Here is a 44,220-nt window from a genome sequence, read left to right as displayed (position 1 = left end):
AGCTCCGGTGAGCGCTGCGCGCCCACCGCCAGAAGCCGGCCGCCAAGGCGGCCTAGTGCGGACTTTCCTTGCCGGGCGCTGCGCGCCAACGGCCAACGAATCACCTATCTTGATTGTCTGACAATATCTTTCGTATCGGTACAACCTTCGGACCGCTGCGCGCCCCGGCCGATCAACCGCTACCGCAGTGGGGCACGCTGCGCGCACCCCACTGTGGTACGGCTACTACTCCCCCACAGTGAAATTCACATCGAGATACGAGAAATTGTCCCGTAGATGCTGCCGTACATCGTCCAGATCTACGGACTCGTCCGCATCTTCTTGGCTACGCGCCGATCGCGTCATTGTTAATGAAACTGTGACATCCACTTCTACATCGAAATCACGTTCTCGGCCTTCGAACCCCCACTGTTCGCAGAACCTCTCGAACTCGCTGCACAGACTGTTCTCGTCCGCCCATTCGCATGCAGACTCATTCAGCCGCCTGATCCACTCGTGATGGTTCGCACGCTCGGTATTGGCGCTCTCGCGTACGGCCTGCAAGGTCCGTTCGACGGCGGCCCGTTCGTGGATCGGCCGCACGTACTCACCGAACCATGCGGGAGCGACCCCAGGTGACACAGTGACCGGTGAGATGTCACGTGGACGCACCAACCCCGTCCAGCTCTTGTAGGTGTGCTCCACGGCCATCAACGGCTCACGCCACACGACAGCAACGCTTGCATGGGTCTCGGTGGCATTGCGCTCATCGACCGAGAACCATCCTGACGCGGCGATACCGCCGCGTCCATCACTTATCTGCACATAGGTCCCCTCTGCGGGGTATCCCGCAACCAGGGGCTTTGGCAAGGCCTCGAGCACGACGGCCCGGTTCGACCAGTCGGCACCCCCTAGAGACCCATTGTCGAAGGCCACCTCGAGCACGGACGCAACTGGTAACACTGAATCGACGATCGATGTCATGGCAGATTTCAGCCTCTCAATTCGGGTGACGGATGGTCAGTCCGCCGATCAACAGAACGCCTCTGAATCTACCATCGAAACACTTGCACTGGAAGACGTAAGAGTCATCGAAACATGTTGATAAACAGAGCGTTTGGGATCACAACTATCAGCAGGACGCAACCCGGCAGCAGCCGCAATTGTCCCCGACGCACTCGGTGCCGGGGACCGAGTGCGCAGGCGATTTTACCGAGCCTGACAGAATAGGACTGCTCAACTTTCCCTACAGGAGATCGACTGACATGGCACCGAAAAGGCCCGATGAAACGCTGCACCGACTCCGCGACTGGACGCACGGACAACTGTCGGAGCGCCTCGCTGCCCAGATCCTTCTCGCAGACGACTTCAAAAACCTCGACCCCTCTCAGCCGATGGGCGGTCCCGACAATGCCCACGACGCAATAGCCCACCGCGACGGCAAGAAATGGGTCATGGCGGCCTATTTTCCGAACACCAGAAAAACTTTCAGCGCAGTCAAGAAGAAATTTCTGGGAGACGTTGCCGGCGTGGCCACCAACGGTGCCAACGGCATTGTCTTTGTAACCAACCAAGCTCTGACGGTCGGAGAGCGAACCAAACTTTCCAACCTTGCGTCTTGCGATGTCGAGCTCTACCACCTCGAACGGTGCGTAGCGATCCTTGACATGCCCCGCATGGGCCCTGTACGCCGCCAGTTCTATCTCGAAGACGAGAACTCAGACGATCGAGTTAACGGCAACCAGACCGGCGGCGACACCACCGCCCGTTTCATGCTTTCTACCTATGACATGAAGGCAGGCACCGCTCAACACGCCGCAGTTCTCAAGGACGGTCAGTATCCCCTCTACGACCTATCGCTGAGAATCGTCGACATGAATGTCAGTCCCGGCACCGATCTACACCGCCTCGACTGGGGGAACCTCGTCGCGCCGGCCGAGTACTACAACGTGAATATCAGCCTCCCGGACTCGGCGTACTGGAGGATCTTTTTCACCGCACGCAATGGCCAGTGGCATCAAGATCTGATTCTCAAGCGATCGGACCCGGACAGCTGTTGGCTTGCAGCCACCCGCGTCATCGGCCTCCAACAAGCACCCCATCTGCAGCAGCTGGACCTGGAATTCATTCATCGCTTCGGAGCTCCAGAATGGCTCCCTTAATGGCCAACTCGCGCGGTCTGCACCCGCCCGGCCAGCTGTTGAACCGCCAGGGATCGACATTCTGTCGGTCGGTAAAGGACAGGCCGGGGGCCGCCCGATCGCTTCGCACGCCCGTTTTCGTCGGGCTGCACCAGATTCTGCCTTGGGTGCGCCTCCACTCAAATACACAGGGCCGGACAAGCCATAGAGGGCATGATTGATCCTGTGCCGGACTACGACATCAATCAGCTGGGAAGCCGGCCCTTCGAGCAGCTCGTCGTTGCGCTGTGCGTCCGAGCAATCGGGGCCGGGATAGAAGCCTTCGGCGACGGCCCCGACGGAGGCCGCGAAGCGACCTACGCCGGCACGATTGACTGGTCCGCCGGCACAGACGATCACGTGCACGAACACTGGACCGGGTACACCGTATTCCAAGCAAAGTTCCACTACGACCAGGGTGACCCGGCATCGAACCTCGTCTGGTTCAAGAAGCAAATTGACGCCGAATTGCTCCGGTGGGTCGAAGCCATGGACAAAGGGTCGCGTATGCGTCCACCTGACTACATGGTGTTCGCCTCAAATGTCAGATTGTCGAGCAATGGAGTCTCCGGTGGCATCGATCAACTGAACAACTACCTGCTCGGCAGGCTCCACGATGACAAGGACCCCATTCACGGCCTCGGGATTCGCGCCATCCGCATCTGGCACCATGCGCAGATCACCGCGCTAATCGACGGGCACCCGAGTGTCCGCTATGCATTCCCTGCCCTTCTAACGATCGGGGATGTTCTCGCCTGTATCGGTGCCAACACTGCACCAGGAAGCAGTTCTTCCGATCTCGGACCCGCTATGAGACTTCATGCGGCACAATGCCTCCGAAACGAGCACTGGGTTCGATTCTCGGAATCTGGAGCAACAGCAGGCCAACGAGCAAAGCTAGAAGAAGCGGGACGCGACCTGCCAGGACGCTACGAGAGTCCGGACGGACACCCCCACGATGTGCAGACAATTGCGCACATCATCGAGCACGCCGATCAAGTCCTCCGCAGCGGCCTCCAAGACCGCGTACGACGACCGCACTGGGTCATCATCGGCGGACCCGGACAGGGCAAAACAACACTCAGCGCACTGATCGCACAGATCTACCGCAGCGGCCTTCTGTCCCGCGGTGACATGACACCCGAAGTTGCCACAATCACCTCGGCCACGCAGAGCGCGATGGAACGCTCAGGAATCACAAAGCCACGAAACCTCCGTTGGCCCATCCGCATCGACCTCGCACTGTACGCAGACGAACTGTCGTCGGTCCCGGATTTGAGTGTCCTCGGATACCTCTCAAAAGTCATCGGCAACCGCGCCGGTCGCACTCTCAGTCCCGGCGATCTTGAAGGGTGGTTACGCATATGGCCGTGGATCGTCGTACTCGACGGTCTCGACGAGGTGAGCGCAGCTTCCATGCGTCGACTCCTGATCGAACGGATCACCGATTTCATGGAAGCTGCGGACCAGCTCGACGCAGACCTACTGCTGGTCTCCACAACTCGGCCTTTGGGCTACGACGAACGCTTCGATAGCGACTTGTTCACCGAGCTCACGTTGAGTCGCCTCAATTCCACGCAATCGCAACGATTCGGAACCGACCTCGTTCGGTTGAGGCTGGCTGACGACGCCGAAAGACGCGACACCGTCCTACGCAGGCTACGAACCGCGGCCAAAGACCCGAACACAGCACGGCTGATGGAAACCCCACTGCAAGTGACGATCATGTCGTTCATTGTCGAAAGCTTCGGGACCCTACCGCTCGACCGCTACAGCCTCTTCGAGCTGTATTACCGAACCGTCTATCAACGGGAAATTGACAAGCCTGGGGTCCATGGCCTGTCCGCACTGCTCAACGAACATCGACCCGATGTCTTCCATTTGCACTGCCAAGTCGCGCTCGAACTGCACGTGGCCGCCGAAAGCAGCAGCCGCTCGGAAGCAACAATGCCTGCGTCGAGACTCGACGAGATAGTGCGGACCCGACTCATCACCCAGGAGTTCGGTCCCCGAGACGTGAGCTCTATAGCGAGCAGACTGGTCAGGGCTGCCACGCACCGACTGGTTCTACTCGTCCCTACTGACGACCGAGTAGGATTCGAAGTTCGCAGTATGCAAGAACTGATGGGAGCAAACGCGCTGACGATGGGACAAGACACGAAAGTCCTCGCCCTGCTTCAACTCACCGCCCACCACCCCCATTGGCGAAACACATGGCTTTTGGCCGCCGGCCGAATCTTCAAAGAACGCGAACATCTACAAAATGATCTGGTGCAGCTAGTCACCGCCTGCGATCGCCGAAGTGGCGGCCTCCACGAGACGGTCCCAACAGCCCCTATGCTGGCCTGCAACGTCCTCGATGACGGCTTCGCTTCCAGAGCACCCAGTTCCCGAAGGGCCTACATAAGCGCAGCGATAAGTTGCCTCGACAGCTACCCCGGACAGGACTTCAATGGTCTTGCAATAGCACTGTCACACGCGTGCAACAGCGATGACCTGACTCCTGTGTTCACCGAACTGACTGCCGCACTTCGCGGACGGGGCATCCGACAGATCAATGCCTACTTTCTCCTCAGAGCACTTCGGAATAGCAAACAGACTTTTCACAAAGCTGACTTCATCCTTAGAAACAACGAATTACCACCCCAAACGATGCAAGCGGTCACTAAGTGGGCCACCCCCGTCTCGGATAAACGCGCGGCGCACCGAGCTGATGGACCACCCCTAAACGGAATAGCGATCTATGATATCTTGACCGCGGAGCTGGAGACCCAAGATCGATTCGGGCTCAACGACGCTCAGTACCAAAAATTCGACACATTCCTCGTCTCTTTTTCCACTGTAGAAACGTTCGTGGACCACGAGTTCGGAACACTGACCATTTTGATCGACCGAACTACGCCCATAATCCTCAACGGGCTATCCGCCGTCATGGACGACCCAGACACAGAAACCGCCGTGACCCTACTGCTCGACTCGCTACCAGTCGAGCACTGGCCGATCACGGCCACCATTCAACAATTGCTGCGTCCCCTTGTCGCTCGCAGACCTGTCGGTCCTGCCGTTATCGACGAGTTCGGGGCCGATTTCCCAGCAGCCACACAGATATGAACATCGACAGCACGTGCGACATACACTTCGACTCGTATCCACGAGGTACTCTCTCGATCATGACACTCATCCAGTCACTGGATCAGGCCAACTCCAAAACTGAGGTCGATAGCGGACTCACTGCAGGAGAACGCCGTCGAGCTCATGCATAAGGATCGGTGAAGCGCGTGGGCATAGAGGACAATATCCATGGTCTCGATGACGCCGAGCGGGCCCGCTTGAAGATGGTTCGCGAGCGGGAGTCTCGAGAAGAAGCCGAGGGCTGGCTGGCTGTCACTGAGTTCGTGAGATTGGCACAGGAGTACGGGGTTTCGCCTCGCCCGGTGCCGGCCCTAGGCCCCTATATCGATGCTGATTTCTTGAATCGGACGTGCTGGAACGGTCGCCAGATCTTCGAGTCATCGGTCATCGGTTGGTCGTTCATGCAGATGCGCGATCCGCACGCAGTCGGTGTCGACGGCACCCTCTACCGGGTTCGTCAGGACGTTCGACGCAGGCGGATGGCCCTATTCGGCGTGGGGTCGATTCGACCCGCTGAGATCGCACCGATTGCGGTCGAGTCGTATCCGCTCGGACATCTGTCCAGCAGCAACTCATATGACGAGTCCGGGGGTTGGACGTTGATCGAGTACATGACAGGTTTCCTGCGCACCAGTCGCAACCTCTCGACTTAGTCTTGAAACCCGTACGCGCAGCCACCCGGCTCGCCCAGTTTCCTTCTCTGGGCGGGCCGGGTGGGTGTCCGTGTTCACGATGCGCGTTGCGGCGACCTCCGATGCAGGACAATGCATGTGATAGCAGTGACGGCCATGACCGTGGCTCCGATCCACGCCGCGACGGTATACGCGCCGTCGTTGGGGAACTCACCGGTCGTGCCGGCCGCGAGCATGAGTCCGCCGGTAGCGCTGCCGAGGGAGAATCCGACGCTGCGAACGACTTGGTTGACGCTCATTGCACTCGATGTCTCGTCTTTAGGGGTGACAGCGAGGATGACGCCGGGCATCGCCGAGGAGAAGCTACCCACGCCGAAGCCCAGGATGGCCATTGCAACCAATAGCTCGACGATGTTCGTGCGTGCCGTCGCAAAGATCACGAACGATATGAGAACAATCACCGCGCTGGCCGCGAGAACCAAAGGGGCACCGATGCGTTCACGTGCCCGCGGTGTCACTTTGCCCGCGACGAATCCGAGCGCGGAAAATGGCACGAGGACGAGTCCGGCGACGAAAGTGGTCAGGCCGAATCCGTATCCAGTGCTGCTGGGGGTTTGTGCGTAGCGAGTGATCAGGGTGAGCAAGAGGTACATGCCGATGCCGCCGATGAACATTGCGACGTTCGCTCCCGCGACTGCCGGGTGCCGTAGCAATCGAATGTCGACCAGGGGTTCTCTGGTGCGACGTTCGATCAGTGTCCATCCGGCGAGGAGCACGATTGCCATCACTGCGAGTACCAGGGCACCGGTGAGGTGACTTTCCCACAGGCTGGTCTCGCTGGCGAGAAACAGCACCAGAAACAGCGCTGCGGCCAGCAGTGCTGCGCCGGGCAGGTCCACGTGAGCCGACCGGCCAGCGGGTGAGGCCGGGATGCTGCGATAGGCAGCCAGGAACGCGATCACGGTCACGACCACCCCGAGTCCGTATGCAGCTCGAAGGCCGCCGACCTCGACGAGAAGGCCGGCCAGTGGATAACCGATGCCGATGCCGATGGTCGACGCGACGGAGACCAAGGCGATGGTGGAGGCCGATTTTTCTTTGGGGAGGTGATCGCGGGCGACGCCCATCATGAGGGCGGTCAGGCCGAGACCGACTCCCTGTGCGGTGCGTCCGACGAGCAGCCATGCGAACGGCAGTGGGATCACGGTGAGGACACTGCCGGTCACCACGACGGCGAGGGTCGCGAGGATGGTTGCTCGTCTGTGGGGGCCTGCACCGAGTCGTCCGAGGACAGGGGTCGCGATGGCTCCGGCCAGCAACGTGATGGTCAGAGTCCACTGGGCGCTGGCAAGTGATACGTGCAGTGTGGTGGCGACACTGGTGATCAGTGGTGCCCCGAGGCTTCCTACCGCGGCGACCACGAGCGCTATGAACACCAACGATGGAACCAGCAGCTTCGGCGGTTGGGACTCGTGAGTGACCGCGTCGGCGCTCATCGGTTGGTCTCGCTGGTGATGTGATCGAACAGACCGGACTGAATGCGTGTTCGCACGCCTTCGGACCATGGCTCCTCCAATTCGGATACCTGCAGGGCAGCGGCATTGTTCAGGAGCATCCCGAAGGCCAGGAAGGCCTTGATGGTGACGGCGTCGAGCCCGGTGATGTCGGCGACGGTCTTCCACATGCGCCCGAAACTGTTCCGGACCGCGTCGCGGACTTCGGGGTCGCCGCACGCGGCGAACCCCTGTAGCTGGAGCAGCAGCGCGCTGCGATCGGTCAGCATGTCGTTGTATCGGGCACCCATCAGGGCCAGTGCGTCCTGCCCGGTCGCGTCGCCGGCGGCTTCGCGCATGCCCTCGGTGAGCCGTTCGAACGACGCGGTCATGACCTCGAGGAACAGTGCTTTCTTGGTGCCGAATATTCGGAAGATGTAGGCCTGGGTGATTCCGGCCCGCCGGGCGATCGACTCTGTCGATGCTCCGTGTAGTCCACCGTTTGCGAATTCGTCTGCGGCCATCTGCAGAACCTGCTGTCTCCGGTCCGCGCCGCTCATTTTCCGCTGTTGGTCCATGCCACCGATCCTAACTTTTACAAATTAGTAATGACTAACTACTTACACTTAGCCGGAGTAACTTGTACAGTGCCATTGATCACACAGCCTCGCTTCCCGAATCGCTCGACATCCACGCCCTGGAGCTGGTACTCGGCTTCAGGCCTGATTTGGTCGGAGACACACCTTGAGCAGTAGCGACTCATCGATGCAGCCTGGATCGCAATGCCCGTACACCGGAACTGAGCAAACGCACGACGGCCCGCCCACCCGAGCGGTACCGGTCGCACCCGGTAAGTGGCCCATGCTCGGCCACATATTTCCGCTGATGCGCAACCCCTTCGACTTCTTCGCCGACCTGCGCGCGCAAAGCGACATGGTTCAGATTTTCATCGGCAAGCGTCCGATCTACTTCTTCACCACCGCACGGCTGGCCCACCACGTCCTCGTGAAAGACGCCCGCTCGTTCGGCAAAGGAATGGTGTGGGAAGCCGTACATCCATTGAGCGGCAACGGTTTACTGGCCTCTGACCGCGCGCTACACCGGCGGCAGCGTCGCTTGATCCAGCCCCTGTTCCACAAGCAGATGATTGCCTCGTACGCCAAGATCATGACCGCCGAATCCCATGCCCTCGCCGAATCCTGGGTTCCCGGACAGCGAGTCATCGTGCAAAAAGCAATGGTAGAGCTCACGCTGACCACCATCGCGCGATCGATGTTCACCGGAAGCCTACCCAAAGACGTTGTGCAAGAGATTATTCGATCGTTACCGATCTTCACCTACGGCATGGTCGCCCGCACAGTCCTGCCGTCCTGGTTGTGCAAGGCGTCGGGATTCGACAGGCGATTCATGGGCGCAGCCGACCGCCTGCGCGGAGCAGTCGATCACGTCGTGCGCACCGACCAGAGCGGAGACGGCGCAGATCTGCTCTCCCACCTTCGCGCTGCCCGAGATCCCGACACCGGCGAGGCGATGAGCGAAGACCTCATCCGAGACGAACTGGTGTCGATCATGATGGCGGGCACGGAAACAACCGCAGCGACGCTGACGTGGGCATTCCATGAGATTGCCCAACACCCGGACGTCGAACGCACACTCCGTACCGAGTTGCGCACAGTGCTCGACGGCCGGCCGGCCGAGTTCACCGACATCGACGACCTCACCTACACCCGCGCCGTGGTGAACGAAGTGCTTCGTCGATATTCACTGCTGATGCTCTTCCGCCGCGCCGAGACCGATGTCGTCATCGACGGGGTCGAGCTCCCCGCAGGCGCGGACATCATGTTCAGCCAGATCGACCTGCACCGCGACGGATCCGCCTTCACCGACCCGGATTCCTTTCGTCCGGAGCGGTGGCTCGTCGACCGCGACCAGCTACCCGACCGCACCGCCTTCCTCCCGTTCGGCGAGGGCAATCGCCGGTGCATAGGCGAGTCCTACGCCCAGGCCAAAGCGGTCATTGCACTGGCAACGATCCTCGGACGGTGGCGACTGATTCCGGCTCCCCGCCACACCGTGCGCCGCGTCGCGGCGGCGATGCCACGCCCGAACAGCCTCCCCATGATCGTCACCCCCGTCACCTCGGACAGAAGCGAGCTCAACCATGTCTGATCTCACCGTGCAGCACGCTACCAACAGCCCCGACCGACACGCAGCCACCGTAGACCCCATCGCCATTGTCGGAATCGGCTGCCGGTTCCCCGGCGGTGTCGATTCCCCCGACGCACTGTGGAATCTTCTGGCCAGTGGCGGCGATGCCGTGAGCGAGGTCCCGCCCGAACGCTGGGCCGCCGACGACGTCTACGACGCGCAGCCCGGCGTCCTCGGTCGCACCGTCTCTCGATGGGGCGGCTTTCTCGACAACATCGGTGGCTTCGATACCACGGCCTTCGGCATCACCGAATACGAAGCCGAAGCGATGGACCCGCAGCACCGTCTACTGACCCAAATGTCCTGGGAAGCACTCGAACACGCAGGCATCGCTCCGGGCTCACTCAAAGACTCGCAGACCGGTGTCTTTTTCGGTCTCGCCCACCACGACTATCTATTGCGCACCTTCGACGATTCGTTGGTCGACAACCCGTACGTCATGACCGGCAATGCCCATTCTGTGGGAGCAGGTCGCGTGTCCTACCTCCTCGGGCTTCACGGCCCCTCGGTTGCGGTGGACACCGCATGCTCATCGGGGCTGCTGTCGGTGCACCTGGGATGCCAGAGCCTGCGTTCTGGAGAAACCGATCTCGTCCTGGCCGGCGCGGCCATGCTGCAGCTCGGTCCCGAGGTCGGCGTGCTGTTTTCGCAGTGGTCGATGCTCTCACCCAACGGACGATGCGCGGCATTCGACGCTGCGGCAGACGGATTCGTACGCAGCGAAGGGTGCGCGGTGATCGCCCTCAAACGCCTCGACGACGCCGAGCGCGACGGTGACCGTGTCCTGGCGGTCATACGTGGGTCGGCGGCGAACTCCGATGGCCGATCCGACAACATCGTCGTCCCATCCGCCTCAGCTCAAGAAGCCGTGCAGCGCAGTGCACTCCGTGTGGCGGGCGTAGACCCGTCAGATGTCGAGTTCGTCGAAGCGCACGGCCCGGGAACCCCCACGGGCGATCCGGTCGAATTCCAAGCCTTGTCTGCCGTCTACGGAAACGGCGACACACCATGCGCTCTCGGGTCGGTGAAGACCAATATCGGGCACACCGAGTCGGTATCGGGTCTCGCAGGGCTGATCAAGACCGTGATGTCGTTGCGCAACAAGCAGATTCCAGGAAATCTGCACTTCACGTCATGGAATCCCGACATATCCTCCGAAGACACCCGCTTGTACGTTCCGACCGAGCTGACAGAATGGGACAACCCGGGATCACCTCGGCTGGCCGCAGTCTCGTCATACGGGTTCAGCGGAACCAACGTTCACGTCGTTGTCGGAGAAGCTGCAGCGACGGCACCCAGCGCAGACGAACCCGCAGACAGTACGACAGCCCAGCCGATCTTGCTCTCGGCCAGCACACCCCAGGCCCTGGCACAGACAGCCGGCCGCGTGGCGCAGTGGTTGACGGGCCCCGGCGCTCACGCTTCGCTCACCGACATCGGCACCACGCTCGCACGCCACCGCGAACATCGCACCGAACGTCTTGTCGCACTTGCGGCCTCACATGAGGAACTGACCGACCAACTGCGCAGCATTGCAGCCTTGCAACCCGCGACGGGTGTGGTCAGTGCTGCCATCGGCAGCCACGGCGGCGCACCGGTGTGGGTGTTCTCCGGGCAAGGGTCTCAATGGGCGGGAATGGGGCGCGAACTGCTCTCCACCGAACCGGCGTTCGCAGCCATGATCGATGAACTCGAGCCGCTCATCGCGCGCGAAGCAGGGTTTTCGGTACGTGGTGAACTCGTGGCCGACGAGACCGTGACCGGGATCGAGAAGATCCAGCCGACCATCTTCGCCGTGCAAGTTGCTCTCGCGGCGGCGTGGCGCTCACGTGGCGTGGAGCCAGCCGCGGTCATCGGCCACTCGCTCGGCGAAGCCGCGGCTTCCGTTGTCGCCGGCGCGCTCACCCTCGACGACGGCGTCAAGGTGATCTGCCGGCGTTCCCAATTGGTCACCCGGATCGCCGGCGGCGGCGCGATGGCCACAATCGAGCTACCCCACCTGCAGGTCGCCGCTGAGCTCGAGGCCGCCGGAATCGACGACGTCACCGTCGCGGTCATCGTGTCCCCCACTTCCACCGTGGTTGCGGGAGACCCCGCCCGGGTCAAGCAATTGGTCACCGAGTGGGACGCGCGCGATCTTCATGCGCGAACCATTGCCGTCGACTATGCATCCCACTCACCGCACGTGGACTCGATTCTCGACGATGTCGCGCTACAGCTCGAATGCCTCGCCCCCGACGCCGCGAAGATTCCGGTCTACAGCACTGTGCTCGAAGATCCGAGAAAACCCGCGGCCTTCGATGCCGGGTACTGGGTCGACAACCTCAGGCGGCCGGTGCGTTTCGCAGATGCCGTGACTGCCGCGGTGCTGGACGGGCACCGAATTTTCGTCGAGCTCTCACCACATCCACTCCTGACCTACGCCATCACCGAGACCGCGACATCGATCGGTCGAGATGCCACCGCTATCGGAACGCTGCGCCGCGACGGAGACCAGTCACTGGGCCTGCTCCCCCAGTTGTCGGACCTGCACTGCAGCGGCGTCACCGTCGACTGGGAGCGCGTATACCCCTCTGGTCAGCTGGTCGACGTTCCACTTCCCACCTGGGCAGGAGAAGATCTCGGCGTCCTGGCCCTGCACGTGAAAAAGCCCGGAGCCAGCGTCGACGCTCATCCGCTGCTCGGCGTCCACATGACACCGATAGACGCCGATGACGAGCACCGATGGCAGGCCACCATGAGTGGCCGCGATCTGCAGTACCTCGACGATCATCAGGTCCATGATCAGCCAGCACTGCCCGGTGCGAGCTACTGCGAGATGGGGCTTGTCGCCGCACAGTCGGTCTTCGCAGCCGACCTGGGCAGCGTCGAGATAACCGATCTCGTCATCCACGAGATGCTTCACCTCCACGAGAACACTGTGGTGTCCTCTCGCACCCGGCCCGAGGGACACGAATCGGTTCGGTTCGAGTCACTGACCCGCCACGACGGCGATGCATCGACCCTCCTTGCCAGCGGCACACTCCGAATCAGGCCACCCGTCGAACCCGAGCGTCTCGACGTTGCCGAGTTGTTGGCCTCCCATCCGACGCCTCTGGACACCAAAGACGCCTACGCCAAGTTCCACGGGGCTGGCGTACACCACGGAGCCGCGTTCGCAGCGATGACCGCGCTGCACCTGTCCGACGACACCGGTACAGCGCAGACCGTCTTCGCTGAAGTGTCGCTTCCCGCCACCGCGCGAAGCCAAGTCGACGCGTACTCCCTACACCCCGTTCTGATGGATGGCTGCCTTCAGACCTTGGCGTCTCACCCGGCCCTCATCCGCGACGCCTTCCCCACCGGAGTTGGTTCGCTGCGGGTACACCGCAACCCCCACCACGCTCGCTACTGCCTTGCTCAACTGCACCATCTCGACGAACAGCTCGCGATCGGCGGCATAACACTGCTCGACGAGGACGGCACCGTCGTCGCCGAAGCCACCGGCGTGCGGCTGGCCACCGCAGACCGGCGACTGGCCGAACGACTCCTCACCGTCGAGTGGGAACGCGCCGACCTCCCCGCGCCCCAAACACAGGCCGGGCGATGGCTCGTCCTCACCGAAGCAAGCACCACTGACCCACTGACCGTCGACCTCGCAGCCGCGCTGGGCAACGACATCGATATTCGCGCCTTTCACACCGACTCCGACGCACTCGACGCCGACCTAGCGGCGCATCCTCCGCATCAGGTGGTGGTGCTCTGCGCCCCACCGACCAACACCGCAGACCACGACACTGCGCAGCGCGCCCAAGACCGCATCCGACAGCTCATCGAGCTCGTTCGCGTCCTCGTCGAACGTACCGACACACACCGGCCGCGATTGTGGGTGGTGACCCATGATGCTCAGAGGGTCGGCTCCGGCGACGGCCGCAACCTCGAGCAGACTGCGGTACGCGGCCTGTGCCGAGTGATCGGTCACGAACACCCCGAGCTCGGTATCCGTCACCTCGATGTGTCATCCCCTGCCGAGCCCACACTGGTGGCCCAGATCCTCCTCGCCGACGACGACGCAGACGAGATCGCATTACGCGACGGCGAACTCTTCCTGGCGCGGCTGAAAGTGGCCCCGCTGCGCGATAACGAGCGCCGACACCGCCCCATTCGTTTCGGGCGTGATCGCTACGCGCTCGCTCCCCAACACGCCGGCGACCTCGGCAGCCTCGAACTGGTCGCAACCACCGCCCGTCCGCCCGCGGCCGACGAGATCGAGATCGCAGTCGAGGCACTCGGCGTGAACTACGCCGACGTCCTCAACGCGATGGGTCTGTACAAGACCGTCGACGGCGCACCGATGCCCTTCGGATTCGACTGCGCCGGAACAGTTGTCTCCACCGGATCATCGGTCACCACATTCCGACCCGGCGATCGCGTGGCCGCAATGCATCCAGGCGTCTTCGAGTCTTTCGCAGTGGTCCCCGCATGCAAAGTCAACCGACTTCCCGACGACGTCACGTTCGCTGCTGCAGCTGCGCGGCCCAGCGTGTTCGCCACTGCGTGGTACGGGCTTCATCGGCTGAGCAGGATTCGTCCCGGTGAGCGGGTATTGATCCACTCGGCGACCGGCGGAGTGGGGCTCGCAGCGATCGCGGTTGCTCGACACCTCGGCGCAACCATCTATGCCACCGCAGGTACCGCCGCCAAGCGGCAGTACCTGCGCGACATGGGCATCGAACGTGTCTTCAATTCTCGATCGACCGCGTTCGCCGAGCAGATCCGAGACGTCACCGGCGGCGAGGGCGTCGACGTTGTACTCAACTCGCTCACCGGCGCCGCGCAACGAGCTGGTTTGGACCTGCTGCGCATCGGCGGCCGATTCGTCGAGCTCGGCAAGAAGGACATCTACGCCGACTCCAAGATCGGGCTGTTCCCGTTCCGTCGCAACATCTCTCTGCACAGTGTCGACTTGGGCGTTCTGCCCTACGACGAACTCGGCGATGTCCTCCGCGAAGTACACGAACTGCTCGCCTCGGGCGCTCTCACCCCGACCCCGCACACCACCTATCCGCTCAGCGATGCCAGCACCGCGTTCCGCACCCTGGCTGCGGGAGATCACATCGGCAAGCTCGTTCTGACCGTTCCACAGGACGGTGAGGGGCACGCAGCGATCCGCCCCGACGACGTACCGGTGATCCGCGCCGACGGCTCCTACGTGGTCACCGGCGGTTTGGGCGGTCTCGGCCTCATCCTTGCGCGGTGGTTCGCCGAACACGGTGCCGGACGGGTCGTCTTGAACGGCCGATCCGCGCCCTCGGTCGAGGCGATGGCACTCATCGACGAGTTGCGTTCGGGTGGAACCGATATCGAGATCGTTCGCGGAGACATCGCGATCGGGGACACGGCCACGGACCTGGTCCGTGCTGCCACCGCCACCGGACTGCCGCTGCGAGGGGTCATTCATGCAGCAGCAGTTGTCGACGACGCCGCGATCACCACGGTCGACGATGCGTTGATGGAGCGCGTGTGGGCACCGAAGGTGCACGGCGCGTTGAAGATGCACGAGGCGTGTGCGCACAGTGAACTCGACTGGTGGTTCGGATTCTCCTCGGCCTCGGCACTCGTGGGTTTCGCGGGTCAGGCATGCTATGCCTCGGCGAACGCACTGCTCGACGGCCTCACGATGTGGCGGCGGGACCACGGCTTGCCAGCTCTGAGTGTCAACTGGGGAGCGTGGGCCGAGTACGGGCGCGGCACGATGTTCGCCGACCGCGGGAACGCCATGATCGACCCCGACGAGGGCCTCCACGCGTGCGATGCGCTCCTACGCTACGACCGGCCGCGCGCGGGTTACCTCCCGATCCTCGACCCCGGGTGGCAGTCGATGCTCGCAGACAAACTTCGCACCTCGTCGTTCTTCGCGGCCATCCCTGCCGATCGAGGCGCAGAACGCGGGATCGACCTGACCGCATCTACCTCGTTGGCAGAACTGCAGAATCTCGAACCCCCAGCGCAGCAACGATTTTTGGAGAGCATCCTCACCGCACACGCCGCGGAGATTCTGCGCGTCGACGCTGCTGCACTCGACCCGGACCGATCTCTGGGCGACCACGGCCTCGACTCTCTGATGGCGCTCGAACTCAGCACCCGGATCAACCGGGAATTCGACATTCGGGTCACACCCAAACAGATGCGCCAAGACTCCAGCCCCGCGGCGCTCGCCCTGCACATCGCAGCACAACTCAACCTCGAGGCGGTGCAGTAATGGACACTCCACAATCCCAACGCGACACCGATCGCACCCGCCCCCACATCGTGCACGCCGCAAGTGGGATCATCAGCCTGCTGGTGTTGGCGTCGACGATCTTCGTGTTGGCACCGATCCCGCCTTTCGGCTCACCGGAGGACGAGGTGGTGACTTTCTACGCCACCCACACCACCAGCGGATACATCTACCAGTTCGTCGCAGGCATCGCGTTGATGGCCGCCCTGTGGTTCCTGTGCTATCTGTACGTGCGGTTTCGGCGGGAAGTACCGCACAGTCCGCTGCCGATGCTGATGATGGCGGCCGGCACGGCGTGGGTGGGGTTCGCCACGGTCTATCTCGGTCTGTTCCAAATCTTCTCGGGCTGGGCCGCCGACCCGGACTCCCACGCACTACTGCACGCATTTTCCGATGCCTACGTACTGGGCTTCATGTTCAGTGCCGTCCCGGCCGCTGTCATCGTCGTGTCCGCAGCCCTGTGCACCACCGCCGCCGCAGGATGGCCCGGATTTCTCAAACCACTCTCGGCGATCGTCGTCGTGGTGCAGATTTTGGGCTGCGTTCCGCTCCTGGCACCCGAGAGCCCCATCAAGGCGGGAGGTTTCATCACCTATGCCAGTGTGTTCGCTGTCATTGTCTGGATTGCTGCGGCGAGCGTCGCGGCAGTTCGCAGCGAACGCGCGCCGTCATCGGAGATGCCATATCAGCAGACCGTGAACACGAGCACGGAGCGATGACATGGACGAGCATGTCGATGTTCTGATCGTGGGTGCGGGGCTCGCAGGACTGCAGATGTTGCACGAAGTACGCACGATCGGCCTGACCGTCCGCGTGTACGAGGCAGGAGGTGATGCCGGCGGCACCTGGTATTGGAACCGATATCCCGGTGCGCGCTGCGATGTGGAGAGCCTGGAGTACTCGTATCAATTCTCCGATGAGCTGCAACAAGATTGGGAATGGACACGGCGATACGCCGACCAAGCTGAAATCATGCGCTACATCGAGCACGTGATGGATCGCTTCGACCTCGAACGCGACATCGAGTTCCACACGCGCGTACAACAAATGGTCTACTCCGACGCCACCGCCTCCTGGACCGTCCGGACCGATACCGGACACGAAATCATCGCCCGGTACGTCATCACCGCGACAGGTTGCCTGTCCGAACCCAACGTGCCCGAGATCCCCGGCCTGGACTCATTCGCAGGCGACATCCTGCACACCGGACGGTGGCCCCACCATCACGTGGCACTCGGAGGCAAACGAGTCGGTGTGATCGGGACCGGTTCGTCTGGGGTACAAGCCATCCCCCTGATCGCCCGAGACGCTCGTCAGCTCACCGTCTTTCAACGCACCCCTGCTTACACCTTGCCCGCAGGCGACGAACCGCTCGACCCTCAGCTCCAAGCCGCAATCAAGGCCGACTACGCGGGATTTCGTGCACGCAACAACACAGTTCCCACAGCCGGATTGTCCCGGTTTCCTACCAACCCGAACTCGGTGTTCCATTTCTCGAAGACAGAGCGTGAAGCACAGTTCGAGCACCTGTGGAACAGGGGTGGGCCGCTGCTCCTACGCTCCTTCGGAGATCTCCTCGTCGACCCTGCGGCAAACGAGGTCGTCGCCGACTTCGTCCGCACCAAGATCCGCTCGACCGTGGCCGATCCTGCAGTCTCTGCAACCCTCACCCCTCGCCACGTCATGGGATGCAAACGAATCTGCCTCGGCGACGGCTACTACGAAACGTTCAACCGTCCCAATGTCGACCTCGTCGACATTGCATCCCACCCGATCACCGAGATCACACCGACCGCCTTACGGACGACACACAGTTCGCACGACTTGGACATCCTCGTGTTCGCCACCGGCTACGACGCCATCACCGGCGCTCTCACACGCATAGACATCCGCGGCCGCGGCGGTCGAACGCTGCGCCAGGCGTGGTCGGAGGGCCCCCGCAGCTACCTGGGCCTGGCCACCTCCGGCTTTCCCAACCTGTTCACCATGACCGGCCCCGGTAGCCCGTCCGTCCTGGCCAACGTGCTGGTGGCAATTCATCAACACGCAACCTGGATCAGAACCTGTCTGCAACACCTCACCGACCATCACATCCACAGCATCGAAGCCACACCACAGGCCGAACACGACTGGGGTCGACACGTCACCGACGTCGCCGCCGGAACTCTCCTCTCCTCGTGTGGCTCGTGGTACCTCGGGGCGAACATCCCCGGCAAGAAAAGGGTCTTCATGCCCCTCATCGGGTTCCCCGATTACGCCGCCCGCTGCGAGCAAGTAACCGCAGACGGTTACCCCGGCTTTCAACTTCTCCCACAACCGGTCTCGGCCGCCACACGCCCCTAGGAGCCCCCGTCATGCCGAACAGCACCGTCCCAAACATCGACTTCGACCACCACTCACCCGAATACTCAGCAGACCCGTGGGCAGTCAACACCGCCATGACCCAAAAGTGCCCGGTAGCCCACAGCTCCCACTACGGTGGCTTCTACGTGGTCAGCGGCTACGAGCAGGTCGCCTCAGTCGCACGTCGACCGGAAGTGTTCTCCTCGGCCCACGAGCTACCCAACACGCCAGGGCGACCGCAAGGAACGATCATCCCCGCGTCGACGTTTCGTGCCCTACCACTGGAAATGGACCCACCCGAGTATCTGGACTGGCGAAAAGCACTGAACACCTACTTTTCTCCCACCTCTGCAAAACGGCTCCGCCCACGGATCGAGGCCTACACGACGTGGTGCATCGACCAAGCCATCGAATCAGGCGAGATCGACCTCGTGATGGATCTCGCCAATGCCGTGCCGGCTCTGCTCACCCTCGACATCGTGGGCCTGTCGATGGACAACTGGCGCATCTACGCCGAGGCCGTGCATGCCCTGGCCTACACCCCATCCGACACCCCGGAATACAAGACGGTCGAAACCGGCTTCGCGATGCTCATCGGCGAAGTAATCAAGACCATTCCCCTCCGCCGTGCCCATCCCCGCAACGACCTCATCAGCTTCCTGACCCAGATGGAGATCGGCGGTGAGAACATCAGCGACGCAGACATCATCGCCGTCTGCAACGCCATGATCGCCGGCGGTATGGACACCACCACCGCCCTGCTCTCGTCGACGTTCGAGTACCTGGACCGCAACACCGATGATCGAGCACGACTGATCGATCACCCGGACGACCTACCGAAAGCATGCGGAGAGCTCCTGCGCTATTTCACCCCTGTTGTCTGTGTCGGACGAACAGCCACCGAAGAGGCACAGATCGACGGAGCCACCGTCGAACCCGGCGAACGAGTCCTGATCTCCTGGGCAGCAGCCAACCTCGACGAAAAGGTCTTCCCCGACCCCCTCACCATCGACTTCGACCGTGACACACGCAAACATGCAGCGTTCGGACTCGGACTGCACCGATGCATCGGCCGCCACATCGCGCAAATCGACTTCGAGGTCGTCGTCGGCCAAGTTCTCGACCGACTCCCCGGCTACCGCCTTGTCGACAATGCCGCCGTTCGATACCCCACGGTCGGTCAGATCAACGGTTTCGTGACAATGCCCGCACAGTTTGCCCCAGGGCCGCGAAAAGGCCCGCGATTCGACACCGCGAACGAACTGTTCGACAGCTTCGGAGACCAGTGATGCGCGCCCCGCACCGCCCAGAAGGGGACGCGACCGACAACGCACCGCACGACGCGAAGCGCACAGACACCCTGCCCACCTACCCCGCCCCCCGAAACCCCAAGTGCCCCTTCGACCCGTCACCGGAACTGCGTGCAGTACAGAATGACTCACCGATCACACGCGCGCAGATCTGGGACGGCAGCACCCCCTGGCTGATCAGCGGGTACGACGAAGCACGGACACTGCTGCGCGACCCACGCCTCAGCGCCGTACCCGAGCACCCCAACTATCCCCACTCCACCCCCAGTAAATTCATGCACCGCTTGGGATTTCTGACCATGGACGCCCCCGAGCACACCCGTCAACGCCACTTCGTGGCCAAACCGTTCTCCGCCAAACGCATCGAGGCGATGCGCACTCCGATCGAAGATCTCGTCAACGACCTCATCGACCGAATGCTTGCCGGGCCGCGACCTGTCGACCTCCTCGAAGCTTTCGCGCTACCCGCGCCGTGCACCGTGATCTGCCATCTGCTGGGCGTGCCCTACGCGGACCACCAGTTCTTCACAACGAGCGCCAAATCCCTGATCGATCCCCACGCCACCGCAGAGGACGCCGAAACCGCCCGCCAAGGCCTGATCGACTACATCTACCAGCTACTGACCGTCAAACGCACAGACCCCGGCGATGACATGCTCTCCGAACTCGCCCACGAACACGTCGCCACCGGTGACATCTCCCAACACGACGCAGCCATGACCGGGATGCTGATGCTCCTCGGAGGATTCGACACCACTTCCAACACCATTTCCCTCAGTGCGCTGGCCCTGACAGAAAACCCCGAACAGCGCGACACCCTCCTGTCGATGCGCACACACGACGAAATCGCCGGAGCCATCGAAGAACTCCTCCGCTACACCGCCGTCCCCCAAGGCGGACGACGCCGAGTCGCAACAGAAGACATCGACATCAACGGGATCACCATCCCCGCCGGCGACGGCCTCATCATCGCCGGCGACCTCGCCAACCGCGACGCATCAGCGATCACCGACCCGGATCGCCTCGACCTACGCCGGCCAGTGCACCGACATCTGACCTTCGGATACGGCCCGCACCAATGCCTGGGCATGCCCCTCGCACGACTCGAACTCCAAATCGCCATCCCCACCCTGCTCCGGCGCATCCCAACCCTCCACCGTGCTGTACCCCTGCAAGACATCAAGTTCCGAGAACACGCCATCGGCATCTATGGGGTGGACGAACTCCCCATGACCTGGTCATGACACCAGAACCATCAGGGCAATCAGCCCTGCGCAACACCATCTCCACGATCCTGACCACAGCGGTGCACGACCGAGTGGTCACCGGCCTCTACGTCATGACAGCCGACCGCGATGGCATCACGTACTCCGGCGGAGCGGGAACACGTGATGGCACAAACCCATGGACCGACGACACCATCGCTTGGCTGGCATCGATGACCAAACCGATCGTCGCCGTCGCCGCACTGCAACTCGTCGAGCGCGGTCTCATCGAACTCGACACTCCCACTACCGATCTGTTGCCCGAACTCGCCGCGGCGTACGTCCTCGAGGGATACGACGAGGATCAGCCCCGGCTCGTCCGCGCACGAGGACCCATCACACTACGAATGCTGCTCTCGCACACAGCCGGAACCGGCTACTCGTTCCTACACGCCGATCTCGCGCGCTATCTTCACGACAAGAAGGTGCCATCGAGCCTCGAACTCAAACTCGCCTCGATCGTCGACGCCCCGCTCGTCTACCACCCAGGCACCAACGCCATGTACGGCACCGGCCTGGAATGGGTGGGACTTGCCATCACCCGCCTGACCGGACACGACCTGGCAACCCACCTCCACGAGACGATCTTCTCCCCATTGGGTATGCGCGACACAACGTTCGGAATCACCGATCGCACTCGCTTGGCGGATGTACACACGAAAACACCTCACGGCCTGGTACCCACACCATTCGAGCTGCCCACCGATCCAGAATTCCACTCAGGCGGCGGCGGGCTGTACGGAACACCCCAGGACTACCTGACGTTCCTTCGCATGCTCAGTGCCGGCGGAGCCTGGAACGGTGTGCAGTACCTACAGCCGGATACCCTCGTCGACGCACAACGAAGCCACTCAGCATCTTTCGGGACCATCGAATCCGCTGATTACGCAACGTCGCACGACATCGACCTGATCCCAGGAATCAACACATCGTGGTCGTTGCTCGGCATGCGAAACGAGCAAGTCACACCCGCAGGCCGCCCAGTCGGAACCATGGCATGGGCCGGGGGCGCGAACACCTACTACTGGGCCGACACCGACAACGATAGATCGTCAGCAGGAGTGTTGTTCACCCAGCTCATACCATTCGCCGATCCACAGGTAATACGAGCATTCAATAACGTCGAAGGAGCAGTTCGTACCCGGACCGTACGTCGGCATACGAACTGATCAGCTGTTGCCGAAACCGTTCTCTGTCCGGTTTCGGCAACAGGGGCGGTACGATCCGGTCACAACCGTCCACTTGCTACATTTCAGACGGTACGTGCTGAACTAATCGAACGGCCCGGACGGACGCACGTCCGCCAACGTATATCGCGCAGGCTGTCAAGTGGGTCAACACCAACTAGCTATAACAGTTACTCATTCGGTGCGATGCAGGAATGAATATTGTTACTGGTTTCCTCGTTCGTCCTGGACTAGACCGTGATGTGACCGTTTTCGACATAGCCACAACCGACGGTCATCAGACACCAGAGGAAGTACTCCACGCACTCCGCGCTACCGCTGCCCGCAGCCGGATCGTGCGTACCGACGTCGCCGCCGCCACGGTGTGGACCAGCGACGACTGCCGAGCCGACCACAGCCCCAACCCATGGTCGGCGATGGTACTTGCCCGGGCACTGAACCTGATGCCCGATCTTTCACCCGACGACGTCATAGCTCACCCTGCGTTGACCTTTCGAGGGCTCGTTGTCGTCACCGGCCGCTGCCCTCTGACGGGCGCGCTGAGCGCGCTACGTCCGGCCCCTGACCCACTGGCTGACGCATCGTGAAACCTGGGGGTACCCACTTGAGATGTGACGAATTCCAGACTTCACTTGACCCCGGGCTCTGTCGAGGTTCTAGTCCACGACTTTCGCTCCTTGTCAACCCCATTCAGGGTTGGACTTGACCAACCTTCCGGACTCTGTTCATCCACCTCTGTGCGCCTTAAGTTCTCCCCTAGGAGAGTCCCCACCTGTCACAGCGAATGGAGTACCCGGAGATGACCGATCTGATCCGCGTAGCCTCCGATGAGCTGCGCGCCACGTCCGTCGCAGTCCTGCAATGGATCCGCGCATGGACACCCCACTCTCGAGCGGTAACCACCGTGTTCGGCATAGCGTGGCTGATCTTCGTGATTGTGTGCGGTTTCACCGGCGGAACCGTGTTGTTCGTGATGACCGCCGTCGTCGCTATCGCCGCTGTGCATCTCGTGCGCGGGGAATGGCGACGACCAGGTCGCAGCAATCCAGTTGCATTGTGCGACAACGCCCGCGAACACATTTGCACCCTCGTCTTCCGTCACTCCGACGGGCGCTGGTATCTACCCGACTGCATTACCGTCGGTCTGAATCCCGCCGACTTCACCGACCTCAGCGATCACTTCGATATCAACGACGTCATCACCCATCTCACCGCCGAAGCCGTCGATGTCACGCGCCGCTACTCCGCGGACACTCCGAGCGGAATGCTGCCCCTGGTCGAGATCGTCTCCAACCCGAAGGTCCGCGCTCGCCACTACGCCCTGCGTGGCTCCACGCATCCGATGTCCGACCACCCAGTGGAACCCACACGCGCCTACGGCGACCAAACCGACCTCCACCCCAGCGACAGTCAGGTGGCAACAACTCTCATCCCGGACTCACCCGGGCGTGGACCGACCTTGGTCGGTCCCGATAGTCGAGCGCACCGCGTCGTCGGTACCGAGATAACCGTCGGGCGGGGCACCTACTGCGACATCACCATCAGCGCCGACACCAGCATCTCGCGACATCACCTCACCCTGCGTTCCAACGATGGCGTGTGGTGGTGTGCCGACAACAGCAAGACCGGTACCTGGATCAACGGAGTGCGTGTAACCCCCGGCAGATGGACCGAACTCGCCGACGGCGACCGCATCGCGTTCGGCACCACATCAGGCACGAACACCGCCACGTTCTACCGAACGGGTGCCCATGCTGCCCGCTGACCGGAACCTGCTGTTCTCGCCACGCCGAACCGCCGACCCTGTGCGACACTTCTTAGCCCAATACACTCGGAGGAGAACCGCCTTGAGCAGTGACGTCCCCGCTCACGCGTCGACTCCGCCGACCCCGATGATCCGATGAGCGGCGGCGCGCCTCCACCCGACAATTCGGCCAAGGAAGACGACGGCATGGACCCCCCTGGGCCCGATGGTCGTCAGAAGCCGAAGTTCGACGTCGACAACAACTGCGGTTGGCTCACCAGAATGTTGCTGCGGATCGGCGGCTTCCACCGCCCGTGGATCGACAACAATTCCGACGCCTCCAAACTTGCCGCCCAAGCCGGGATCCTGATTCTGGTGCCTACCATCGCCTTCGGCGGCGTTCTGGCCAGTGCCTGGGCAGTCAACGTCGGGCACCGCTTCAACTACTGGTTCATCTGGGTCCTTGCCGCCGTGTGGGCACTGTTCGTATTCTGCGTCGACCGATGGATCATGACCTCGATCGACTACGGCGACCTATTGGTCGGACCCCAAAACTGGCTTCGGCGAGCATGGCGTTCGGCATGGTTCTACCTCGCACGCATCGGGATGGCGGTCGTCGTCGGTTACGTCATCTCCGAATCGGTCGCTCTCGGCATGTTCAACACCGCAATCGAACGGGAGCTGCCGAGCATCCAGTCCGACAACCTCACCGACTACAAAGCATCCATAGGCGCAGAGTACGACACAGCAATCGCCGATGCGAAAGATGCGCGCACAGCCGCCGAAAACGCTCGAGATATAGCCAATAGCACCCGGGAGACTGCCCAGGCTGATTGGCAGGATGAACGTCGGGGGACTGGAGGCACGCTTGACGCCGGCGACAGTCCCCCCAGCGCGAACTGTCTACTTCCGAGCGACCCGCGGGAGATCTGCGCGGAAAGCAACAGAAGATACGTGTACAACCAAGCCGACACGACTGCAATTACCAGCCAGCAGAAGGCCCTAGAGGCGCAGGACCTCGTTCGTACGCTGGAGAGCACCCGCCAGACTCGAATCGACGAGAAGGCCGCCAAATACGAAGCGGTCAACGCCGCCGACACCAATGCTGTGACTCGCCACAGAGCCCTTGTCCGACTCATCGGCGACGACCTCGGATACAGATGGTTCTACATCGTCATCATCGTCACGCTACTTGTCGTCGACCTCACCCCACTGCTGCTCAAACTATTCGGCCCTCACACTCCCTACCTGGAAAATGCGCGACGGGACGCAGCTCGTCTGCGCGCCCGCACCACTGTCCAAGTAATCGAAGGCGCGAAGGGCGAAGCGGACGCCCAATACGACTTGGACGACCGCAAGCACCGCAACCGGGCGAACACTGTGGCCCATGCCGGTGACCTCGACGAACGCGAGCACCGCAACCGGATGGACTCGCTGACCCGAGAACACGAGCACACCCTGGCCGACGCTGCCGCGAAGCACGCCGTCGCACAGACCCGTGAAGCGCTGCACAAACTGTCGGACGACTCCGCCGCCGCAAAGGATCTGGCCGACCACTATCTCAAGACCGCGTTTGCACACCTGAAAGAGCGCCGCCACCGTCCGCGCGCAACCCCCACCCAGCCATACACACAACAACACCCGCGCAACGCACAGCAAGGTGAACAACAACCCGACGACCTCAGCGGCGAGACCCCAACTCCGACACCGCAACCCCCACAGACACCGCAACCGCAACCCCCACCGGCGCCGGCACCGGCACCGCGCGCAAGCAACCACAGACCTCCTGCTGCTTCGCCGCGCGATGAGTACGGACTCGAGATCGGCAATGTGTTTCCCGACGACACAGTCGACAACCCGCTCGACAGGCACTGGCGAATCACAAAGTTCTGGCGACACGTCAACGGCGGTTCTCTTCTACTCGCCGTCGACGAGGACAGTCCCGACAACGGAATCGAATACGTGATCAAGGTCTACCTCCCCGACCGCTCCTGGAAGCTCCGAAAGCGTGATCGGGCCCAAGGCCTCGCCGAACTCGATGCTGTTCCCGCACTGGGCGTGTCGATAAACGACGCCGTCGCAGACGTCTACTTTTCGGACATCTACCAAGACCAGATGGTGATCGTCACCCGACGATATCCCCACACCCTGAATACATTTCAAGACGCCCGAATCAACGGCAACGAGCCCGGGGGCTTCGACCTTGCCCTGGTACTGCAGATCGCCGAACGACTACTCAGCGCACTGGCCTGGTCGTGGACGAAAAGAGAGAAGGGGGCTCGCGCGTACCTGGATATGAAGCCCCCCAACATCTGCATCGACAACGACGGCACCCCGAAGATCATCGACTGGGCACTTTCTCGCAGTCTCGATGAGGCCGCACACACCAGCTCACGGCTGCGGTTGCAAAGCCTCTTCTACTCGCCACCAGAGCAAGGCTCAGCAGGGCAGCTGTGGCCGACCCACCTCGTTGCCGCCGACATCTACGCCTGGGCCGCAACTCTGTACGAGATGATCACCGGGAAGCCGCCGTATCTGTACGAGGCCGAACAGCAAGGAATCACCCTCAACGACTTCCAAAACGGCAACCCTCGTGCCGAAAGGGCCTTGGACTCATATCGCAGACTGCGCAGTGGGCCTCTCACCCCGGTTTCGAAGTTCGCACCGTTTGTACCCGAAGGTCTCGACAACTTGCTGCGTCGATGCCTCGACCCTGCACCCGAAAGACGCCACGTAGTGCCGACGGACAACAGTTTCGACGCACGTGTGAAAGCAGCTGAACGTAGCGCGGACCAGCTCATTCGATGGCTACGACTCGTCAAACAAGATGCTCTGCACGTAGACGCAGGCGGCGCGATACCGGCAGCCCAACAGGTCGGTAACTTCACGCGTTTCAAGAAACCTCCCAAGCAACAACAGCAACAGGACGTCATCGGCAATGCTGGCCATCTGGTTCAACAGCAGCACCAGCCGCGAACACCGCACCCCGACAGTGTGCCGACCGACGACCCCCCTTACCTGCCACCGGACAACGATCCGGACGCGCCGCGCTCACCCGCCATCAATCGCTAACGGAGTTCCGATGCCCATCAAGTCAACAGGCCGGCGGTTTCCACGGCCACGCGTGTCGAAGCGTTCGCTGCGGCGACGTCTCGACCGACTTCGGCACTGCCCACTGATCGGACGAGTCGGGACCATCGCGGTGGGTGCTCTCATCGCGGCCGGATTGTGGATGATCGATTGGCGGATGGGCATGGCGATCATTACCGCGCTGTTGGCCGGCTGCGGACTGTGGTGGTTGGCGTCTCGACGCGGCACACGAAACGGTGCTGCCCGAACCGTCGAACTGAGACCCGTCTCGCACACGCCCACCACCGACCGCCTCGGCAAGGCGTCGCTCGACAACACGCAGCGCGTCTTTCTACATGATCTGCGCGGCACGAGCGATATTCCACCCATCGAGTTGCGAGGCGAAACAGTGACGTTGGGGCGCGCACGAGGTAAAACAGCGGTCGTCACCGATAGAAAAACAAGACGCCAGCGTGCGCACTTCGTCCGTCACCCACAGACGCGTCGGTGGTGGGTGACAGCGTTGTCCGGCGCGCCCATCACCGTCGATGGGCATCGCCTGTACGCAGGCCAACCGCCGTTCGAGATACACGACGGCGCGGTCCTGATTGTGGGGGCTTCGGTGTATCGCGTCACGTACGTCGGCGAGCAACATTTCCCGCCGACCATCCCCGTCGGACAGGTACACACCGAGCGTGCTGCGCCCGCCGTGCGACAAAGCCTGCCCCACACACTCGGACGACCTATTCCCCAACCAGCCGGTGACGAGTCACCCACGCAGGCAATGGCACCCGCAGCAGCAGCGCCTCTCAAACTCCAAGCAGCCGGGGAGACCTCGGCGGGCGACCGCCGTCACAACAACGACGTTTTCCTGATTCGAGGACACACATCAGCGATTGCCGATGCCGCGGGCGGCGGCGAAGACGGCGTCCTCACAGCCCGAACCGTACGCGCGACACTACGAACCCTTCTGCCCACCTCGCCTATCGACGACGTCTTCGCCGCCACTGATCAAGCACTTCGAGGACTCCGCGGACGCTCGGTTCTCGCCGCGCCTTCCACGCTCGACGTCCTGACACTCGACACCTCCACTTTCACTGTCTCCGGCGGGCACGTGGGAGACAGTCAGGTGTTTCGTGCCCACACCGACACAGCCGACGACACCGTTCACGTCACAGCGATGACACCAGCCCTGCATCAGCACGCTGCCCTGGACAACGCAATCGGGTTCTTCTCCGACGCCCCAGCGGGCTACACCTACAAGTTGTCTCGATGGCACCAGCCAGCAGTAGCCAATGACCGCTACATCATGGTCACAGACGGCTTCCTCAACGCCTGGTCCGGCCCGCACACCCAAATGGACACCACACCTGATCGAGACCCTGAAGACGCCATACGTGAGGTTCTCGGATCCCAGCCACCGGATGCCAGTCCCGCTCGACTAGCAGAAGCACTCGTTCGTGCGGCCCTTTCTGAGCACAAACGCCACGGCACAATCGCCGACAACATCACCGTGGTCGTGGCGCATCTGTCACCCAGTGCTGAACCGGAACAAGGAGGATCCCGTTGAAAGCGCCCTATGTCCTTCCACCTCTCGAGACTGGACAGCACGGATTCCACGTCGAATCGATCTACACGCCATTCACAAGATACATACTCAACAATTTCGAGGGCGACCCAAGACTGAGCAACAACTGGTGCCCCGCAGTTGTCCGGGACACGGAGACGGGCGCATATCACGTGGTCAACCACAGCGAGTACCCCGTATACGTCGCGATGAGCGTACCGCTTAAGTCATCCAGTTTGTCATACAGGCAGGTGAAACTTGATGCAGCAGAACCTGAACACAGACTGGGTAGCCACACCTACGGCGCAGTACTCGAACAATTACCCAGAGAAGCACGCGAATCAGGAGACGCCCGCGATGAGCGCAAAGGCAATCGCTTTGCACTGTCAGAACCTGGTGCCCGTTACCGCATAGCGGTTGGACCACCTCCAGCGTTTGCAGTCCACGCCATCCGCCGCCAGCGCGAGTACGTTGTACTGGTCGACACGCCCGAAGCAGGCCCCGACACATCGAATTCGGATCTTATCCCGACTTTCGTACCGAACGAGCATATCGAACAGCTTTCATCCAACGAACACATTGCTCGGGCGCTGCGCGAATGGCTACACGACGACAAGCACAAAAGCACTCTTTTCTGGTTGACCTTTCGTGAATATGAATTCATTATCGGCGGGTTCTCGAATCCCAAAATCGTCAGAAAAGGCAAGATAGAAGAGTGGCTTGGAAGCTACTCGATCAGCGAGACAGGCGTATTCAAGAATCTCCACAGAGTCATGGATAAGCATTTCGACGATATCAACAAGCTGTCATGGGCAAGCGAAGATGGCCTCAATCCAGGGATGAGTCGTTGGCTGGTTGACCACCACGTACTCACTGTCTCGGACGTCACCGACTTCGACAACGAGATGAAGAAGGTACACGGTTCGGGATGGACGTCGCTGTTCGGTTGACACAAAGAAGCTGCTGAAGCAGAAAGTGAGCGGTGTTCACGAACAGTCGGCCTCTAGACTCCGAATACCAATTCCCACTAGGTCTCGCGAGGTCGGCGGTGTCACAGCGTTACCGCACATCCGGACGTCTCGTTGCTTGGTTCCCCCGCGTAGAACGTACGAGGACGGAAATCCCATTGCGCCTTTGAGTTCCGGTACGTCGAGCATTCTGAAGGACAGGTCTTCGACGGCGATCGGTCGGCGTGTGGACTTTCGATGGTGAGCGGCAGCGGGCACGACCAAGCCATGGTGGTTACCCGATGCCGTCACGGTGCAGAGAGCGTCGCTGACCGATCGCGCAGTCGAACCTCCACCTCGCAGCTCTGCGATGAACGGGGTGATCACCGCATGATGGCGGCCGCCCGCGGATACGGTCGACAGCGCCTCCGAGGTTCGATGATTCTTCGACTGGCCCCGCAGCACCGACACGAACGGCTCGAACACCGGGGCCCGCCCCTCAGACGGCCGTGATCTTGCCTGCCGATACTCGAACAGCGTGCCCGCGGCTTCTCTCGCGTCCTCGGCATGCGGAGCTGCCCAATACCGGTCGATGCCGGCCTGGATTCGTGCGATCGTTTTCGGCTTCAACGGACGAGTGCGGTCCCCTATCCGCTGGCCGGTCTTGGTCCAGTCGATGATGGTCGAGGCAGGGAGCCAGTCGGGCTCGAGCACGGTGTCCGCACACGCACGTGCGGGGCACCGGTAGGAGTACTGGCTACGGTACTTACCCACAGCCACCCCTGGGTTCTTCCAGGCCTGCAACGCACGCACGGGCCCGCAGCGAGAGCAGGTTGCCGGCGGACGGACCACGGTCTCGAAGTCAGGTGCCCGGTTGCCGGCCTTCCAGAAGCACACATAGAGGCGATCGCGGGACTGCGGCGCTGGTGTCCCAAAAGTCCATGAGTGCATCGAATTCAGGCAGATAAGGCGATGTTCGTAAACGAGGGCGTGCATCGCCGCGATCCATGGCCTGTAGAGAGGCCATGAGTAGATCTCGACGACGTTCTCGACGAAAACCAATTCGTATCGGTGATACTCGGTGAACCGAACGACGTCCCACATCGTCGCCCTCGATCGCTCGGCGGCCTCGGACGGTAGGTCGTCGGACAGTAACGAGATCTGCGCGGCGAGGCGCTTGGCCCCGCGAGCATTCGAGTGCCAGGTGCATTCGGGGCTGAACCATCCGATTGTCGTGCGAGGAAACAGCTTCGGAGTGATCTGAGAGAGGTCCGCGAGGATGTGCTCGGTGTGCTGGTGGTTGTACTGGTGCGTCTCGATTGCCTTGTCCCAGTGGTTCGACGCTGCCGATACCCTCACCCCGGGGATGGCGATCATTCCGGTCGTGGATCCGCCGGCACCGCAGAAGAAGTCCGATGCCGTGATGTCGAGCGATCCACTCATCGTCCGGCTCCGTCGGGCACGCTGTCCCACACCCGTCGGTCGAGGATCCGGCCGGCGGCCTTACGGCCGACTCGTCGAACTTCGGTGCCGTCGTCGAAGTGGTGGTAGTCACGGAATCTGGCGATCACCTCCGCTGGTGCCCACTCGCCCCACTGCTTGAACAGAAAGGGCACATCGGCAGCGGTGCACTGGTCCCGGATCTCTCGTACCCATCGCGGATGCATAGGCCGTGCCCCGCGGCCGGACTCACCGCCGACGATCACCCAGTCAAGCGCTGGTTCGCGCTCGCCGCCGCATTTCGAGTCTTCGACCGAACGGAGCCCGTCGCGAGTCAGCGCTCCTCCGATTCTGCTGGGTCGTAGGCGCGTGAAGTCGATCGGTCCGAGGAGCGGTTCGGCAGAGACGAACCGAAGAGCTGCAGGCGTGTCCAGCAGCGCCCATACTCGCAAGGTCTGCAGTCTTCTGGTCTTCGGCCGAGACGCCGATCCACAGGTTCGGCAGCGGCCAGCTCTGGTACCAGACATCGGCGGGGCGGAAGGCTGCGACGACGCCAGCGATGGCGTCGTCGACGGCGCGGCGGAAGGCATCGGACTGGAGCAGTGCCCGCATCCGAGCGGGTCTCTTGGTAAGCAATTGAAAGGTGTGCTGGCGGGCGAGCGCGATCACCGCGAACACCCGGGCGATGTAGTCGTCCGGGATTGCTGGATGGAAGAGGTCGCTCATCGAATTCACGAAAATCCGGCGTGGCCGGCTCCATCGCAGCGGCTGGTCGAGCTTGCCGGGGCGCATCTCGACGTCGAATCCGTGCTCGAAGTAGTGCCCCGGTGTGCCGCGGAACCGCTCAGCGAGGGTTTGGGCGTAGCAATGATCGCAGCCCGACGAGACTGCGGTGCAGCCGGTGACCGGGTTCCAGGTTGCGTCGGTCCATTCGATGGCCGTGGCGTCGCCCATCATCGCTCTTCCGGGTCGTGGAGGGCATCGAGGAGCTGGAATCGTAGATCGGCGTCAATCGCGAACGAGATCCCCCTGCTGGGCAATTCGATCGTGTAGCTGTTTCGATCAGGTGCGGTCGTGATGATCCATGGGTTGGGGTGGAGCGGGACAGCGTTTGTGTCGGTGGTGGGGTCGGTTTCGGTCATGGCGTCCTCCGAACGTTGGGTCATTGGCTGCAGACGCTCGACGCTGTTTGCGCATCGGCGCTGGTGATGTCGAGGTCGTATTTCGCGGCCACGGTGAGATACGAAGTGACGTAACGGCATTGGTATGGCGCGTTGGGTGGCAGCCAGGTGTCGATTCCCTTGTCCGACTTCTGCTGATTCGTACGTCCGTCCACCGCGAGCAAGTTGATGTCGACGGCGTTGGCGAAGGCGGTTCGCTGGTCGATCGACCAGGCCCACGCCCCTGCGTCCCACGCCCTCGCCAACGGGTACACGTGATCGATCTGAATCTTCCCGAGGTCGTCGATCGTCGATCCTGTGTAGGGGTCGTGGAGTATCCCTGCTGCGACTTTGCAGTCGCGGGTTCCGGGCTTGAACTCGACGTCGATCAGTTGGGTTGCCAGGACGTCGTTTCGAGTGTCACAGCCGTTGTGCGATCCAGGGGCGGACGAGTCATCGGTCCACGCCGGGCCGAACACGCACCCTGAGCCCTTCTTGCAGGATCGGTCGTATCCATCGACGTCTGCGAGCGAGTCCACCGTTTCGAGCTGAGCGAGGAGCTGCGCGATGGGTACAGGCGTGCTCGCCGCGGCTGGGTCTGGGGTGTCGACCACCGCTGGTCGTGAGAGCGGATCGGCGTGCGTTCCGAACGTGTACGTCCCGACCGCGAGTACGGCCATCACGATGGGCACCGCGATGCGGAGTCGTCCGCGCGCGCTCATCGAACCGCCTCCGCCGGCAAGTCGGCATGCCCGCAGCTTCCGCGCCGCCTACGGTCCGAACGGTCTGACCAACGATGCAGTAGTGCCAGAGTCAGAGCCGAGAAGGCAGCGAGCAACGTGCCGGCCAAGGAGATGACCAAACTGACGGTGACCAGATCCTTCACGATCGGCAGAGCCCCGTTGAAGATCGCGAGCATGCCGACGACGTAGCCGACACATGCAAGCGCAACAGTGCGAGCCTCGCGGCGGCCATCTTCGGCCGCGAGGTGGCGCTCTACGTCGTGGATGAGGCCGTCTCGGCCGGATTGTGGGTCCATCAGGGAGTCCTTTCGTAGTGAGCGCGATAGCAAACGCAGTCCTGCACGGGGTAGATAGCGTCGCGGTGAGGTCTGTGACAGCCGGCCACTGAATCGCACCCCAGGAGCGTTCTCCTGTGGCCGCACCGGGCGGGCAATATGCGCCCGGGTGTCACAAGCGTTGCGAGTTCGGGGCCGTCGGGTACTGGTCTAGTGGCCGGTCGCCGGGATGGACCGGGCCGACGTTGCGACGCCACGGCCCGGTCAGGTAGTCGTAGTGCTCTTGAGTGAAATCGGAACCGATCAGATCTCGTACGACCAAGCCTCGGCCGACATCGCGGGCAGCGACTCTGGCAGCCCCGCATCCGAGGACGCCGAGCAGGTTCATGGTCGCTGTGAGTTCGTGACGCCGATTGTCGCCGCAGGCCGCCGTGTGGGCAGCGTGTGTCGCTTTCCGCCAGCCGGGTGCGCACCACCACGCGGCGCTGACCGTCTCCGGTGCGGTTTCCAGCAGATCGGACTCGACGTCGAGGGTGCGCGCCAAGTCGAACACCTGCCGCCACCGCAATCCGAAAACCACCTCGAAAACGTGGTCCGTCAGCTCATGGTCAGGAACGGTTGGTCGGAAGCGGTCGGCGGCGTTCGGAGTAGCAGCAAAGTACCTCTCAGACAGGCCGTGTTGCATCCGGCGATGGACTTCGCTGGCGATGGCGCTGTGCGCCTTACTGTTCGAGCTGCAGCCGGTACTGCCGGCAGCTCGTGCGTGCGGTGAGAGGTCGACCGAGGGCGGCCGCGTTGTCGAGATCGAGGATTGCATGGGTACTCCCGTTTCTGTGGGACAGATGGTCGGTCTGTCGATCAATTTCTGACTGGTCTCTGTGCCGCTATGCGACCAACAACGCGGCGCGATATCACTCTGCTGCTTAATTTTCCGATCTTTCAGCGCCGTCCAGCCAGTCACCGATCCTGCCGCGGACGGCGTCACCACCGGGGGGATCGTCGTAGGCGTCTTCGAGCGCTCCCCGCGCTCCGGATGAGATGACCGCGAGATCGCAGTCTCGTGTGTCGGCCCAGTCGCCCCACGTCCATCCCCTTCCTGCGTCGATGTGAAATTGTGTTGCTGCAGCCGGAACACCGTCGACGAAGACTTGGATGTGGGTAGGACCATCTGGATCGCGGACGACGATCACCTCGATCCGAAGTGCGGGGGCGAATTTTCTCGTCACGATGTCGCACCGGCCAGACGCTCCGGTCTGTCGAACTCCCCTGCCGCCCGACTGTTCGAGTTCACAGTCCGGTGGCGCTGCGACGAAGCCTCTCTCGGTGGTCGCACACCCTGGACGGGATCGGTATCCATTGCGCCACTGCGGCGTCGAAGCAGCCACTCGATCCCAGTTGCTACAGCACACGCCGAGCAAGAAGCGGCGAACACCATCGCTACACGGCGCGGATCTCCGTCGATGGCGGCATGGTCGGTCCGGCGTAGCAGTGCAGCCCAGGCCAATCCGGCAAATGCAGCAAAAACCGCCAACACTGCCGCCACACCACGCGCTACGGCCAGCGCGCAGTCTCGCGGCGAACCCGAACTGCTCGCAGGTCCATGATTCCTACCGTCGATCCGGACGAGGACTCTCATATTCGACACACCTCTGCTCTTCTCGGAAGTCGGATGGTCAGTCCGCTCATCTGGTGAAAACGGCGACAACAACGAAATGGTCGACGCCGCGGCTTCGTGGAACCACCCACCAAGCCGATACGCCAGGACACTACCCACCGGACCCGGAGTTCGCTAGGGCTCAGCAGCGAAAACGTCCCCGGCGCACCCAGTGCCGGGGACGGGCCTGGGGCGAGCAGCGACCCGGCGCACCGAACCGCCGCTCACTCCTCTCCCCAAGGCGTCCCCTACTCGGTCCCGTACAGCTCGCAGCGGTAGTGGTCTTGACCGCGTTCGTCCACGGCGTCCCAATCGACGCCGACGGCGTCGGCAAGGTGCCGCAGGTCGCCCAGAAAGTCTCCGAACACCGTTGTCAGCTCCTCGGTTTCGAGGCCGATCGGCCTGGCGTATGCGATCAGCCCTTCGGCAGCGTTGGCCGCTCGAACACCGTTGTCCCGGCTTCGGGTATCGAGGGTGTAGCCGATGCGCGGACGCTCGCGTCCCTCGACCGATGCGCGGAGTTCTTTCGACGTCTCGATGCCAGGTAGTCGCTCGGCCTTGTACTCGATAGATGCGTCGGACATGTTGTGTGCCTTTCTTTTTGTGGGAATCGCTACACGATGGGCGTGCAGTGCAGTGCGGCCATCAGGCCGGTATGGATGGCGTGAGCCGGGGATGGTTCGGCGTGTTGGAGGACGTGGGCGGTGGCGTCATCGATGACCACGGTCATGTGGGCTCGGTGGCGGGTGAGCATCACGCACGCTCTGCCGGAGTCGAGATTGAACGGCTCGGCTGTCCGGTACCCGGCAAGCGGGTGCAACACGACAACGGCGGCGCGTTCGAGGCCTTGCAGAGAGTTTGCGGTGCCGACAAGTACGTCGGGGTGATCCGAGAGCAAGGCCCGGACAGCGGCAGCCTGCGTGACATGAGGGACGACGACAGCCAGGTCCGCCGCTGTCATGGCCCGCTGCCCGTCCGGTGTGGTCACATCGGCGTCCAGCAGTTCTCGCGCGCGCAGGGCGCACTGTGTGGCCAGGACGGGGTCGGTTGGGCCTCCGATGACCCGCACTGGCCGATGCGCGAGTTCAGGCAGGTCGGGGCCGCTGGAATCGGTCAGATGCTCCGGTGGGCGACGGGAAGTAAAAGGCAGGCCGGGGTAGAACAGCGGTTGAATGAGGGCCGTTGTCCTCGCGCCGAGACGCCAGGTGTGTTGCAGACGGACCACGCCGACCGAATCGCCGTGAGCTGCTTGCAGAGCGAGGGGGGCAGGCAGGTTCGGTGCGGTCTCGCTGCCCTCCCACCGCGATACGTCTCCTGTGACCACCGGATCGATCTGTCCGGGGTCTCCGACGCAGACGACCTGTCGAGCCATCGCGCCGAGCGCCCCCAGATCGGCGTAGGTGCATTGCCATGCTTCGTCCACGATCAACACATCGGCACCGATTCGGTCCGGGTCCGAGAAGAGCCACCGCGCCGTGGTACCGATGAGAATTGCGCCAGTCTCATTCGACCACCGCACTTTTCGTCCTGCCACTACGGGAGTGTTTCCACTGTCGGGGAGGGGCGCTTTCGCTTTCCAGATCAACGCTGCTCGATCTGTCAGCGCGCCGAGCCGACGTGCGATTTCCACGGCTTGTTCTCGGGTTTGCGCCGCGATACCCACCCGTAGGTCTGCGCGATGGGCCAAGGCGGCGGCGAGCAACGCGACCAGTCGAGTTTTTCCTGCGCCCGGTGGTGACGGGACGACGACGGCGGGGTCTCCGGACCACACAGAGAACAGCACGCGTGCAGTGATCGGGTCGGCCATGATCTGTGATCCGGGCCAGTGGGCGGGCGATGACGGTTCGGTTCCCGTGAAAGGTGTTGCGGCGGTTTTCGGGGTGTCCGTTCGGGGTGCGACGATACGCATTGTTGTGCCGTTCTTCTTCTAATGTGTTGTCAGTGAACATTTTTGATCCCCTAGTGATCCTGGACATCCTCTGCACCCGCTATCAGGACATCGAGCGGGACTTCGCGGCGCACGGCGCTCGGGGCTTGTCCGGTCGAAAGCCAGGAACGGCGAGCGCGGTACAGATTCCAGTACCTCGCCCGTCCTGCTCGCATCGTCGCCGGTGAAGGCGGTTGGGGCATCAAGGTCACCTGGTCTCCGTCGTTCGGTGCGTGCGCTCCGACCGAGCCGAGACCGAGCGTCAGTTTGCCGTTGACCACCTGTGCGGACGTGACGTCGGCAGAGAAGCGCTCGAAGAATTGATCGAGTGCTGATCCGACCCATCCCGTAACTGCCGAATCAACCCGCATCCTCGAGTCCAGCCGGTCGCAGGTCACCGACACCGAAACGTTGCGGCGGCGTGAACCTGTCGGCGGTGCCGCCACCGATGCGATGCCCTGGGCCACGTGTCCCGTGTGCAGCGCTCGTACTCGCCACAGTGGATCACTCAGCAACGCAGCGGCTTTGAGGTCGGCGGCATCGCATCGGGTCCGTAGTCCCATGGCTGCACTAGCTGAGTTGTCCGGCCGTGACCAGTCGTGGCCCGCAGTCGTGGCCGACAATGTCCGATCCCAGGAGTATCGGTCATCGTCGTGTATCGGATCGAGAAGCGGCAACAGCGGTCCCGTTGCGATGCACGCTGCCCACTCATGCAGGCCTGCGACGCTCTCGTCGGTAATGCCGAGCCAGGAACGCCATGTTCGGGCCGCTCGCTCGGCGTCGGGCGCAGTGCCGAGGACCAGACGCGAGGACGACGCAGCAACCAGATCGATCACCGCCGACGTTCCGGGATGGTCGGCCCGATCGGCCCACCATCCGATCATGGCGGCAGCCCCCGCTATGTCCGGATCAGGGTGGTGGGCGTGCGCACGCGCCAGGGCCAGCAGGCTCGGTATCGTCGCGGCGTCATCAGTGAGCAGCATGGCCGGTTCAGCCGTACCCACCGTCGTTGCCCCGTTGCGAGCGAGCAGGGCCAGAGCCTCGGTGTCGTGCGCGGACTCTTCGGTGCATCCATCTCGAGCGACGGACACGGCCAGCGTTGTTCCTCGCGTGACCGCACGCACGGCCACTGCGGTCGTGGACGGCTTGAAGGTTGCATGTGCCAGCCGAGGGACCGGTTGCATCTTCTCGGCGGCGTAGAGGCGTTGCGCGAGGTCGAACCACTCCACGCTCATCGCTCGTCACCGTCGACGAGGATCAGGGCGTTGCTCGCGCACTCCCACCCTGCGCGCAACGCCATTGTGGCGGCGTCGGCCGCTGCGCTGGCGACGACGATGCGGATATCGGCGGCGGCGATTCCAGTGCCGGTGAGCACCCTGTCTGCGTACTTGAGCAGTTCCACGGGTCCGCTTTCGTTCATCGCGTGGCCCCCGATCCGACTGGCACGTGCACCGTCGATGCCCATGCCGGTGTGACGCCCCTACCCTGGACGCCGCCGATGATTGCGCACACCAGGTGCGACCTCGTGGGCCGGTCGGGCCAGGGTGTATCGCCATCGGTCAGCACCACGACGACGTGGGGTGCAGGGCGCGCAGCGTTGGCTGCGGCGATTCCCACCCTCATATCGGTTCCGCCACCACCAACCAACGTCACATCAGCGACCGATCGTACGTGTTGTGCCGTAGTGGATTTGGCGTCACACGCCAGAATCCGAACCCGGTCGCGTGCGATGCCACCAGCTTTGAGAACTCCCGCCACTTCGCCCATCGCGGCATCGAGGTCTGCGCTCGTCATCGACCCGGACGTGTCGATGACGAGCGAAACCGTGATCGACGGCCCCCGCATAGCCGGGGCGACGATTCCAGGAATGCGACGACGGGAGGGACGGGAGTACGAATAGTTCGTCCTACCCGCCTGCTCTGCCAACGCACGCCGAATTACGGCCCGTAGCAGACGATCCCACGCCACAGTCGGCGGGGCGAGAACATCAGCTGCCCACCGGACCAGTCCCGCCGGGGCACTACCTCGACCGGTACCAGCTGCTTCGCGAACTGCCTGCGCGACAGATCGGCGCACCAGGTCCGCTTCCGCATTGTCCAGTCCCTCCGTGATCACTTCTCCCGAGCCGATGAGTTCGCCGGGGACCGCAGGGCACCCCGATCCTGATCCGCATCCCGGATCGCCTTCAGCGCCAGCGAGTTCGACGGCAATCGGTTGCACAACCGGGTCACGTAGGTAGTCGTAGTACTGCTCGGCTGTGTCTCCGGGAAGGCAGCCGAACGATTGAGGGGTGATCACCCCTTCGGGCAGGCCGACTCCCGCAGCCAACAGGTCGTCGTTGATTTCGGCGTCGGCCGCGAAGTTCCACACCAGGTGATCGATGGGCTTCCCCAGAGCGGCGGCGCGGTCAGCATGTGCCCGCAACAGATGCCCGACCTCGTGCAGTAGCACTGCACCGACCATCGGCACCGGCCATGCGCAAGGCCCGATCAACAGATCCGGGTCCAAGTACAGCCGCCACCGAGCATCCACCGCGAAGGTACCCAGGCCCGGTGCCGCCACGGGTTGGGCTGCGAACAGGGCGCGCATGAAGTAGGGCATGTGTTCGGCCGACACCAGCCGTGCGAGTCGGAACGCTCGCATTTCAGCCGGTTCGAGCGCGCGCACACCGCTCATGCCGCTGCCTCGACCAAGCCCGCTGCCACCAGCATCGGTGCAAATCGGCGCGCGCTGGCCGGAACGGAGGCCTTCGCCGGTCGCGCTTTCGCCAGGGTTCGTGCCGCAGCCCCGGCTACGTCGGGCGCTCCTGCCTCGGCGGCGGCAATCAGCGGACCCCAGGCGTTGCGCCACGCTTCGACAGTGCCGCGCGAGGCCGCCCACGCCGTCACACCGGACAGCACGGCCCACACCAGATCAGGACGCGAGCGCCAATCGAACGCTGTCTCGGGGTTTTCGACAACGGCTACGGGGTCGGGGAGGTCGGCGTTGCGACGCCATTCGAGGAACTCGACACCGGTGCCTTCCCCGATCAGGCCGAACACCACCGCGTTGGTCGCGGCGTTGTCATCGTCGCGAAGATGTGGCAACACCTTCGCGAGCATCGACCAGGTGCGCCGAGACGGCCATGCGCCACCTGTCTGCACTCCGACCTTCGGGAACGCATCGAGCGCCTCGGGTGCACGCTGGATGTACCCGATGATGGAACTGCGCACCAACGCCTCCCGCTGCTCGTCGCTGGTCACCGCACGCGAATAGGCTGTGCTTGCCCAACCCGTGGCCATGCCGTCGAGCCATTCATCGACAGACGGCGTGAACTCGATGTGGCAGAAGCGGTTTGCCAAGGGGGCCTCCAACTCGTACCCCCCTGCTGCGCAATCGGGCGGATTTGCACCTGCGATGACCCGAGTCTCCTTCGGCAGTTGCAGATCACCCACCTTCAAATCCAGTGCGACTGCCAGCATCGCAGCCTGAACGGCCGGTGGACTCGTGGTCAGCTCGTCCAGAAAGAGGTAGCCCCCGCCCTCTGCATGTAGCCGTCGCGCCCAATCCGGGGCCTCCAATCTCACTCCACTCTCACGGACTACCGGCAGGCCTGCGAAGTCGGCAGGCTCCCGCAAGGACCCCAAGACCGTTTCGCACAACACCCCTTCGGATGCAGCAAGTGCTCGAACCAGGCTCGACTTCCCCATACCCGGCCCCGAAATCAACAACGACGGGACACCAGCCCTTCCGCACGCATCCACAACAGTTACCGCAGTCGCCAAATCCGGCATTTGAAACTCCTCGAAAGATGGGCAAGATGGTCAGTCTCGCCAACAACAGAACGCCTCAATCATACCGCGCCAGAACGCTTTTCACCCAGTCACACCAACCGCCACTGTCCCCGGCGCACTCAGTGCCGGGGACAGTGGCGGTCCGGGCTCAAAAAGCACCGGACCGCCACGTGTGCTGGGTGAAGTGTCCGGGTCCCTCGATATCGTCGAACCCACTCGAAAAAGGCCGGGTCGCCCGAAAGAAAGGACCCAACACGTGACACCGCTCGAAACAGCCATCGCCGCGCCACTGCCCCCGCCCGCGGCGGCGGACATTTCGTCATGGCGCTCGGACGCATTGTGCGCACAGACAGACCCCGAGGAGTTCTTCCCGCCCCCGGGTGGAGCAACCAGCAGAGCAAAGCGGGTCTGCGCAGAATGCCCCGCCAGAGCTGCTTGCCTCGCCCATGCACTGACGTACAACGAACAGCACGGCATTTGGGGCGGAAAGACACCACGAGAGCGCCAAGAGCTTCAGCACACCACAGCCACAGAGAGCCGGCCTACCCGGCATCAACAACAGGCGCTCACGATAGCCACGCTTTCGGCCCAGAACGTCCCAGTCGAGTCCATCGCAAGCCAGCTCGGAATCACCACCCGGCAGGTGTACCGAATACGCTCCCGCACAGCGTGAATCAACGCGCGAGTCGCCGGTCAAACCTGCCCGGTGATGCCGACCCCGTTATAGTCGGCGCGGTCAACCGCGGTTGATTGTTGAAGCGTCTCGACTTGCGTCGCTCCTCGCTGAAAGCTTCTCGCCGCAGGAGATGTCTTGGCCGGCGAGAAGGTCCGCAAGAACGACCGCGCGCGCCGCATGGGCCAAGATTTCGGCAGGTAGCGGTGGACCATCGAGGGTTCGGATTCGCATAGTTGTCAGTATGGCGTTCGACTCCGACAAGTTGCTGTCCCGCAACGTTTCCGGTGCCGATTCACGGGTCACTGGGGTGTCCATGGCATGCATACCTCGCGCATTCTCGACCAGTGCATGTGCGGTGGCCGTATCGCGCCTCGGCCCAAACCGCCTGTTTCGACTGTTGGTTTGCCCTGCAGACAGATCCGTGGGCTCAGGCGACCGAGGTGGCCGTTCGGATGGAGGTGGCCGGCCGACCAGGCATCGATGTCGACGGGATGCACTTCCCATCTCAGCACCTGCCCCTCACCCTGGCTGCGCTTCTTCCCGATTGCATCGATCGATGCCAGGGTTGCGCTCACCCGGTCGATGTCGCCGACACCTCGCCAGAGCACAGTCCGCGTGGAGGTCAGTAGGAGCGGCATCTGGCGTGCGCGATATCGGCCCTGCCGGTCGGAGATGACCGATGGTCGGTACCTCGAGAGTTGCTCGAGCGCACGGTGGTCGGGGCGTCCGCTCCAGTGATGGATTTCCGGGGCGTCGACCGGGTCTTCGGGATAGGCGTATGTAGCGCACCAATGCCAGTCGTCGCCTCCCCCCAGAGTGCACCGAGCGAGTGGCAGATCCAGATCGGCGGGCACTTCGTCGGGGCCGGCGGCTTCGAGGTACTGTCCGCGGCCCCGAGCAGCGGCTTTCTCGTCTTCCCACATCTCGGATGCGAGCAAGCCATCGAGGCTCGTCGCCCATGGAGCTGCATGCGCAAGTCCGACCGCCAGGTGTGCTTTCACCTCAAACGGCCTCATCACGTCAGCGCCTCCATGACTTCCAGCGCCTCCTCACGGCGCTCTCGAAGATGGGTTCGCCAGTCGAGCTCCTTCGGGTCGTCGCCGGCGAGAAGGGTCCGCTCGAAGCTGGTGCGGACGAGACCGTGTCCGATAGCTGTACGCCCGCCGATGGTTCCGGACTCGACGAACCTGCCGACGACGTCGGAGAAGAAGGCCACGTCCAGATCGGTTGCGCGATCGAGACGCAAGAAGGACTCGAATCGTGTACCGGCAGGCAGTGTTTCGATCTCGTAACGCATCAGAGAGCTACCGTCGACGGTGGCTGCGTCGGTTCGGGCGACTGTGGGGAAGTCATGATCGGTGGAATCGTCGAACCGGCTGTATCGTTCGAGCGCCATGGTGTCGAATTGGCTCAAGACAGCACGGTCAGGTGCGGGACGGCTCATGAGGTGGTCGGTTTCGAGGACGTGCGGAATCACTTTGCCCACGCGGAGACAGCCGTCGATCATTCGACCGCCGCCGCTGCCGCCAAAGACGCTGACCTGTGGGTTCAATGTACGGAGCCGGTGGAGCCGTTCGCCGGACAGTGGCTCTCCGGTGACCTTGGTCAGGCTGCCCCCGTTCCGAAGTGTGTGAGCTGCAGACAAGCTGAGAAGCCCTTCGTATGCAAGGGCGTCCCGTAATAGCTCCTCTCCGATCCGCCGGAGCGCCCCTCGGAAGGAGTTGCCGGACACAATCGGAACCAAGGCTGCGGAACCGTTGGGCTGCAGTATTTTTTCGCGCCGGAACAAGGTCGTTGTGGTGGCGCTGTGTTCACCGCGGTGCGAGATCGCCGAGACCGCTGTGATGTCGAGCTGCCAGCGCAGGGTCGAGGTCACTTCTGCCTCCTGGGCGATGTAGCAGTCGCTGTGGTGGCCCGGCGCGCTTGAACAGCTTCGGCCACGATCCGTGTTCGGAGTACGAGGGCGGTGGTGTTTTCCCGTAAGAGGGTCAGGACCGGTATCGATTCCTCGCGTAGAAGGACCGATAGTTCGAGGCGTTGTTCTTTCGTCGACGGCGCTGACTCGAGATCGGTTGCCACGGTGCTCCACCATCGATCGAGGTCGGCTCCGCCGGTGTATGTCGCGACCCGGACTCGGTCTGGCAGGTGGTGGTCCCAGTACAGCTCTCTCCGGCGTCCCACCCACCCGGTGTCCCAGTTGATTCCGTAGTGCAGCAGCAGCAACAGTCGTTCGGCTATTGCTGCTGCACCGGTGACGGGCGGCAGGAAGCTGGCTGCGTCCAGCCAGGTTTGGGTCGGTGTCGTAGCTCTGATCGGGGTCATGCCGTGCCTCTGGTTGACGTTGAAGCCGTCGCTGCGAGGTCGAGGTACACAGGCCGCTCTCGCCACGGATCGAGGCTGTCCCAATCCGCGAACACAGACGTCCACGTTCGATGCGGAATGTTCTTGAGCGTGCTGAATGCCGGCGCTGCGCGCGCAAGGGCGGCCAGGGAGAACCCTCGCCGTCGCAATCGCACGACTGCGCTCAGGCGTTCCGCGTCGTGCTCTGTCCATGGAAGCGCGATGTCGTCGACGGCGACCCGACCCCACCGGGCATGAGGAAGAATGTGCTTGCGCCCAGGACGTAACGGAACGACGACGGCGGACGTCGGAGAGATCGCTTGTCCCAGAACGCGACGTAAGCGGGTCTTCGACAATTTCGTGGCACGCCGTGGATCGCTGGTGACCAGCAGGAGGTCCGAGCGAAGTGCCGTTGTCGTGTACACCCAAACGCAGACGCGACACATCGTAGGAGCCGCAACGTCTACCCACCCGTCGAACCCGGTGAACGTTCTCGACACAGTCTCACGCACTCGCCGTCCGGAACCTTCTGTCGCGCCACCGCACCGCGCGCACGCGGAGTCACCTGAAACTCCGGTTGGTGGCCACGAAACCGCAAATCCTGTCGCGGCCTCGTAGGCGGTCGTCACAACGTCGAGCGCTGCTCTGCCCCTTGATAGTTCGGCCATATCTGTACTCTAACGGCGCGCCCGGACACTACGGACAGGCCAACTTTCACCGGCACAGTCCAACTCACCAAGGACTCGGGCCGGGCGCTGGTGCGTGCCGGCCGACGTTGGCAGGAAAGTCGTCGGCGAGCAGAGCAGCCAGCTCAACGAACGCGCGTTGTGCAGGCTTGCCCAGTAACTCGAGATCGATGGTGTCGCCTTCGGCAAGGTGGTCGTCGTACGGGACGACCTGGACGGCGCGAGTGCGTT

General features: G+C 62.7%; 36 protein-coding genes and 1 pseudogene (1 of these 37 cut by a window edge). 16 read left to right on the top strand and 21 right to left on the bottom strand.

Annotated elements, in window-relative coordinates:
- Positions 1 to 225: 225 nt before the first annotated feature.
- Positions 226 to 963 carry a hypothetical protein gene (locus CH274_RS21270; protein ID WP_141214626.1) on the bottom strand — a complete coding sequence of 246 codons (738 nt, stop codon included), beginning with the start codon at positions 961 to 963 and terminating at the stop codon, positions 226 to 228.
- A 281-nt stretch (positions 964 to 1,244) separates the two neighbouring features.
- On the opposite strand from CH274_RS21270, the gene CH274_RS21265 reads away from it, so the two are divergent.
- The 3 genes from CH274_RS21265 (at position 1,245) to CH274_RS21255 (ending at position 5,944) form a co-directional block, all read left to right on the top strand.
- Positions 1,245 to 2,141 (top strand): hypothetical protein, encoded by an 897-nt coding sequence (locus CH274_RS21265; RefSeq protein WP_032364853.1) that lies wholly within the window; start codon positions 1,245 to 1,247, stop codon positions 2,139 to 2,141.
- A gap of 192 nt (positions 2,142 to 2,333) precedes the next feature.
- On the top strand, positions 2,334 to 5,270 hold the full coding sequence (locus CH274_RS21260; protein WP_032394243.1) for an NACHT domain-containing protein: 2,937 nt from the start codon (positions 2,334 to 2,336) through the stop codon (positions 5,268 to 5,270).
- A gap of 158 nt (positions 5,271 to 5,428) precedes the next feature.
- A complete protein-coding gene (locus CH274_RS21255) occupies positions 5,429 to 5,944 on the top strand; it encodes a hypothetical protein (protein WP_141215918.1) in 516 nt (171 codons plus the stop codon).
- 74 nt (positions 5,945 to 6,018) lie between these two features.
- On the opposite strand, the gene CH274_RS21250 is transcribed toward CH274_RS21255, so the two are convergent.
- Together CH274_RS21250 and CH274_RS21245 are read right to left on the bottom strand one after the other, a co-directional pair.
- The gene (locus tag CH274_RS21250) at positions 6,019 to 7,419 is read right to left on the bottom strand and encodes an MFS transporter (protein WP_032364850.1); all 1,401 of its coding nucleotides are present in this window, start codon (positions 7,417 to 7,419) and stop codon (positions 6,019 to 6,021) included.
- Positions 7,416 to 7,994: a TetR/AcrR family transcriptional regulator gene (locus CH274_RS21245; RefSeq protein ID WP_230591897.1), complete on the bottom strand. Its 579-nt coding sequence runs from the start codon at positions 7,992 to 7,994 to the stop codon at positions 7,416 to 7,418. Before CH274_RS21245 ends, CH274_RS21250 begins: the two co-directional genes overlap by 4 nt.
- 187 nt (positions 7,995 to 8,181) lie before the next feature.
- Between CH274_RS21245 and CH274_RS21240 the strand changes: the two genes are divergently transcribed.
- The 9 genes from CH274_RS21240 to CH274_RS21205 all read left to right on the top strand — a co-directional run bounded on the left by CH274_RS21240 (position 8,182) and on the right by CH274_RS21205 (position 23,753).
- A complete protein-coding gene (locus tag CH274_RS21240; protein WP_230596631.1) occupies positions 8,182 to 9,585 on the top strand; it encodes a cytochrome P450 in 1,404 nt (467 codons plus the stop codon).
- The gene (locus tag CH274_RS21235; protein ID WP_052049305.1) at positions 9,578 to 15,865 is read left to right on the top strand and encodes a type I polyketide synthase; all 6,288 of its coding nucleotides are present in this window, start codon (positions 9,578 to 9,580) and stop codon (positions 15,863 to 15,865) included. The genes CH274_RS21240 and CH274_RS21235 overlap by 8 nt, the downstream gene beginning before the upstream one ends.
- Positions 15,865 to 16,602, top strand: a complete 738-nt coding sequence (locus CH274_RS21230; protein ID WP_052049304.1) for a hypothetical protein — start codon at positions 15,865 to 15,867, stop codon at positions 16,600 to 16,602. The genes CH274_RS21235 and CH274_RS21230 overlap by 1 nt, the downstream gene beginning before the upstream one ends.
- A 1-nt stretch (position 16,603) precedes the next feature.
- Positions 16,604 to 18,226, top strand: a complete 1,623-nt coding sequence (locus CH274_RS21225) for a flavin-containing monooxygenase (RefSeq protein WP_032364848.1) — start codon at positions 16,604 to 16,606, stop codon at positions 18,224 to 18,226.
- Positions 18,227 to 18,237: 11 nt separating this feature from the next.
- The gene (locus CH274_RS21220) at positions 18,238 to 19,515 is read left to right on the top strand and encodes a cytochrome P450 (protein ID WP_032364847.1); all 1,278 of its coding nucleotides are present in this window, start codon (positions 18,238 to 18,240) and stop codon (positions 19,513 to 19,515) included.
- Positions 19,515 to 20,780 (top strand): cytochrome P450, encoded by a 1,266-nt coding sequence (locus CH274_RS21215; protein ID WP_080733000.1) that lies wholly within the window; start codon positions 19,515 to 19,517, stop codon positions 20,778 to 20,780. The genes CH274_RS21220 and CH274_RS21215 overlap by 1 nt, the downstream gene beginning before the upstream one ends.
- Complete coding sequence (locus tag CH274_RS21210; protein ID WP_052049303.1) at positions 20,777 to 21,970, top strand: serine hydrolase domain-containing protein; 1,194 nt, start codon at positions 20,777 to 20,779, stop codon at positions 21,968 to 21,970. Before CH274_RS21215 ends, CH274_RS21210 begins: the two co-directional genes overlap by 4 nt.
- Before the next feature lie 260 nt (positions 21,971 to 22,230).
- On the top strand, positions 22,231 to 22,575 hold the full coding sequence (locus CH274_RS28950) for a hypothetical protein (RefSeq protein ID WP_032364846.1): 345 nt from the start codon (positions 22,231 to 22,233) through the stop codon (positions 22,573 to 22,575).
- 212 nt (positions 22,576 to 22,787) lie between these two features.
- Positions 22,788 to 23,753, top strand: a complete 966-nt coding sequence (locus tag CH274_RS21205) for an FHA domain-containing protein (RefSeq protein WP_032364845.1) — start codon at positions 22,788 to 22,790, stop codon at positions 23,751 to 23,753.
- Between the two features lie 212 nt (positions 23,754 to 23,965).
- Here the strand turns inward: CH274_RS21205 and CH274_RS29795 are convergent, their stop codons facing one another.
- A complete protein-coding gene (locus CH274_RS29795; protein ID WP_256993652.1) occupies positions 23,966 to 24,157 on the bottom strand; it encodes a hypothetical protein in 192 nt (63 codons plus the stop codon).
- Between CH274_RS29795 and CH274_RS21200 the strand changes: the two genes are divergently transcribed.
- The 3 genes from CH274_RS21200 (at position 24,108) to CH274_RS28945 (ending at position 29,318) form a co-directional block, all read left to right on the top strand.
- Positions 24,108 to 26,804 carry a DUF4407 domain-containing protein gene (locus tag CH274_RS21200; protein ID WP_256993651.1) on the top strand — a complete coding sequence of 899 codons (2,697 nt, stop codon included), beginning with the start codon at positions 24,108 to 24,110 and terminating at the stop codon, positions 26,802 to 26,804. The genes CH274_RS29795 and CH274_RS21200 overlap by 50 nt on opposite strands.
- A 10-nt stretch (positions 26,805 to 26,814) precedes the next feature.
- On the top strand, positions 26,815 to 28,371 hold the full coding sequence (locus CH274_RS21195; RefSeq protein WP_170945381.1) for a SpoIIE family protein phosphatase: 1,557 nt from the start codon (positions 26,815 to 26,817) through the stop codon (positions 28,369 to 28,371).
- Positions 28,372 to 28,619: 248 nt separating this feature from the next.
- A complete protein-coding gene (locus CH274_RS28945) occupies positions 28,620 to 29,318 on the top strand; it encodes a hypothetical protein (RefSeq protein WP_141214628.1) in 699 nt (232 codons plus the stop codon).
- 36 nt (positions 29,319 to 29,354) lie between these two features.
- Here the strand turns inward: CH274_RS28945 and CH274_RS21190 are convergent, their stop codons facing one another.
- The 13 genes and pseudogenes from CH274_RS21190 to CH274_RS21130 form a co-directional block, all read right to left on the bottom strand.
- Positions 29,355 to 30,758, bottom strand: coding sequence for a DNA cytosine methyltransferase (locus tag CH274_RS21190; RefSeq protein ID WP_032364842.1), 1,404 nt, complete (start codon positions 30,756 to 30,758; stop codon positions 29,355 to 29,357).
- Positions 30,755 to 31,709: pseudogene (locus CH274_RS21185) on the bottom strand (DUF5131 family protein). Before CH274_RS21185 ends, CH274_RS21190 begins: the two are co-directional and overlap by 4 nt.
- Complete coding sequence (locus tag CH274_RS21180) at positions 31,709 to 31,897, bottom strand: hypothetical protein (protein ID WP_139278549.1); 189 nt, start codon at positions 31,895 to 31,897, stop codon at positions 31,709 to 31,711. The pseudogene CH274_RS21185 and the gene CH274_RS21180 overlap by 1 nt, the downstream one beginning before the upstream one ends.
- A gap of 20 nt (positions 31,898 to 31,917) precedes the next feature.
- The gene (locus CH274_RS21175) at positions 31,918 to 32,637 is read right to left on the bottom strand and encodes an HNH endonuclease family protein (RefSeq protein WP_032364841.1); all 720 of its coding nucleotides are present in this window, start codon (positions 32,635 to 32,637) and stop codon (positions 31,918 to 31,920) included.
- Entirely contained in the window at positions 32,634 to 32,954 is a 321-nt protein-coding gene (locus CH274_RS21170; protein WP_015586223.1) for a hypothetical protein, read from the bottom strand. Before CH274_RS21170 ends, CH274_RS21175 begins: the two co-directional genes overlap by 4 nt.
- Positions 32,955 to 33,105: 151 nt before the next feature.
- On the bottom strand, positions 33,106 to 33,513 hold the full coding sequence (locus CH274_RS21165) for a hypothetical protein (protein WP_032364840.1): 408 nt from the start codon (positions 33,511 to 33,513) through the stop codon (positions 33,106 to 33,108).
- 343 nt (positions 33,514 to 33,856) lie between these two features.
- Positions 33,857 to 34,159, bottom strand: coding sequence for a hypothetical protein (locus CH274_RS21160; protein ID WP_032364839.1), 303 nt, complete (start codon positions 34,157 to 34,159; stop codon positions 33,857 to 33,859).
- 676 nt (positions 34,160 to 34,835) lie between these two features.
- Positions 34,836 to 35,171 (bottom strand): hypothetical protein, encoded by a 336-nt coding sequence (locus CH274_RS21155; RefSeq protein ID WP_032364838.1) that lies wholly within the window; start codon positions 35,169 to 35,171, stop codon positions 34,836 to 34,838.
- A gap of 29 nt (positions 35,172 to 35,200) precedes the next feature.
- Entirely contained in the window at positions 35,201 to 36,496 is a 1,296-nt protein-coding gene (locus tag CH274_RS21150; protein WP_032364837.1) for an AAA family ATPase, read from the bottom strand.
- A gap of 50 nt (positions 36,497 to 36,546) precedes the next feature.
- The gene (locus tag CH274_RS21145) at positions 36,547 to 37,749 is read right to left on the bottom strand and encodes a hypothetical protein (RefSeq protein WP_032364836.1); all 1,203 of its coding nucleotides are present in this window, start codon (positions 37,747 to 37,749) and stop codon (positions 36,547 to 36,549) included.
- The gene (locus CH274_RS21140) at positions 37,746 to 37,934 is read right to left on the bottom strand and encodes a hypothetical protein (protein ID WP_032364835.1); all 189 of its coding nucleotides are present in this window, start codon (positions 37,932 to 37,934) and stop codon (positions 37,746 to 37,748) included. The genes CH274_RS21145 and CH274_RS21140 overlap by 4 nt, the downstream gene beginning before the upstream one ends.
- On the bottom strand, positions 37,931 to 39,190 hold the full coding sequence (locus tag CH274_RS21135; protein WP_032364834.1) for a vWA domain-containing protein: 1,260 nt from the start codon (positions 39,188 to 39,190) through the stop codon (positions 37,931 to 37,933). Before CH274_RS21135 ends, CH274_RS21140 begins: the two co-directional genes overlap by 4 nt.
- Positions 39,187 to 40,287, bottom strand: a complete 1,101-nt coding sequence (locus CH274_RS21130) for an ATP-binding protein (RefSeq protein ID WP_032364833.1) — start codon at positions 40,285 to 40,287, stop codon at positions 39,187 to 39,189. The genes CH274_RS21135 and CH274_RS21130 overlap by 4 nt, the downstream gene beginning before the upstream one ends.
- 172 nt (positions 40,288 to 40,459) lie before the next feature.
- On the opposite strand from CH274_RS21130, the gene CH274_RS30030 reads away from it, so the two are divergent.
- Positions 40,460 to 40,960 (top strand): WhiB family transcriptional regulator, encoded by a 501-nt coding sequence (locus tag CH274_RS30030; protein WP_368665488.1) that lies wholly within the window; start codon positions 40,460 to 40,462, stop codon positions 40,958 to 40,960.
- A 302-nt stretch (positions 40,961 to 41,262) separates the two neighbouring features.
- On the opposite strand, the gene CH274_RS21120 is transcribed toward CH274_RS30030, so the two are convergent.
- The 4 genes from CH274_RS21120 to CH274_RS30095 form a co-directional block, all read right to left on the bottom strand.
- Entirely contained in the window at positions 41,263 to 41,979 is a 717-nt protein-coding gene (locus CH274_RS21120; protein WP_032364832.1) for a hypothetical protein, read from the bottom strand.
- Positions 41,979 to 42,839 carry a hypothetical protein gene (locus CH274_RS21115; RefSeq protein ID WP_032364831.1) on the bottom strand — a complete coding sequence of 287 codons (861 nt, stop codon included), beginning with the start codon at positions 42,837 to 42,839 and terminating at the stop codon, positions 41,979 to 41,981. The genes CH274_RS21120 and CH274_RS21115 overlap by 1 nt, the downstream gene beginning before the upstream one ends.
- Positions 42,836 to 43,285 (bottom strand): hypothetical protein, encoded by a 450-nt coding sequence (locus CH274_RS21110; protein ID WP_032364830.1) that lies wholly within the window; start codon positions 43,283 to 43,285, stop codon positions 42,836 to 42,838. Before CH274_RS21110 ends, CH274_RS21115 begins: the two co-directional genes overlap by 4 nt.
- A gap of 750 nt (positions 43,286 to 44,035) precedes the next feature.
- On the bottom strand, positions 44,036 to 44,220 hold the final stretch of the coding sequence (locus tag CH274_RS30095) for a MinD/ParA family ATP-binding protein (protein ID WP_441344163.1). It continues 571 nt past the right edge of the window; the window shows 185 of its 756 coding nt (coding positions 572-756); the start codon falls outside the window, past its right edge — the gene reads right to left on this strand; the stop codon is at positions 44,036 to 44,038.

Source organism: Rhodococcus sp. 06-418-5 (assembly GCF_002258285.1).
Lineage (GTDB): Bacteria > Actinomycetota > Actinomycetes > Mycobacteriales > Mycobacteriaceae > Rhodococcoides.
The sequence above is the reverse complement of the archived record's forward strand: the minus strand, read 5'-3'. Positions and strand labels throughout refer to the sequence as shown.

Excerpts from the sequence above, each read along its gene's own strand:
- CH274_RS21270 (WP_141214626.1), bottom strand. The coding sequence starts at position 963 with ATGACATCGATCGTCGATTCAGTGTTACCAGTTGCGTCCGTGCTCGAG.
- CH274_RS21265 (WP_032364853.1), top strand. The coding sequence starts at position 1,245 with ATGGCACCGAAAAGGCCCGATGAAACGCTGCACCGACTCCGCGACTGG.
- CH274_RS21260 (WP_032394243.1), top strand. The coding sequence starts at position 2,334 with ATGATTGATCCTGTGCCGGACTACGACATCAATCAGCTGGGAAGCCGG.
- CH274_RS21250 (WP_032364850.1), bottom strand. The coding sequence starts at position 7,419 with ATGAGCGCCGACGCGGTCACTCACGAGTCCCAACCGCCGAAGCTGCTG.
- CH274_RS21245 (WP_230591897.1), bottom strand. The coding sequence starts at position 7,994 with ATGGACCAACAGCGGAAAATGAGCGGCGCGGACCGGAGACAGCAGGTT.
- CH274_RS21240 (WP_230596631.1), top strand. The coding sequence starts at position 8,182 with ATGCAGCCTGGATCGCAATGCCCGTACACCGGAACTGAGCAAACGCAC.
- CH274_RS21235 (WP_052049305.1), top strand. The coding sequence starts at position 9,578 with ATGTCTGATCTCACCGTGCAGCACGCTACCAACAGCCCCGACCGACAC.
- CH274_RS21230 (WP_052049304.1), top strand. The coding sequence starts at position 15,865 with ATGGACACTCCACAATCCCAACGCGACACCGATCGCACCCGCCCCCAC.
- CH274_RS21225 (WP_032364848.1), top strand. The coding sequence starts at position 16,604 with ATGGACGAGCATGTCGATGTTCTGATCGTGGGTGCGGGGCTCGCAGGA.
- CH274_RS21220 (WP_032364847.1), top strand. The coding sequence starts at position 18,238 with ATGCCGAACAGCACCGTCCCAAACATCGACTTCGACCACCACTCACCC.
- CH274_RS21215 (WP_080733000.1), top strand. The coding sequence starts at position 19,515 with ATGCGCGCCCCGCACCGCCCAGAAGGGGACGCGACCGACAACGCACCG.
- CH274_RS21210 (WP_052049303.1), top strand. The coding sequence starts at position 20,777 with ATGACACCAGAACCATCAGGGCAATCAGCCCTGCGCAACACCATCTCC.
- CH274_RS21205 (WP_032364845.1), top strand. The coding sequence starts at position 22,788 with ATGACCGATCTGATCCGCGTAGCCTCCGATGAGCTGCGCGCCACGTCC.
- CH274_RS21195 (WP_170945381.1), top strand. The coding sequence starts at position 26,815 with ATGCCCATCAAGTCAACAGGCCGGCGGTTTCCACGGCCACGCGTGTCG.
- CH274_RS21190 (WP_032364842.1), bottom strand. The coding sequence starts at position 30,758 with ATGAGTGGATCGCTCGACATCACGGCATCGGACTTCTTCTGCGGTGCC.
- CH274_RS21180 (WP_139278549.1), bottom strand. The coding sequence starts at position 31,897 with ATGACCGAAACCGACCCCACCACCGACACAAACGCTGTCCCGCTCCAC.
- CH274_RS21175 (WP_032364841.1), bottom strand. The coding sequence starts at position 32,637 with ATGAGCGCGCGCGGACGACTCCGCATCGCGGTGCCCATCGTGATGGCC.
- CH274_RS21170 (WP_015586223.1), bottom strand. The coding sequence starts at position 32,954 with ATGGACCCACAATCCGGCCGAGACGGCCTCATCCACGACGTAGAGCGC.
- CH274_RS21155 (WP_032364838.1), bottom strand. The coding sequence starts at position 35,171 with ATGTCCGACGCATCTATCGAGTACAAGGCCGAGCGACTACCTGGCATC.
- CH274_RS21150 (WP_032364837.1), bottom strand. The coding sequence starts at position 36,496 with ATGCGTATCGTCGCACCCCGAACGGACACCCCGAAAACCGCCGCAACA.
- CH274_RS21145 (WP_032364836.1), bottom strand. The coding sequence starts at position 37,749 with ATGAGCGTGGAGTGGTTCGACCTCGCGCAACGCCTCTACGCCGCCGAG.
- CH274_RS21140 (WP_032364835.1), bottom strand. The coding sequence starts at position 37,934 with ATGAACGAAAGCGGACCCGTGGAACTGCTCAAGTACGCAGACAGGGTG.
- CH274_RS21135 (WP_032364834.1), bottom strand. The coding sequence starts at position 39,190 with ATGAGCGGTGTGCGCGCGCTCGAACCGGCTGAAATGCGAGCGTTCCGA.
- CH274_RS21130 (WP_032364833.1), bottom strand. The coding sequence starts at position 40,287 with ATGCCGGATTTGGCGACTGCGGTAACTGTTGTGGATGCGTGCGGAAGG.
- CH274_RS21120 (WP_032364832.1), bottom strand. The coding sequence starts at position 41,979 with ATGAGGCCGTTTGAGGTGAAAGCACACCTGGCGGTCGGACTTGCGCAT.
- CH274_RS21110 (WP_032364830.1), bottom strand. The coding sequence starts at position 43,285 with ATGACCCCGATCAGAGCTACGACACCGACCCAAACCTGGCTGGACGCA.